Genomic DNA, 56,173 nt, shown 5'->3' with positions numbered 1-56,173 from the left:
GCAATGGCCTTGAGCGCATCGTCGGTGAAGGTCAGTTCGACGTCTTCGAGTTCGAACAGCTTGCGATACTGCTTCACCAGCGCGTTCTTGGGCTCCTTGAGGATCGTCACCAGCGCATCGACATCGAGATCGTGCAGCGTGGCGATCACCGGCAGGCGGCCGACGAATTCGGGGATCAGGCCGAACTTGAGGAGGTCTTCCGGCTCGGACTTTTCGAGCAATTCGCCCACGCGGCGCTTGTCGGGATCGGCGACATGCGCGCCGAAGCCGATCGAGCGCTTCTGCAAGCGGTCGGCAATGATCTTGTCGAGGCCCGCAAAGGCGCCGCCGCAGATGAACAGAATGTTGGTAGTGTCGACCTGCAGGAACTCCTGCTGCGGATGCTTGCGCCCGCCCTGCGGCGGCACGGAGGCGGTGGTGCCTTCCATCAGCTTCAGCAGCGCCTGCTGCACGCCCTCACCCGAAACGTCGCGCGTGATCGAAGGGTTTTCGGCCTTGCGGGTGATCTTGTCGATCTCGTCGATATAGACGATCCCGTGCTGCGCCTTCTCGACGTTGTAGTCGGAGGCCTGGAGCAGCTTGAGGATGATGTTCTCCACGTCTTCGCCCACGTAGCCCGCTTCGGTCAGCGTGGTGGCATCGGCCATGGTGAAGGGCACATCGAAGGTGCGCGCCAGGGTCTGGGCGAGCAGGGTCTTGCCCGAACCCGTCGGGCCGACGAGCAGGATGTTCGACTTGGCGAGTTCAACGTCGCCCGCCTTGCCCGAATGCTTCAGCCGCTTGTAGTGGTTGTGTACCGCGACCGAGAGCACGCGCTTCGCCCGGTCCTGCCCGATGACATAGTCATTGAGCGTGGTGAAGATATCCATCGGCGTGGGGATCTCGCCTTCCTTGCGGCCGGCAATCCCCGCCTTGGTTTCCTCGCGGATGATATCGTTGCACAGCTCGACGCATTCATCGCAGATGAACACCGTGGGGCCGGCGATGAGCTTGCGCACCTCGTGCTGCGACTTGCCGCAGAAGCTGCAATAGAGGGTGCTCTTGCTGTCGGATCCGCTCAATTTGGTCATTCCTGTGTCCTCGAATCCGCATCGCATAGCATGGCCGTGCGGCCTGCGGATTCGGCAAATGTATCCATGGCACCGGATGAATCAACACATGGCGCATGATTTAATGCCTCCGGCGTGGTGCCGGACGCCATGAAGTGCCGGAAAAATCGCGATGTTCCGGACGCTGTCCCGCCGCGGGGCAGGTGAAGGGCGAAGGCCTTACTCAGGCGCGCCGCCCGATCCGTCCTCGCCCGAGGATTCCTCGGTATCGGGGCGGGTTTCAAAGACCTTGTCGACCAGACCGAAGGCCTTGGCCTCCTCGGCTTCGAGGAAAGTGTCGCGGTCCATCGCCTTCTCGATCTCGTCGAGAGTGCGGCCGGTGAACTTGACATAGAGATCGTTCATGCGGCTGCGGATGCGCAGGATCTCGCGCGCCTGGATCTCGATATCGGACGCCATCCCGCGCGCCCCGCCCGAAGGCTGGTGGATCATGATGCGCGCATTGGGCAGGGCGATTCGCATACCCGGCTCGCCCGCGGCCAGCAGGAAGCTGCCCATTGAAGCCGCCTGCCCGATGCACACGGTCGAGACGCGCGGCTTGATGTATTGCATGGTGTCGTAGATCGCGAGACCCGCCGTCACCACCCCGCCGGGCGAGTTGATGTACATCGAGATCGGCTTGGAGGGGTTTTCGCTTTCGAGGAACAGCAGCTGGGCGACGATCAGCGAAGCCATGCCGTCTTCCACCTGACCGGTGACGAACACGATGCGCTCGCGCAGCAGGCGGCTGAAGATGTCGAAGCTGCGTTCACCCCGGCTCGTCTGCTCGACCACCACCGGCACCAGCGCACCGGTAAGGGGGTCGCGGGTGAACTGGCCTTGCGTGCCATAGGTTTCGTGCGAGTTGCCGAGCACATCGATCATGGGGAATGGGTATCCTTCGTGAATGTCCGAACAGGCTATGTCGGAGGCTGGGGGGCAATTTCAAGGGCGTTTACCTTGTGCCTGTGAATTGCATCAGGACGATAGCGCGGGGAGAGAGGCGTTTTGCCCCTTGCAGTGACGGGAGAGCGTGGCAAACCTGCGGGCCATGACCCATCGAACCACCATCCGCCCGGCCGCCCGTCCGGCGCTCGCCCTCCTGCTTGCCACCGCGCCGATCGCGTCTTTCGCCCAGACATCCGAAACACTTGCGATTGCCGAGACAGCCCCGGCCGCGATTGCGGATACCGCAGCGCAGATCGAGCGAATCCGAACGCTGGACGATGCCGGCCCGATGCTCAACGCGGTTATCGCCTACAACCCCGATGCCGCCGCCATCGCCGCGACCATGACCGAGCGCCCGCTGCAGGGCCGCACCGTGCTGGTAAAGGACAATATCGAGACCCGCGAATTCCCGACCACCGCGGGCAGCCTCGCATTGAAGGACAACATGACCGGCCGCGATGCGCCGATGATCGCCAACCTGCGGCGCGCGGGCGGCGTGGTGCTGGGCAAGACCAACCTTTCCGAATGGGCCAACATCCGCTCCGACAATTCCACCAGCGGGTGGAGCGCGGTCGGCGGGCTGACGCGCAACCCGCACGCGATCGATCGCAACACCTGCGGCTCCTCCTCGGGCAGCGGAGCGGCGATTGCCGCGGGCTTTGCCTGGGCCGCGATCGGCACCGAGACCAACGGCTCGATCACCTGTCCCGCCTCGATCAATGGCATCGTCGGCTTCAAGCCCAGCGTCGGGATCGTCAGCCGCACCCACGTGGTGCCGATTTCCTCGACCCAGGACACCGCCGGGCCGATGACCCGCACGGTCTACGACGCCGCCCTGCTGCTGACCGCCATCGCGGGCGAGGATGCTGCCGATCCGGTGACGCTCGAAGCGCAGCGCGTGGCCGATTACACCGCAGGCCTCGACACCTATTCGCTCAAGGGCGTGCGGATCGGGGTGATGCGCGATCAGGTCGGCAACCGCGATGATCTGAAAGCCGTATTCGGGACCGCTCTTGCGGATCTGGAGCGCGCGGGCGCGGTGCTGGTCGACATCAGTTTCCAGCCCGACCGCCAGATGTTCGGCGACAGCTTCACCGTGCTGATGTTCGAACTGCGCGAGGAGATGGGCAAGTATCTCGGCTCGATCCCGGCCTTCCCGGAGGGCAACACCCCGCGCAGCCTCGCCGACCTCATCGCCTTCAACAAGGCCCACGCGGACGAGGAAATGCGCTGGTTCGGGCAAGAGCTGTTCGAACAGGCCGAAACGACAACCGACCGCGAAGCCTACGAAAAGGCGCGCGCGAACGCGGTTCGGATCGCGGGCCAGGAAACGCTCGACAAGCTGTTGGCGGATAACGACGTGCAGTTCCTCGTCGTCCCCACCCGCGGACCTTCGTGGGTGAGCGATCTGGTCAATGGCGACAATTTCAACGGCTCGGTCGGCTTCGGCAGCCCCTCGGCAATTGCCGGCTATCCGCACCTCACCGTGCCGATGGGCGCGATCGAGGGCTTGCCGGTGGGCCTCAGCATCTTGGGTGCCAAGTGGGACGACCACGCCGTGCTCAAGGCGGGTGCCGCCTACGAAAAGGCGCGGACAGCAAAGCTGCCCGCGCCGTCATTCGAGCGGTGGAAACCGGCTGAGCGCTGAGCGACCCGCCGGCGCCGGATCACTTCTTCGCAGCCGCCTTCTTGGCAGGGGCCTTCGCCGCGGGAGCCTTCTTCGCGGGGGCCTTCTTGGCTGCCGGCTTTTCGGCAGTCTCGGCGGCCTTCTTGGCCGTGGCCTTCTTGGCGGGCGCCTTCTTGGCCGCGGGCTTTTCCTCGGCGGGAGCTTCTGCCTTGGCCTCGGCCTTCTTGGCAGGGGCTTTCTTCTTGGCCGGAGCCTTCTTCGGCGCGGGCGCGGCTTCGGCGGTGTCCTCCGCCTCGATCGCAGCCTGCAGTTCCTCGACGGTCACTTCACGCTCCGTCACCTCGGCCTTGTCGAACAGGAAGTCGACGACCTTGTCCTCATAAAGCGGGGCGCGCAGCTGGGCGGCGGCCATCGGCTCGGACTGGATGTATTCGACAAAGCGCTGACGGTCTTCCGGGCGATACTGCGAGGCCGCCTGCTGGATCAGCATGGACATTTCCTGGCTGCTCACTTCCACGCCGTTGGCCTGGCCGATTTCCGACAGCAGCAGGCCCAGACGCACGCGGCGCTCCGCAATGGCGCGATATTCGTCCTTCTCGTCCTCGATCTGCTTGAGGGCCGCGGCGGGATCCTCGTCATTCGCCGCTTCCTGCTGGAGCTGCTGCCAGATCTGGGCGAATTCGGCCTCGACCATGGTGCCGGGCACTTCGAAGTCGTGGCCTGCGGCAAGCTGGTCAAGCAGCGCGCGCTTCATCTGGGTGCGGGTCAGGCCGGCGGTCTGCTGTTCCAGCTGCGCCTTCATGATTTCCTGCAGCTTCTCGAGGCTGTCGAGGCCGAGGTTCTTGGCGAAATCCTCGTCGATCTTGGTTTCGGTTTCGACCTTCACCGCCTTCACGGTGACGTCGAAGGTCGCTTCCTTGCCGGCGAGATGTTCGGCCTGATACTCGGCCGGGAAGGTCACGGTGATGGTCTTTTCCTGCCCGGTCTTCACGCCGACGAGCTGATCCTCGAAGCCCGGAATAAAGGTGCCCGAACCCAGCACCAGCGGCGCGTCCTCGGCCTTGCCGCCGTCGAATTCCACCCCGTCAAGCTTGCCGACGAAGTCGATGATGAGCTGGTCACCCTCGGCGGCCTTCCTGGTCTTGGCCGCGTCCTTGTAGCTCTTGTTCTGGGCCGCGATGCCGGCCAGCGCCTCTTCGATCTGGGCGTCGGTCACCGGCACGACCAGCTTTTCAAGCTTCAGCCCGTCAATGCTCGGGGTGTCGATCGCGGGCAGCACTTCGAGGCTGACGGTGATTTCGGCATCCTTGCCCTCGGCGTAATCCTCGCCCAGCGAAACCTGCGGCTGCATGGCAGGGCGCAAGCCTTCGTCCTGCATCAGCTTGTCGACTGATTCGCGGATGGTGTCGTTCACGACCTGCGCGTGCAGCGCCTCGCCGTGCATCTTCTTGACGAGATTGGCGGGCACCTTGCCGGGACGGAAGCCGGGCATCCGCACCTGCGGCGCGATCTTCTTGATCTCGGTGTCGATCCTGGCGGCCAGATCGGTGGCCGGAATCGTGATCGAATAGGCGCGCTTGAGGCCTTCGTTGACGGTCTGCTTGGTCTGCATGGGAACTGGTCTTTAGCCTTCTAAACGAGAATTCCGTAAGGCCGGGCCTTGCGAGGGGCGAATTGGTGCGGGCGAAGGGACTCGAACCCCCACATCTTGCGATACCAGAACCTAAATCTGGCGCGTCTACCAATTTCGCCACGCCCGCATGCCCGAACGAAGCCGCGCGGGAAGCATGGCCCCCCGCGCGTATCGACGAGCGCCCTTATCCCCCTCGCACCAAAAGGGCAAGCGCAACACGCTTGTCGCGCAGGCAAAGCGCCATTATGGGCGCGGCCATGAGCGAAGAAACCTCCGAGAATCCCGCCGCCACCTCCGGCGCGGACGTCCCCCCCGATCACCTGTCGGTCAATCCGCGCAGCCCGTTTTTCGACGCGCAAAAGCTCCAGCGCGGGATCGGCATCCGTTTCAAGGACCGGGTGCGCACCGATGTCGAGGAATATTCGATTTCCGAAGGCTGGGTGCGGGTGCAGGCGGGCAAGACCGTGGACCGCAAGGGCCAGCCGCTGACCATCAAGCTGACCGGCCCAGTCGAGGCGTGGTACGAGGATCTGGGCGAGAACCCGCCGGTCGCCAAAAAGGGCTGACCGCCCGGCCGGATAAGCGCCGCGCTTGCCAAAATCGGCATTTAAGCCCACTTGGCGCGGGATATGTCCCTCCCCAAGAAACCCGAAGTCGTCATCATCGGCCGGCCCAATGTCGGCAAGTCCACGCTGTTCAACCGGCTGGTGGGCAAAAAGCTCGCGCTGGTCGACGATCAGCCCGGCGTAACGCGCGACCGGCGGATGGGCGATGCGGTGATCGCAGGCATGCATTTCACCGTGGTCGATACCGCCGGTTGGGAGGACGAGGACGAACTCAGCCTGCCGGGCCGGATGCGAAAGCAGACCGAAGCCAGCCTTGAAGGCGCGGACGCGGCGCTGTTCGTTGTCGATGCGCGCGCGGGCCTGACCCCGCTGGACGAGGAAATCGCCCGCTATCTGCGCGAGCAATCGGTGCCGGTAGTGGTGGTTGCCAACAAGGCCGAAGGCGCAGCAGCCGAAGGGGGCGTGCTGGAGGCTTACGCGCTCGGCCTGGGCGAGCCGCTGGCGGTTTCTGCCGAACATGGCGAGGGCGTGGCCGATCTGTTCGGCGGGCTGTGGCCGATCATCGGCGCGAAGTCCGAAGAATGGGAAGAAGCGCAGGACGCGGCGCGCGCCGAGGCGGAAGCGATGGACGAGGAAGACCGCCCTTCCGGCCCGCTGAAACTCGCCATTGTCGGCCGGCCCAATGCGGGCAAATCGACCCTCATCAACCGGCTGCTCGGCGAAGACCGCCTGCTGACCGGGCCGGAAGCGGGCATCACCCGCGATTCGATCGCCATCGACTGGGAATGGACCGATCCCAAGACGGGCGAGACGCGGGAAATCCGCCTGATCGACACCGCAGGCATGCGCAAGAAGCGCAATGTGACCGAGAAGCTCGAAAAGCTGTCGGTCGCCGACGCGCGCCGGGCGGTGGACTTTGCCGAGGTCGTGGTGCTGCTGCTCGATGCGACCCAAGGCCTCGAGCATCAGGACCTGAAGATCGCGTCGCTGGTGCTCGAAGAAGGCCGCGCGCTGATGATCGCGATCAACAAGTGGGACGTGGCCGAGGACGCGAGCAAGCTGTTCAACGGCATCCGCGGCGCATTGGACGAAGGGCTGGCGCAGGTTAAGGGCCTTCCGCTGATCGCGGTCTCGGCCAAGACCGGCAAGGGGCTGGACCAGATGCTCGCCGCTGCTTTCGAATTGCGCGAGAGCTGGTCGAAGCGCGTGCCGACCTCGGCCCTGAACCGCTGGTTCGACGATGCGCTGGAGGCCAATCCGCCCCCCGCGCCCGGCGGCAAGCGGATCAAGCTGCGCTATATCACCCAGGCAGGAACGCGTCCGCCGCGCTTCGTTATTTTCGGATCGCGGCTCGACCTCCTGCCCAAGAGCTACGAACGCTATCTCGTCAACGGCATCCGCGCCAAGCTGGGCTTTGACGCGGTGCCGGTGCGTGTCACGCTGAAAAGCCCCAAGAACCCCTACGCCAAGGACGGCTGATGCTGCTCGACCTGCTCGCTGCCGGGGCCGACATGGTCAAGACCCCCTTCGCCTTCGAAATCATCGAACGCACCGCCTCCACCCCGCGGGTGCAGCAGGTGGTGCAACTGAGCCTTGCGCCCGCCTTTCTGCTGTCGGGTATCGGGGCGATCATGAACGTCATCATGAGCCGGATGATCTGGATCGCCCAGCGGATCGAGCGGATCGAGGATGCCCGCGCGCGCGACGAGCAGCCGGAGGACTGGCGGGCTGCGGAACTGGGCTGGCTCCAGCGGCGGCGCAAGCTGGCGCAAGGCGCGATCCTGTTCTCGACCGCATCGGCGGTGATCATCAGCCTTGTGATCGGGCTGTTGTTCATCTCGGCCTATATCACCGCGCAGATCGGGACGGTGATCGCGCTGCTGTGGGTGTTGACGATGGTCCTGCTGGTGACCGGCCTGGCCTATTTCCTGCGCGAGACGCGGCTGGCGGCGGCGGGCGCGCAGAAGACCAAGGAATAGCACAGATAGCACAAGGGGCGGAAAGCCGCGTTCCGGCCCCGCCCCCTGTCGTTATTCCGGCCCTGCGCGGGCGCGCTCAGCTTTCGCCGGCGGCCTGGCTTTGCAGCTGGCAATAGTTCTGCAGGCCCATGCGCTCGATCATCTCGAACTGGGTTTCGAGGAAATCGACATGCTCTTCTTCGTTCTTGAGGATGTCCTCGAAGATCTGCGCCGAGGTGTGATCCTTGACGCTGCGGGCATATTCGGCAGCCTCGCGCAGCAGCGGGATCGCCTCGTGCTCGAGCGCGAGGTCGGCCTTGAGCACTTCCTCGACCGTCTCGCCCACCTTCAGCTTGTGGATCGCCTGGAAGTTGGGCAGCGCTTCGAGGAACAGGATGCGTTCGGCCAGCTTGTCGGCGTGCTCCATTTCCTCGATCGATTCGTGGCGTTCATAGGCCGCCAGCTTCTTCAGGCCCCAGTTGTCGAGCACGCGGTAGTGCAGCCAGTACTGGTTGATCGCGGTCAGCTCGTTGGTGAGCGCTGCGTTGAGATGCTCGATGACTTTGGGATCGCCCTTCATGGCGGATCTCCTCCTTGCGATAGATCAAAGCGCCTGTCCGGCGTTGCGTCCTAGATAGACGCTGCCGGGCCTTGTCCGCAAGGGGAGCGGGATAAAATTTGTTTGAGAATCAGTCGCTTGCGAGACGTTCGCAATCGCGGCGGCGGGTGCTTATACTGCGAATACCTCGCAGGATGCGGCGGCACGCTGTTCCTCGATGATTTCCTGCGCCTCTTCAAGGCATTGCCCGCAATTGGGGCGCTTGCCGAGCGTGGCATAGGTCGCTTCGGCATCGCCGTTGCAGGTGAGCGCGGCTTGACGCAAATCAGTCTCACGAATGGCATTGCAGATGCAGATATACATAGCCGCCGAATCACTCCTGCGAAGCGTTTGCAGGAGTGAATGTATGCGAGTTATTCGCAATAACAAGTGCGTTTTTGTACCCGCAGGAGTCTTTGTGTCCGCATCGCCTCCGCGATGCGAAATCCTCGCTCATGCGCCCTGCGGGCGCGTCGCTGCGGGCGCGCGGTCGCGCTTGCGGCCTGTCCTCCGGCAGACCGGTCCATTGCTACACGCCAATCACGGCTATTTTCTTAGCGGGAAGACCTGCCGATAGGTCAAACAGCGCCACAGCCATTCAAGCGGGCCGTAGCGATAGCGATCGAGCCAGGGTTTGGACCATGCCAGCATCAGAACGCAGGTCAGCGCCACCACCAGATAAAGCTGCGGGCGATTGAGCTCTCCGAACAGTCCCAGCGCCCAGCCCTGGAACACGAACATCATGACGATCGAGGTGCCCAGATAGTTGGTGAAGGCCGCCCGTCCCGCGGCGCGAATGCGGTCGCCCAGCCAGCCGTTGGCGGACGGGGCATAGACCACCAGCAGCGCCGCAAGCCCCAGCACCATGAACAGTCGCGGCAGCGGGCTCCAGCCGACAAAGGCGGCGATGGTTCCGTAATAGCTGAACCCGTCGGCCCGCATCGCCAGCCCGATCGCGAGATGCACCAGCCCGCCCCCGATCAGCCCGGCCCAGCCCCACAGCAGCATCTTGCGCCGTTCGAAACCGCCGCTGAAAAACCCCATGCGATAAAGCGCCATGCCCAGCAGCATCAGCGGCAGCGTCTCGAAGCCGAACAGAAGCGCATTGGCGAGCGGTTCGTACCACTGCTCGGTCACGCGGTGCATGACCAGCGTGCCATAATCGCCCGAAGCCATCGCGGCGTTGGGGACTGCGCTTTGCTCCAGGGTCTCGGTAATGGCGGCCTCCATCCCGGCGCGCGCCTCGGCAATCTCGGGGCTATCGCCCAGCAGGCCCGACGTGATCGCCCAGGGCAGCGTCATCATCACGGCCAGAAGCAGCACCCCGCCCATATAGCCGAGCAAGGCCACAACCAGCTGGTTCCTGACGCTCCAGCCGATGCAGGCGAGCGCGAGGAAGCCGAACAGGGCATAGTAGAACAGGATGTCGCCCGGCCAGATGAAGAAGAAATGGATCATCCCGAACACCATCAGGATCGCCAGACGCCAGGCCTGCAGCGACCGGGTCGCACCCCTTGCCCAGGCTTTCTCCATGAACAGGTAGATCCCCGCCCCGAACAGCAGGGTGAACAGCCCGCGCATCTTGCCGTCGATCAGGATGAACTGGGCGATCCACATCCACCCGCCCGGATCGCCCGGTTCGGTCAGGAAAGCGGCCGGGTACATATAGGCATCAAAGGGTTGGCCGAAGGCAACGATATTGGCGGCGAGGATGCCCATCACCGCCAGCCCGCGAATGAAATCGAGCGTTTCGATCCGCTCGCCCTGCCTGACCGGCGCTACAACCGCCGCGTCATCGGCGAACATCTCGCGCGCCGCGCCTGCATCTATCGCATTTTCCATGGCTGATCCCCTGCCTTGAACAGGGGACACCCTAGCAAATCAGGCGCTTGAGGAAAGCCTGATACATCGCCCTGTGTCGATGGGAGCCATCGCTCCGCAGATTGGCCGCTGCGGCCTAGCCCCGTCCGGCCACGAGGCAGGCCTGGCCCTGCCGCTTGAGGCTGGCACAGGCCTGTTCGGCCGCGGCCTTGCTGGCAAAGCCGGACGCGAGCAGGCGGGTGACCTTGCTGCCGGGGACAAGCGTCTTGGTGGTGCCGGCCAGCGCCGGGTGGCCGGACAGCTGGCTCCACAGACGGTCGGCATTGCCTGCCACGCCGAAGGCGCCGAGTTGCACGCGCCAGTTGCCACCGGCGGGCGCGGTCGGGGCCGGAGCGGGAGCCGTTCGCGCAACCCGCGCGGGAGCCGGAGCCGCAGCCGGAGCCGGATTCGTCCTCACGGCCTGCCGCGGGGTCGCTGCGACCGGCGCGCCCGCGCCCGCGCTCGCGCCAGCACCCAGTTCGGCTGCGGTGAGTTCGGCATTGCGCCGGGTCTGGGCTTCGCTTTCGAGCTGGCGCGCAACCGACTGCGCCTGCTGGCGCTGGATCAGCGGGACATAGCGGTCCATCTGCGCCAGCGCGTCCTGCGCCTGCGGCAGGCCCTGCCCCTGCGCGAGGGTCATCAGCGCATAGGCGCGCACCCAGTCGCGCGGCGCATAATCGGCGTTGAAGTGCGACAGGCCCAGCACATATTGCGCACGCGGATCGCCGCGATCGGCAGCAGCGCGAATCAGCGGCATGGCCTTGCCCTGCTCGCCTTCCTGGAACAGCATGAGCCCGAAATTGTCGGCCGCCTTCACATGGCCGCGCCGGGCCGCTTCCTCGTAGAGCTGGCGCGCGCGCACGCTGTCGGCATCGACACCGCGTCCGATCCGATAGGCCTGTGCGAGGTTGAACAGCGCGTCGGCATCACCGGCGGCGGCAGGTTCCTGCCATTCGGCCACGGCCCGCGTGTAATCGCCCGCTTCCCACGCATCGACCCCGGCCTTCACGTCTGCCAGCACGGGCCCGGCCGCCAGCGCCACCAGTGCGGCCGCAGCGACGGCTCTCGTTCCTGCGAATGTCCAAACCATGATGTCTCTCGCGTGATCCTGTCCGGTTCCCGAACGCTTTCTTAAGCGCATCACGGTTAGCAAACTGTTGCCGCGCCTCCTGTCATGCCGCGCGGGCGCGCGCGCGCCGTCCGGGCCGGACAATTCAGGACTTTGCCTAATGCGCAGGCTCTTAACCCAAAATTAGGGGTATCCTGCGATCCCCTTCACATCCGGCCGCAAAACCGGGTCGCAATGGGGCGGTTCGCAGCGGCATCAATCCAGGGGGACCCAGGCGTTGCGTGTACTCGCTTTGGCATCGCAGAAAGGCGGATCGGGCAAGACCACCTTGTCCGGACATCTGGCCGTCCAGGCCCAGCGCGCGGGCGCAGGCCCGGTAGTGCTGATCGACATCGATCCGCAAGGCAGCCTCGCGGACTGGTGGAACGAGCGCGAGGCGGAATATCCCGCCTTCGCCCAGACCACCGTCTCGCGGCTCGCGGGCGATCTTCAGGTGTTGCGCCAGCAGGGCTTCAAGCTCGCGGTGATCGACACCCCTCCGGCCATCACCATGGCGATCCAGTCGGTGATCTCGGTCGCTGAACTGATCGTGGTGCCGACCCGCCCCAGCCCGCACGACCTGCGTGCCGTGGGTGCGACGGTTGACCTGTGCGAACGCGCCGGCAAGCCGCTGGTGTTCGTCGTCAATGCCGCCACGCCCAAGGCCAAGATCACCTCGGAAGCCGCCGTCGCGCTGTCGCAGCACGGCACGGTTGCACCGATCACGCTCCACCACCGGACCGATTTCGCCGCGTCGATGATCGACGGGCGCACGGTGATGGAAGTCGATCCCGAAGGCCGCAGCGCCGCCGAGATCGCCGCGCTGTGGCGCTACATCGCCGACCGGCTCGAAAAGAATTTCCGTCGCACCGTGTTTGCCGCCGCGCCGGGTGGCGCCGCGCAGATCGGTGGCCTGCCGCGTCCGGCCGGTGGCTTCGGTCGCCGGGTGGCGCAGTAAGCGCGAACGAGGGAACAAGAGCGATGTCCGAACCCGGTTTTGCCTCGCTCGGTCCGACCTTGCTGGCCCGCAAGGGCGGTGCCAAGCCCGCGATGCGCCCCCAGGTCGCGCCGCTGGTGGCGGACGAGGCGGCAATCGCCGCGATCGCCGATGAACAGCTCGAGGATCTCGGCTGGAATGACATGGGCCAGGACGCGGGGAGCGACGGGCACAATGATAACGGCGCCGACGTGGTGCCGATCAACCAGGCGGTCGCCGCGGCCGAGGCCGATGCGGCCCACAACCCGATCGTGCGCCGCCAGCAGCGCCGGCTGGAGGAACGCGTTCTTGCCGATGCGGTGATGACCGGCCCCGAAGACGAGGCCGAAGAAGCCTGCGCCGACGAGGATGACGCATACCTCGCGCACGAGGATCACGCCGAAGCCTTCGCCGCCGGACAGGATTTCGCGCCCGAACCCGTGGCACTGCCCGCCGCGCCCGCGCGCGTCGCCGTGCGCAAGACCGAACGCCGCGCCGCCTTCACGCTGCGGCTCGACCCCGAGCGCCACCTCAAGCTGCGGCTTGCCGCAACCATGCAAGGCATGAGCGCCCAAAATCTGGTGACCGAGGCGCTCGACCGCCTGCTCGCCGAAATCGACGATCTCGACATCATCGCCGCCCATCTCAAACGCCACTGATATCGGCAACCACGCGAAACTGCAGGACACACCAAGGGGATAATGACCATGGACCGCAGCACCAAGACCGGCTTCACCGCGCCGCGCCTCACGCTGGCCGTCACCACCGCTTTGGCAGGGCTGGCGCTCGCCGGATGCACAACTTCGGCTGCACCGCGCGCCGACCTGTCCTTTGCCGATGCGCAGACCGCGCTCAAGAAGGGTCAGGCAGAACGCGCCATCACCCATGCCGAAGCAGCCGTGCTGGCCGAGCCGCGCAACCCCGGCTACCGCGCGCTGCTGGGCGCAGCCTACATGGAAGCCGGCCGCTTCCAGTCGGCCGCGACCAGCTTCGGCGATGCGCTCGATCTGGGCGACGAGGATTCGCGCACGGTGCTGAGCTTCGCGCTCGCCAAGACCGCGCTGGGCGAAGGCAAGGCGGCGGTTTCGGTGCTCGATGAATATGCGCGGGTCATCGATCCGGCCGACCTTGGTCTTGCCTATGCACTGGCCGGACAGCCCGAACGCGGCGTCCATGTGCTGCTCAACGCCGTGCGCGGCAGCGAGGAAGCCACTCCCAAGCTGCGCCAGAACCTCGCTTATGCCTATGCGCTGGCGGGCAACTGGCGCATGGCGCGGGTAATGGCGGCCGAGGACGTGCCTGCCGACAAGCTCGATGCGCGCATGACCGAATGGGCGACGATGAGCGCGCCCGAACACTTCCAGCAGCGTGTCGCGGCGATGCTCGATGTGACCCCGCGGATCGACAGCGGCCAGCCGCAGCGGCTCGCCCTCGCCAATTTCCCGGCGCAGGAAGTGCTGGTGGCGCAGGCCGCCGCCCAGGCCGAAGTGCCGCAACTGGCCGAAGCCGCTCCGGCGTCTGCTCCGGTCGTCGAGGCGCCCGCGCCGCAGCCCGCTGCCAAGGCCAAGCAGACCGTGGCCCAGGCCTTTTCCGAGCCGGCTGCGACCCCGCAGCCCGAAGCCCGGCCGACTCCGGTGGCGGCGCTCGCCGAGGCGGCAGGCATCCGCTACATTTCCGAGCCGGTGGTGCAGCAATTGCCCGCCCGCAGCCCGGCCGCAGCCCCGCGCGCGGCTGCCAGCTCGCAGCGCCGGATGGCCGCCACGGCCGCTCCGGTTGTGAACGACAAGGCGGCGAACACCCACCTCGTCCAGCTTGGCGCCTATGACAGCAAGGTTGAGGCCGAACGCGGCTGGACCGTGCTGAAGCGCAAGTTCCCGCAGCTCAAGGATCACGATGTCGTCATCACCGAAGCAGTGGTGAACGGGCGCACCTTCTGGCGCGTCGCTGCTGCCGGTTTCGGCGCGATGAGCGCGCGCGGCATGTGCGGCACGGTCAAGTCGGCGGGACGGGGCTGCTTTGCCTATGCCGCCACCAACCCGCCCGCAGGCGCGGTCGATCGCGGCGTGCGGATGGCATCGCGGAGCCGTTAAGCCTTCCTACCCTTACCAATGAGCAAGCCTTGCTCCCGGATAGCCCCGCGCTGTCCGGGAGCTTTCTTGTGCGGCCTTGCGGGCTTTCCTACAGGGCGGGGCGCGCGATAGGGTGCGCGGGTGTCGGAAAGGCGGATTGCTGGCCCAATGGCCGCGTGAAACATGACCCGCGCGGGAGAAAATGGCAGAAATCGGCGGAAAAACATTCCGCTTTCCAACAAGGGCGAGGCATCTTCAGGCCCTTTCAGACCCCTGCCAGACCCGCCCTAGACCCCCTTTAGACCCGCTTCACGCCCCGTTTGCCCCGCTGTTTCACGGTGCCAGACCCGTCCTGTCCAGGGCCGGTTGTGTAGGATGGCAGGCTAAAGCCGGACCCCGCCCTTCCACAGCCCCAGCACCCGCCCCTGTGCGCCCTGCCGGTCGAAGGGGGTATTGTCGGCGGTGGCTTCCATCCGGCGGCGGTCGATGATCCACGGCGCATCCGGATCGATCAGCGCGATGTCGGCTTCCAGCCCTTCGGACAGTTCTCCCGCCGGAACCCCCAGCAGGCGGGCAGGGTTGCGGGCGAGGCAATCAAAGGCGCGCGACAGGTCAAGCACGCCGTCGCGCACCAGAGTGAGAACCATCGCCAGCAGCGTCTCGGCTCCGGCCATGCCGGGCAGCGCATCGGCGAAGGGCAGGCGCTTGTCCTCGGGCCCGCGCGGATCGTGACCGCTGGCGATCACGTCAACTGTCCCGTCGGCAATCGCGGCGAGCGCCGCCTGCCGGTCGGCCTCGCAGCGCAAGGGGGGCGAGAGGCGGGCGAAGGTGCGGTAATCGACGGTTGCAAGGTCGGACAGCATGAAATGCGCAGGGGTGATCCCGCAGGTGACGGGCAGCCCCCGTGCCTTGGCCGCGCGCACGAGATCCAACCCTGCCGCGGTCGTCACCTGGCGCAAATGCAGTTTCGCGCCCGCCAGTTCAGCCAGCGCGATGTCGCGGGCGATGGCGAGCGCCTCGGCCTCGGCAGGTGCGGCGGGCAGGCCTGCCCGCGTCGCGATCTCGCCTGCGGTGGCGACAGCATCGCCCGCCAGCCCTGCATCTTCGGCATGGGCGACCACCACCAGATCGAGCATCGCGGCATATTGCAGCAGCCGCAGCATCACGCCCGAATCCGCGATCCAGCGCCGTCCCGTCGCAATCCCGCGCGCGCCGGCCTGCTGCATAAGCGCAAGTTCAGCCAGTTCGCTCCCTTCAAGCGCGCGCGTCGCTGCGGCGAGCGGGTGGACCCACAGATCGGGCTTGCCGCTCTTGGCGATGAAGCCGACGCGGCTCGGCAGGTCGAGCGGCGGCGACTGGTCCGGCATCAGCGCGGCGCGCGTGATCCCGCCGAAATGGAAGGCCGGCTTGTCGACTGCAAAAACGCCCAGATCGACGAGCCCGGGCGCGACCAGCTTTCCCCGCGCATCGATCACCTCGTCGCCGTCCTGCGGAGCGACATCAGGCCCGACGGCGATGATGATCCCTTCCGCGCAGCGCAGCGCGCCGGCGACAATCCCGGCGGGCGTCACCACCCGGGCATTGGTGATGGTGAAAGGCCTCGCCTGCTTCATGCCGCCCAGCCCTCCACGCCCCGCGCCTCGCGCGTCAGGATGTCGAGGCAGGCCATGCGGATCGCAACGCCCATTTCCACCTGCCGGGTGATCAGCGAACGGCCCGCCAGATCGGCAACCTCGCTGTCGATCTCGACCCCGCGGTTCATCGGGCCGGGGTGCATCACCAGCGCATCCGGGCGGGCGAGCGCGAGGCGTTCTGCCGTCAGCCCGTAGAGGTGGCGATATTCACGCGGGCTGGGAATGAACTGGCCGCTCATCCGTTCCGACTGGAGCCGCAGCATCATCACCACATCCGCCCCTTCGAGCGCCGCGTCGAAATTGTGGAAGGCGCTCACCCCCATCGCTTCCACGCCCGCAGGCATCAGCGCCGGGGGTGCGCAGACCCGGACATTGGCGCCCAGCGCGGTCAGGCAAAGGATGTTGGAGCGCGCCACCCGGCTGTGCAGGATATCGCCGCAGATCACCACATTGAGGCCGGTGAAGTCCTCTGCCCCCTCGCCGCGCTCGTCCAGCGCGTGGCGCAGGGTCAGCGCATCGAGCAGCGCCTGGGTGGGATGTTCGTGCTGCCCGTCCCCGGCGTTGAGCACGGGGCAATCGACCTTGTCCGCGATCAGGCCGGTGGCGCCCGACGAGGCATGGCGGATCACGATCGCATCGGCGCGCATCGCATTGAGCGTGATCGCCGTGTCGATCAGCGTCTCGCCCTTCTTCACGCTCGATGTGGCGGCGTGCATGTTGACCACATCGGCCCCCAGCCGCTTGCCCGCGATCTCGAACGACAGCAGCGTGCGGGTGGAGTTCTCGAAGAAGGCGTTGATGATGGTCAGGCCCGACAGGAGGTCGGTGTGCTTGGTGCTCTGGCGGTTGAGTTCGACCCACTGCTCGGCCTCGTGCAGCAGATAGAGGATCTCGTGCCGGGCAAGCCTGCCAATGCCGGTCAGGTCGCGATGGGGAAACGCCATGCGCCCCGCCGGAAAGCGGCCCGAGGACGCAGGATGATCGCTCGCAGTCATTGAGACCACGCCCTTAGTCGAGCGCCATGCGTCGCTCAACCCGCTTTCCCATGGAAGTTGACGCGCAAAGTCCCTAGACCGGCACCGCAAACGCAAAAGGGGCAATGAATGAGTTTTGTCGGCAAGGTCTGGAAGGTGCTCGTCGGGATCAAGGACGGGCTGGTATTGCTGTTCATGCTGCTGTTCTTCCTTGCGCTGTTCGGAGCCCTCTCGGCGCGGCCCAGCCCCGGGCAGGTGCGCGAGGGCGCCTTGCTGATCGATCTTTCGGGAAGCATCGTCGAGGAGAAATCGGCGATCGATCCGATCATGGCGCTGCTCAGCGGCGCGGCTCCGCTGGAAGAATACCGGGCGCGCGATATCGTGCGGGCGCTGGATGCGGCGGCAAGCGATGAACGCATCAAGGCAGTGGTGCTCGACCTTACTACCTTTACCGGTGGCGGCCAGGTGCACCTTACCGCGATCGGCGAGGCGATGGACCGCGTGCGGGCGGCAAAAAAGCCGGTGCTCACTTTTGCGCTCGGCTATGCCGATGACCACCTGCTGCTGGCTGCCCATGCCAGCGAGGTCTGGCTCGATCCGCAGGGGGCTGCGCTGGTGACGGGGCCGGGCGGCAATTTCCTCTATTTTGCCGATCTGTTCGAAAAGTTCGGCGTCAATGCCCGGGTCTATCGCGCTGGCGAGTTCAAGTCCGCGACCGAGCCCTATGCGCGCAATTCGATGTCGCCCGAGGCGCGCGAGAACATCGGCGCGGTCTATGCCACGCTGTGGGAGGAATGGCAGGCCAATGTGAAGAAGGCCCGCCCCAAGGCCGATCTGGCTTTGGTGACGGGCGACACGGCTGCATGGATTGCCTCGGGCGACGGCGATCTGGCCGATGCCGCGCTCAAGGCGGGGCTGGTCGACAAGCTCGGCGACCGGACGCAATTCGGAACCCGGGTGGCAGAGATCGCGGGAAAGGATAGCCGGAACAAGCAGCCCGGAGCCTTCGCCGCGAGCGAGTTGGCCCCTTTCCTTGCCGACATCGGCTCGCAGCGCGACGGCAAGAAGATCGGGGTGGTGACCATCGCCGGCGAGATCGTCGATGGCGAGGCGGGCCCCGGCACGGCCGGCGGCACGCGCATCGCCGACCTGCTCGACGCGGCGCTCGACGATGAACTTGCGGCATTGGTGGTGCGGGTCGATTCGCCGGGCGGCTCGGCCACCGCAGCCGAAGAAATCCGCCGCGCGATCCAGCGCCACCGCGACCGCAAGATCCCGGTCGCCGTGTCCTTCGCCAATGTCGCGGCAAGCGGCGGTTACTGGGTTGCCACATCGAGCGACCGCATCTTCGCCCAGCCCGAGACGATCACCGGCTCGATCGGCGTGTTCGCAGTGCTGCCGAGCTTCGAGCGCGCCGCAGAGCGGCTCGGCGTCAATGCCGACGGCTACAGCACCACGCCGCTTTCGGGCCAGCCCGACATCATCGCCGGCTTCTCGCCCGAGATGGACGCGGTCCTGCAGGCCGGCGTCGCATCGACCTATCGTGATTTCCTTGCGCGGGTGTCCAAGGCCCGCAAGATGCCGGTCGACAAGGTCGATGCCATCGGCGGAGGCAGAGTCTGGGACGGCGGCACCGCACGCCAGAACGGGCTGGTCGACCAGTTCGGCGGGCTCGAGGATGCGCTTGCATGGGCGGCGGCCAAGGCCGGGCTCAAGGACGGAAAATGGCATCCGGTGTTCCTCGGCGAGCAGGCGGAAAACTACGATCCGCTGATTCGCCGGCTGCTCAGCGGCATGGCCGCTCCGGAGAGCGTGCGGCAGGCTGGCGACGGCTTTGCGCTGGTGGCGCGCCGGCAGGACGAACTCGCCGCACGCCTGACCCGGGATATCGAGCGGCTGACGAGCGGAACAGGAGTCCAGGCCTTCTGCCTTGCCTGTCCGGGACAGCCCGCGCAGTTCTCCCGCGGGGCAGCGTCGTCAGGCAATCTCTCCAGCCTCGCACGGCGGCTGCTGGCCGATTGAGGACGCGGCACCAAAAAGTAGGCCTGACAGACACCGCGAGCGCTTGCCAAGCGCGTACCGGCACAGTAAAGGCGCGCCCCTGTCCGGGCCGCAAGGACCCACGGACGGGCGCGTAGCTCAGCGGTAGAGCACACCCTTCACACGGGTGGGGTCACAGGTTCAATCCCTGTCGCGCCCACCATTCCCGCCAGACGCGGCGCGCGAATGGTCTTGCTGTTCGTCGCGGCGAACACCTCTCTGCTTGACCCGGCGGCCGACTTCGCGGCAAGGCAGGCGCCTGTCGTCCGTCCGGACCGAGCGAGGATTATCGATGCTTGAGGGAATCTGGAGCCGCTGGCTCGTCGTGCTGGTCGCCGTCCTGGGAATGTCGGGAGCCGCCCAGGCGCAGTCCTTTGCGCAAGGCACCTTCGATCCCGCCATGCCGACCCTGGCCGAAACGGTCGGCCATGCGCCCGGCACGCGCATCACCTCGCCCGACCAGACCTATGCCTATCTCAAGGCGCTGGTCGCCGCGGCACCCGATCGCACGCGGATGGTGCAATATGCGAGCAGCTGGGAAGACCGCCCGCTCTATTATGTGATCCTCTCCGCGCCTGAGAACATTGCCCGGCTCGATGCGATCCGCGCCGACCTTGCCAATATCGGCGCGGGCCGCGCCTCGAACGGGGCGGCGCTGCCGGTGACCTGGCTCGCCTATGGCGTCCATGGCAACGAGATCTCCTCGACCGATGCCGCGCTGATGACAGCCTATCACCTGCTCGCCGCGCAGGGCGACGAACGCGCCGCACGGATCATGCGCGAGACGATCGTGGTGATCGACCCGATGCAGAACCCTGACGGGCGCGCGCGCTTCGTGAACAATTTTCTTGCTGCCAGCGGGATCGATCCTGCTGCCGACCGGCAGGCGGCCGAGCATGACGAGCCCTGGCCGAGCGGGCGGGTCAACCACTACATGTTCGACCTCAACCGCGACTGGTTCACCCTCTCCCAGCCCGAAACCCGCGGCAAGGTCGCCGCGATCCGCAGCTGGAACCCGGTGGTGGTGGTCGATCTGCACGAAATGGGCGGGGACGAAAGCTATTTCTTCAGCCCTGCCGCCCAGCCCTTCAGCCCCAATCTCACACAGGCCCAGATCCGCGCCTATGAACTGATCGGCCGCGCCAATGCCGCCGCCTTCGACGCGATGGGCGAACCCTATTTCACCCGCGAGGTCTATGACCTGTTCTACCCCGGATATGGCGATACCTGGAACGCGCATCAGGGCGCGATCGGCTCGACCTATGAACAGGCATCGGCGCGCGGGCTGGTGTTCGAGCGGCGCGACGGAACGGTGCTGACCTATGCCGACGGGGTGCGTAACCACTTCACCGCCAGCCTCGCGACCGCCGGTGCGGTAGCCGAGAACCCGCAGCGTTTCCTCAGCGACTTCGCGCAATATCGCGCCGCCAACGCCAGCGGCGCAGCCGGGCGCGGCACCTATGTCATCGACCTTTCCAAGCGCCGCTGGAATGCCGAGAGCCTCGGGCGGCGCCTTGCCGCGCAGGGCATCACCGTGCTGCGCCGCGAGGGTTCGGCGAGCATCTGCGGCAAGACCTATCCGAAAGGCTATCTGGCGGTGCCGCAGGCCCAGCCCGCCGCGCGGCTGGTCAAGAGCCTGCTCGACCGCGACACCCCGCTGCCGGACGGTTTCCTCGAGGAACAGGAACGCCGCCGCTCGCAGGACCTGCCGCACGAGCTTTATGATGTCACCGCTTGGTCGGTCGGGCTGATGGCCGGGGTCGATGTCACGCTTTGCAACGCCGCCGCAACCGGTGAGGCGCTCGGGCCCGACACCCCGATTGCCCCGGTCAGCGAAGGCGCGGGCGCTTTTGCCGTCGCGGTGCCGTGGACGGACAGCGGACAGGCGCGCTTTGTGACGCTGGCGCTGCGCGAAGGGATCGAGGCGCGCGTGACCGACAAGGCCTTCACCAAGAACGGCCGCGAATTTCCGCGCGGCACGGTGGTCTTCCCGGCGGGCAGCAACACGCCCGAAAAGATGGCCCGCCTCACCGCGCTCGCCCGCGAGGTCGGCGCGCATACCGTGGCGATGGATTCAGGCTGGGTCGATGACGGCCCCAACCTCGGTAGCGAAAGCTTCGCGCGGCTCACCCTGCCGCGCGTCGCGGTCGCCTGGGACGACGGCATCTCGCAATTGAGCGCGGGCGCGCTGCGCTATGTGCTCGAACGGCGCATCGGCCTGCCGGTCACCCCGATCCGCACCCAGCGCCTCGCCCGCGCGGACCTGTCGGATTATGACGTGCTGCTGGTGCCCGAAGGCGATCCTTCCGCCATCCTTGGCGAGGGCGGGATGCGCAACATCCGCGATTTCGTGCGCAAGGGCGGCGTGCTGGTGGCGGTGGGCGACAGTCTTGAAACCTTCAGCGGCGGCGATGCGCCGATGCTGGCGGTCAAGCGCGAGGCGGCGCTGGGGCGCGAGCCGGGCGCGGGCGACAAGGACGGCGATGCCAGCCTTGCCGAAGCGGTCGAGATTGCGAGCGACGCCGAATATCGCGAGGCGATCAAGGACCCGAAGGCCCTGCCCGATACCCTGCCCGGCGCGCTGCTCAACGTGGTGGCCGAACGCGATCACTTCCTGTCGGCCGGATATGACGCGGGCGGCGTGGTGCTGGCCACCGGCACGCAGATCTTCACCCCGCTGGGCCGCGATGACGGGGTCAACGTGCTGCGCTTTGCCGCGCCCGGAAATCTCGTCGCCAGCGGATATGTGTGGGACGAGAACCGCCGCCAGCTGGCCTACAAGCCCTATCTGATGGCGCAGCGGCAGGGGCGCGGGCTGGTGATCGGCTTCGCGCATGACCCCTCGACCCGCGCCTATCTCGACGGGCTCGATCTGGTGATCGCCAATGCCGTTCTGGTCGCGCCATCGCGGGTGCGCTGAGGCTAGGCTTACCGCGCGGATTGTGCCATTCCACCCGCCATGGCGCTGTTCGAAGCCATCGTCGTTGCCCATGTCGTCACCGGGACGGTCGGTCTGGTCGCCTTCTGGGGGCCGATCGTCACGCGCAAGGGCGCAAGCAATCACCGCAAGTGGGGCAAGGCCGCGTGCTACGGCTTTCTGGGCGCGGGCAGCCTTGCGATCGCCATGGCGCTGCTGTCGCTCTACGGGCCTGAGGAGCGCATCCCCTCGGTGACCGACCGCGAGCTGTTCGCCGGGCTGTTCGGCTGGATGATGCTCTATCTCGGCATGCTCACCATCGGCTTTGTCGATTACGGCCTCGCCGTGGTGCGCCATGCCCGCGACCGGCGGGCCTTGCGCTCCTTGCGCTATCAGGGGGTGATCGCGGCGGTGGTGGTCTCGGCGCTGTGGTGCGGGTGGTACGGGATCAAGGTCGAACACCCGCTGATGGTGCTGGTGGCGGTGGTCGGGCTGGTCGCGATGACGATCCAGCAGGTCTATATCTGGCGCAGCGAGGATCCGCCCAAAGGCACCCATGTTGGCGAGCATTTCCGCGCGCTGATCGGGATGGGAATTTCGGCCTATACCGCTTTCCTGTCCGTGGGGCTCATCCGGATGGTGCCCGAACACGTCTTCAACCCCGCGATCTGGGCCGGGCCGAGCGTGATCGGGGTGAGCCTGATCATCTGGTTCACGATCAAGGGCAAACGCCCCGCGCGGGCCAAGGCCTCAGGCGTGCGCCCACATCCGCAATAGGTTGGCGATGGTCTTGTCGAGCGTCAGCAGCTCGGCCGACTGGCGCGGCAGCTTCTCGCGCAGAGCCGTGCGCAGGTTCTCCAGATCGAAAAGCATCTCGCGCTGGCCCTGATCGGCGACAAGGCTCTCGATCCAGCCGACGCACACTACCCGCTCGCCGCGCGTCACGGGCCGGACCTCGTGGATGCTGGAGGAAGGGTAGAGCGCCAGATGCCCGGCCTCGCCCTTCACTTCCTGGCTCATTCCGGCGGCGTGGATGACCAGTTCTCCGCCGTCATATTCCTCCGGCGGAGTGAGGAACAGGGTGAAGGAGAGATCGGTTCGCAGCCGTGCGGCGCCTTTGCCCATCAGGGCATTGTCGACATGCGCGCCGTACTGACCGCCGACGCCGGTGTTGCTGACAATCAGCGGAGAGAAGCGGCGCGGCTGTGCGGCGGCCTTCACCACCGGGTGATCGGCGATCAGCGGGAGGAGTTCGTCATGCATCCGCTTGCCGGCCGAGGTGTCCATCGCCGCCTGCCGGTTGCGCTTGACCTCGCGCGCGGTGGCACCGGCGGTCTCGCGCCCGTCGCGCCATTCGAGCAGGTCGATGCGCTGGCGGATCGCAGCGAGACGGTCGGGATCGTCGAGAGCGTTGATGACGAGGATCATGCTTCGCGCTCTAGCTTGCGCGCTGCGTGATGGAAAGCATGCGGCACGGCGGGGGAAGAGGACACATTCCCCCGCCGCGCCGTTTCGGCTTTCGTCAGCCGCCGTTGCGGGTGGTGCCCTCGGCAATCATGGCGATGGCCTTTTCCTGCGCCGCCTCGGGGGTTTCCTTGCCCGCCTTGATGAGATCGGCAAGGATCAGCAGTTCATTGGCAATCGCCGTGCCCGCGCCCGCTTCCTGCTCGATCCGGATACCGCCATTGGCCTCGGCCACCTCGTCCCACTTGCCGCGCACCGCGTCCCAGTAGCCCTTGGTCTTTTCCCAATAGGCCTCGGCAGCAGCGACATTATAGCCGTCGAAGCGTTCATAGGTGTTGAGGACATATTCCTGCACCACCGGCGTGGCCTCGCCCTTGCCATCCTTGGGTGCGATCATCTTGGTATTGTCCTGCCAGTGGATCCAGCCTGTGGGGGTCAGCTGGTGGCGGTTGATGCCCATGTAGTGATCATAGACCGGATTGCGGATCGCATCGCGGCGGGCGAGCGGGCGGGCCGTCCAGTTGGAACGCCAGCGCTTGACCCCGTTGGTCGTTTCCCACTGGCCCCAGCCGGCATAGCGCGGGCTGTCGTCAACCTGGTACACGGTCTGCGACCAGCGCCCGGCGCGCATCCGCTCGGGCACGTCGCTCCATTCCCAGGTCTCGCCACCCGAATAGGTCAGGATCTTGGCCGGTTCGTATTCCCAATCCTGCCGCCAGTGCTTGACGATATAGGGATTTTCGTCGCCCCCGGTCACGAGCAGGTGCTGGAGCACGATCTTGGTGCCGGTATCCTCGATCACGCGCACCGATTCATACCCGCCCGAAATCTTGCGCTCGAGCGGTTCGTAACCTTCCATCCAGGGGGTCGATTCCTGCATGTCGAAGGTCACCTTGAAGTCGCCCGCCATGGCGAGGATGGTCTGGCGGTCGGCCTCGAAGGCGGCTTTGGCGGCATCCTCGGTCTGGACGATCGGCTTGTCGGCCAGCGCCGGTGCGGGAACGGCCGTCAAGGCAAGAGCGGCAAGACCGGTGGAAAGCAGGGTTCGGGTCAATCTGGTCATGGGGTCCCTCGTCAGTTGGTAATGCAATTCAGAATCGATAGCTTGCCGAAACACTAACATTTCGTCCCGGCCGCGTGAAGGCATCAAGAATTCCTGCATCCTGCCTGCGCAGCCCGCGCACGTCGGACCACAGGGCGTATTTCTCGTTGGTGAGGTTGAAGACGCCGACCCGCAGTTTCAGCGCGTCGGTCACCGCGAGGAATGCCGTAAGGTCGAGGATCGTCGAGGCTTCGGGGCGCACGAACAGGTCGGTGCCGTCCGCCGCGCGCTCGAGTTCGCCCGCTTCCTTGCGGCCATTATGCGTCAGGATCAGCTCGCCCCCGAACCGCCCGCCCGGGTCGCGATAGCCCATCCCGGCGATGAGGTTGAACGGGTCGATCGTATCCAGCGGCAGGCGCGCACCCGTTTGGTCGAAGGTATCGCCATCGGCATAGGCCATCGCGAAACGTGCGTTCCAGCCGCTATCGAGGCGCATTTCCGCCCGTGCTTCGACCCCCTCGATCCGCGCACCGCTGAAATTGACGAACTGGAAGATCGCCGGATCCTGGGGCGTAAAGGAGCCGCTGACGATCTGCTGGCTGATGAAATTGTCGTAATCGCCCCTGAAGCCCGTGACCTGCAGCGAGAAGATATCGCCGACATAACGCGCGCCGGCTTCAAAGCTCTCGCTGGTTTCGGGGCGCAAGTCGGGATTGGGGATCGAGGTGTAGCCGCCGGCAATGAATTCGAAGAAGTTGTTCACCTGGGATGGCGTCGGCGCAAGGAAGCCCTGCGCGTAGTTGCCGAAAAGGATCAGGTCGTCGGCCAGCTTCAGGGTTGTGCCGAACTTGGGGCTGAGGCGGCTTCCGCTTTGGCCGGCAACAGCAAAGCCGGGCAGCAGCGGGTCGTCGGTCGGGTTGAGATCGTAAAAGTCGAACCGGAGCGCAGGGAACAGGGTCAAAGCCCCATCGAGGAGGGTAATCTCGTCCGAGAGGAACACACCGCCGAGCGTGAAGTCGGTGACCGGAAAGGCACGGGTCGGGAAGGTCTCTCCGCGGCCCGGGAAGGTGCCATCGCGCAGGCCCTCCTGACGGGTCCAGCTGACATCGCCGCCGAATGCGATGCGATGCGTCATGCCGCCCAGATCGAACCCGCTGCGCAGCTCGGTCACGGCACCGTATACTCGGTTCTCGAAAGTGTTCAGCCGTTCGCGGTCGGGTGCCGGGATGAACCCGAGCGCGGTGCGCTCCTCGAAGGCGAACTGGCGGTCCGTGGCATCCTGCCAGAAGGCGGAAAGGAAGGCATATTCGATCGCGTCTTCCGGGCTGCCGTCATAGGTCCAGTCGAGCGAGGCGCGGACCCGTTCGTTGGTATCGCGCGCATTCAGGGCGTCGACGTTCCAGACCGGCGCGGGCCCGAACAGGAAGGCAGGGCCAAGCCCGGTCAGCACCTCGGTTTCGACCGCGGCATCCAGCCATTCGCCGGTCAGCCGCACGCGGTGCGAACCGTTGTCCCACACCAGCTTGGCGAGCACTGCATTGCTGCGTCCGTCCTGCGGGTTGGGCGCGGTGCGGGTCGGGCCGGTGCCGTCATTCTCGCCGCGGTTTTCCAGCTCGGAGAAATCGCGCCGGGTATAGGCGACCATGGCCGAAAGATTGCCGCTTTGACCGGCGAGCGTCGCGGTCTGCGCAAATTCATCGTCCTCGCTCGAGAATTGCGAGGTGACGAAGCCGCCGACACTGTCGCCCTTGAGGATGTCGACCGGATCGGCGGTGACAAAGCTGACGGCGCCCGCCAGCCCGTCGCTTCCGTAAAGTGCCGAGGCCGGACCGCGCAGGATCTCGACCTGCTTGACGAGGCTGACATCAGCAAAGCCGCCGCGGCCAGCGTCCTGCGGGCCGAAGGCGAGGCCCTGGGGCGAGCGGATCCCGTCGACCTGGATCAGCACGCGGTTGCCGCCGATCCCACGAATGACAAAGTCCTCGTTGCGCGCCCGTCCGGTCGAGCCGAAGGCCGCGCCGAAGCGGGCAGGCGCACGGCGCACGCTGACACCGGGTTCGAAGCGGACCAGATCCTTGATGTCGGTGGCCAGCTGATCGGCGATTTCCTCGTCGGTGATCACGGTGACGGTGGCAGGCACCTCCTCCTGCAGTGCCGGGGTACGGGTCGCGGTGACGACAATCCGGCCGGTCTGCTGCTGGTTCTCGGCGCTTTCGGACTCGATTGCGGACTCCGCACTGGCGGCTGCCGCAGGCAGCGCAAGGCCTGCGATGACGAGGGCATGGACAGAGGCAAAGGAACACAAGGTCTTCAAAGTCGGCGCTTCCTGCTGGTGGAGAGGTCTGGCGCGCTTCTGACCTTATTGCGAATGAGAGTCAATACATATGCTATTGAGAATTGTTCGCATACGTGTTGTACGGCCCGCAATGCGATGCGGCACGCCTGGCGGCGGCCCATGTCAGGTGACGGATAGAGAGGGGCCGGACGCGACCGGCGCGACTGTCAGCGCCGCAGCACGCCTTCGGCAAGCAAGCGATTAACGCCGGCCGCGACATCATCGGCCGTCATGTCCGCCCCGCCCCAGACGACATAGCGCAAGCCGACAAACACGTTCATGCCCATCAGAGCCCAGGCCTCGAGCTCTCCGAGACCGTCGCGGAATTCGCCAGCCCGTGCGCCGGCCGTCAGGCGATCGGCAATCCGGGCTGCGATGGTTTCGTAATGCTGGCGATAGCTTGTCGGATCGACGAATTCGGCCTCATCGATAATGCGGTAGATTTCCTTGTGTTCGGCAGCGAAGCGCAGGAAGGCGGCCAGCGCGGCACGTTCGATCTCGAGCGCGCCCATGCCATCATGCAATGCCGAACGCGCACTGGTGCGCACCTTCTCGCTCATGTCGGCGACCAGTGCGCGGAACAGCGCGTCCTTGCTGTCGAAATAGGTGTAGAAACTGCCCAGCGCGACACCGGCGCGCCTGGTGATCGAGCTGACCGACGCCTCGTGGAAACCCTTCTCGCCGAACTCCTCGGCCGCTGCATCAAGCAGCTTGCGCAGGGTGCGCCGTCCGCGCTCGGTGCGCGGCGCCTTGGCATCGCCGCCCGCGGCCTGCGCGACCCTGACCTCGGCTGGCCGAGTGTTGCTCATCAGCTACTCCCTCCGCGCATTCGGTAGGCTTTGCCCGGCCTGAGCACAAGTCTAAACTTGAAAGGTGGTTCAACTTTCAATATTGAGGCAGCGAGAAGAGGGCCAGGAGAGGATAAACCCACATGACCAAGACGATTTACGCGCGTGCCGCGCTGCTTGCCGGTTGCGCAGGAATTGCCACTTTCGCAGCGCCGCTCGCCGCCCAGGACGAAGTTGCGGGCACCACCGCGAGCGAACAGGAAGACGGCGTGATCATCGTCACCGCCCGGCGCCGCGAAGAACGACTGATCGACGTGCCGCTTTCGGTCACCTCGCTGTCGGGTGAAAGCCTCATCCAGCAGGGCGTGCAGGACCTTACGCAGATCGCACAGCAGGTACCCAACCTCACACTCGAGGTCAGCCGGGGCACGAACACCACGCTCACCGCTTTCATCCGCGGGGTGGGCCAGCAGGATCCGGTCGCCGGTTTCGAGGCCGGTGTGGGCCTCTACATCGACGACGTCTATCTGAACCGCCCGCAGGCCGCGGTGCTCGACATCTATCAGGTCGAGCGCATCGAAGTGCTGCGCGGACCGCAGGGCACGCTCTACGGGCGCAACACCATCGGCGGCGCGATCAAGTATGTCACCGCCGCCCTGCCGGACAAGACCAGCCTTATGGTGCGCGGCACCTACGGTTCCTATGACCAGGCCGACCTGATCGTCAGCGCCTCGACGCCGATCACCGATAATCTCAAGATCGGCGCGAGCGGCGCGCGGCTTTCGCGCGGGGGTTTTGGCGAGAACCTCACGCTCGGCACCGAAAACTACAACAAGGACGTGTGGGCCGCACGCGGCACCATCGAATTCGACAGCGGTCCGGTGTTCGTCCGCCTGTCGGGCGACTACATCAAGGACAATAGCGAGGCCCGCCAGGGCCACCGCCTGATACCCGGCCAGCTTTCCGGCGCACCGGTTCTCGACGACGTGTTCGACACCCGTGCCGGGCTCGACATCGTGGATCAGGAAGTGGAGGCCTATGGGGGCGCGCTGAATGTCGCGATCGAGCTTTCCGACACCCTCACCTTCAAGTCGATCACCGGCTACCGCGAGGACAAGTCCACGACCCCGATCGACTTCGACAGCCTTCCCGCGGTCGATCTCGATGTGCCGGCGATCTACGAAAACGAGCAGTTCAGTCAGGAATTGCAGCTGCTTTACGAAGGCGACCGCCTGTCGGGTGTGCTCGGCTTCTACTATCTCGACGCCAACGCTTTCACCGCCTTCGACGTGGCGCTGTTCACCACCCTGAACGGCCTGACCGCCCAGACGCTGGGCGATGTCGATACCAAGACCTGGTCGGTTTTCGGCGACTTCACCTATGACCTGACCGATACCATCAGCGTGTCGGTGGGCGGACGCTACACCAACGACAAGCGTTCGAGCCGGGTGCTGCGGACCACCTTCCTGGGCGGCTTCTCCGACCTGTTCGGCGGGGCAGGCTTCCCGATCGCGGTGACCAGCGACTTCGATGACAGCGCGACCTTCAAGGACTTCAACCCGCGCGCCTCGATCAGCTGGCAGCCCAATGCGAACCACAACGTCTATTTCACCTATTCGCAGGGCTTCAAGGGCGGCGGGTTCGACCCGCGCGGCCAAACCACCGCATGCCGCAACAGCACCGGCGGCGCCTGCACGCCGCAGGAAGTGTTCGACTTCATGGCCTTCGATCCGGAAACGGTCGACAGCTTCGAGCTGGGCTGGAAGGCCTCGCTGCTCGACAACCGCGTGAACATCCGCCTCGCCGGGTTCCTGGGCCAGTATGACAATGTCCAGATCCCCGGCTCGGTCGGCTTCGACAGCAATGGCGATGGCACCAACGACAGCTTTATCGGCATCACCTCGAACGCGGCTTCGGCCGACGTCAACGGGATCGAGTTCGAAGGCACGGCGCTGATCGGCAAGGACTTCGCCGGCGACGGCAGCCGCTTCAGCATCAACTGGTCGCTGGGCGTGCTCGATGCCAAGTTCAATACCTTCATCGATGCTTTCGGAAATGACGTGGCTGACCAGCGGGTGTTCCAGAACACGCCCGACATTACCGCGCATATGGGCTTCAACATGGGCCTGCCGGTCGGCGGCGGGATGATGGATTTCATCGGCCTGGCTTCGCTGCGTTCGGATGCCAGCCAGTTCGAAGTGCCCAACCCCTTCCTTGACCAGGACGGCTTCGTGCTGGTCGATGCGAGCATCGTCTATACCGCCGACAGCGGGCTCTATTCGATCGGGCTGCACGGCAAGAACCTGTTCGACAAGGAATACATCGTCGCGGGCTACAACTTCGTCGCCGGCGGCGTGGCCGGTGCGCCGTTCATCCCGACGCTGGGCCGCGAAGGCACGCTGACCGGCTTCTACGGCGACCCGCGCCGGATCTTCGTGACCGGACAGATCAACTTCTGAGCCCCTACCCTGTGAAGGGGCGGCGGCAGCCGAGGCACCGCTGCCGCCCCTTCCCTCTTTCCTTGTGCCAAGCGAGCGGGCATAGGCGCGGCCATGCACGACATCCGCTTTATCCGTGAGAATGCACAAGCCTTCGATGCAGGCCTCGCCCGGCGCGGGCTGGCCCCGCAGGCCGCCGATCTGATCGCATTGGACGAGGAACGCCGCGCGGCGACGACTGCGGTGCAGCAGGCGCAGAGCCGCCGCAACGAGGCGTCGAAGCTGATCGGCGCGGCGATGGGCAAGGGCGACAAGGAAGGCGCCGAGGCGCTGAAGGCCGAGGTCGCCGCGCTCAAGGAGGAAATGCCCGCGCTGGAGGCACGCGCCGATGAACTCGCCGCGAAGCTGAAAGCGGCGCTGGAGATCATTCCCAATCTCCCCGCCGCCGATGTGCCGGATGGCGCGGACGAGGAGGACAACCGGATCGTCAGCGAATGGGGCGAAAAGCGCGCCTTCGACTTCGCGCCGGGCGAACATGCCGACATTTCCCCGATGCTGGGCATGGATTTCGAAACCGGCGCAAGGATCTCGGGCGCGCGCTTCACCTTCCTGCGCGGAGACATGGCCCGCCTGCACAGGGCGCTCGGCCAGTTCATGCTCGATGTGCAGACCGGCGAGCACGGCTATGCCGAATGCAACCCGCCGGTGCTGGTGGGCGATGATGCCATGTATGGCACCGACAAGCTGCCCAAATTTGCGGAAGACAGCTTCTGCACCACCAATGGCCGCTGGCTCATCCCCACCTCGGAAGTCTCCCTCACCGCCAGCGTCATGGGCGAATTGCTCGACGAGGCCGCGCTGCCGATGCGCCTTACCGCGCTCACCCTGTGCTTCCGCTCCGAAGCGGGCGCGGCGGGGCGTGATACGCGCGGCTTCATCCGCCAGCACCAGTTCGAAAAGTGCGAGCTCGTCAGCATCGTAAAGCCGGAAGATTCCGAAGAAGAACACCAGCGCATGACCCGCGCCGCCGAGACCATCCTCGAGCGCCTGAACCTGCCCTATCGCAAGCTGCTGCTGTGCACCGGCGACATGGGTTTTGGCGCGCGCAAGACCTATGATCTGGAGGTGTGGCTCCCGGGGCAAGGCGCCTTCCGCGAGATCAGCTCGTGCTCGAACACTGGCGACTTCCAGGCCCGCCGCATGAACACGCGCTACCGGGTGGCCGGCGAGAAGAAGACCGAGTTCGTCCATACCCTCAACGGCTCGGGCCTCGCGGTCGGGCGCACGCTGGTAGCGGTGATCGAGAACTACCAGAACGCCGATGGCTCGGTCACCGTGCCTGAGGCCCTGCTGCCCTATATGGGCGGCGTCACCACGCTGGAGCCGTTCACCTGATGCGCATCCTCCTTACCAATGACGACGGCGTGCACGCCCCCGGCCTCAAGGTGCTGGAGGAGATCGCGCGCCAGTTTTCCGACGATATCTGGATCTGCGCCCCGTCCGAGGAACAGTCGGGCGCGGGCCATTCGCTCACGCTCACGCGCCCCGTCAGGCTCAACAAGCTCTCCGAGCGGCGCTTTGCCGTCACCGGCACGCCGACCGACAGCGTGATGATGGCGCTGCGCACGGTGATGGACGGAGCGCCCGACATCATCCTGTCAGGCGTCAACCGCGGGGCGAACCTCGGCGATGACATCACTTACTCCGGCACGGTCTCGGCCGCGATCGAGGGTGCGCTGGCGGGCATCCGCTCGGTCGCCTTCAGCCAGGTCTATGCCCGCGAAGGCATGGGCGATGACGTGCCCTTCGGCGCGGCGCGCGAATGGGGCCCCAAGGTGCTCGCAAAACTGATCGACGCACCGATGGCCGAACGCACGCTGATCAACGTCAATTTCCCCGCGCTGCCGCCCGAACAGGTCAAGGGCGTCCGGGTGGTGCGGCAGGGCTTCCACGACTATTCGCGCGGCTCCATCGTCGAAGGGCGCGACCCGCGTGGCTACCGCTATTTCTGGTTCGGGCTCGACCCGATCGAGCACACGTTGGACCATGGCACCGACCTGGAAGCGATCGACGACGGCTTTGTCGCCGTCACGCCCCTGCAGCTCGACCTCACCCACTATTCGACCATCGGCATCCTGGCGGAGCGGTTCGGCGACTGATGGCGAAAGCGGGCGGACAGCAGCCGGGCCGCAACCCGTTCCGCCGCAAGGCGATGCTGGCGAGCCAGTTCCGCCCGCTCAGGCGTCAGGTCAAGATCCCGGTGTGGGGCGATGTCGGCCTCAGAACCGGGCTGGCGCTGGGCTTGCTTCTCATGGTCATCCTGATCCACTGGTGGGACCGGGCGGGGCTGGTCGACAATGTCGACGGCGAGATCAGCTTCCTCGACGTGGTCTATTTCACCATGATCAGCGTCACGACCACCGGCTTTGGCGACATTGCCCCGGTGAGCGACCGCGCTCGGCTGATCGAGGCGGTGATCGTCACCCCGGTGCGCATCGCCATCCTGTTCATCTTCGTGGGCGCTGCCTACGACTTCGTCATCAAGCGCAGCTGGGAGAAATGGCGCATGGCCCGCATTCAGGAACAGCTTACCGAACATGTCGTGGTGCTGGGCTATGGCGTATCCGGCTCGCAAAGCGTGGGCGAACTGATCGAACGCGGCATCGATCCTGCCCGCATCGTGGTAATCGACCCTTCCGAGGACCGCCTGGCCGAGGCGGAAAAGCTGGGTGTCAACGTCATGGCCGCCGATGCCACCCGCGATGAAACGCTCAAGGCGGTGCGCATCGGCAATGCCCAGAGCGTGCTGGTCTCGGCGGGACGGGACGACACCTCGATCCTGATCGTGCTGACCGTGCGCCACCTCGCGCCCAAGGTGCCGATCAGCGTGGTGGTGCGCGCCGACGACAACGAGGTGCTGGCGCGGCAGGCGGGCGCGGACAATGTCATCAACCCGGTGCGCTTTACCGGGCTGCTGCTGGCCGGCAGCGTCAAGGGCGCGCATATCGCCGATTATCTCGCCGATCTCGCCAGCGTCGGCGGGCGGGTGCAACTGGTCGAGCGCGTGGTCAGCGCGGAGGAATGCGGCTGCCCGATCACCGACCTCAAGAGCGGAGGACAGGGCCTGCGCGTCTATCGCAACGGCCGCGCCATCGGCTTCTGGGAGGAGGAGTGCCAGACGCTCCAGCCGGGCGATGTGGTGGTCGAGATCGTGCCGACCATCGGCCGCGAGGAACGCTGACCGGCGCCTAGCCGCGAAACCAGACGAACACGCCGCCCATTGCCGCCATGCCGACAAGAAAATGGCCCGCGTCGATCAGGAACAGCGCCAGCGGTTTCCTCAGGTAGAGGTAGTTGATCCCCACCGCCGGGATCATCACGCCCACCGCAAAGCCCACCGCCATCATCATCACCACGAAAGGCGCAGGGTCGGTGCGGGCGAGGAGGTGCCAAAGCACCATCGCGATCAGCATTTCGAAGGCGAAGGTCAGGCCGAAGATCAGCGTCATGTTGCCGCTCTTGACCTGCACATCGGACAGCCCCGCCGCGCGCTGCCACGCCTTGGGGAACAGCACCCCGTACCACAGCGCGCCGACCGCAAAGAAGGCTGCGGCACCCGCCAGCACCGGCCACAGGGCAAAATCGTTCATCCGCGCATCTCCTGTCGGTTTCACGCCCTGCTAGCGCAAAGTCGCGCTCTGGTGTAGGGGCGCGCCGCTATGTCAACCGCCCCCACCACGATCCCCGACCAGAAGCGCATCGGTATGGTCAGCCTCGGCTGCCCCAAGGCGCTGGTCGATTCCGAGCGCATCCTCACCCGTCTGCGCGCCGATGGCTATGCCTTTGCCGAGGACTATGCGGGCGCGGACGTCGTGCTGGTCAATACCTGCGGCTTTCTCGATTCCGCCAAGGAGGAAAGCCTCGCCGCGATCGGGGAGGCGATCGCCGAGAATGGCCGCGTCATCGTCACCGGCTGCATGGGCGAGGAGGCCGATGCGATCCGCGCCGCCCATCCGCAGGTGCTCGCGGTAACGGGCGCGCATCAATACGAGCAGGTGGTCGAGGCGGTGCACACTCACGCCCCGCCGTCGCAAGGCCCGTTCATCGACCTGATCCCGCAGCCCGACATCAAGCTCACCCCGCGCCATTACAGCTACCTCAAGATTTCCGAGGGCTGCAATCACTCCTGCGCCTTCTGCATCATCCCGAGCTTGCGCGGAAAACTCGCCAGCCGCCGGGTCGATGCCGTGCTGCGCGAGGCGGAAAAGCTGGTCGCGGCGGGGACGAAGGAACTGCTGGTCATCTCGCAGGACACCAGCGCCTACGGGGTCGATATCCGTCACGAGAGCCGCGAGTGGAAGGGCCACCCCGTCCGCGCCCACATGACCGATCTGGCGCGCGAGCTGGGGCAATTGCGCACCGCCGACGGCACCCCGCCCTGGGTGCGCCTGCACTACGTCTATCCCTACCCCCATGTCGATCAGGTGATCCCGCTGATGGCCGAGGGGCTGCTGACGCCCTATCTCGACATTCCCTTCCAGCACGCCAGCCCCAAGGTGCTGAAGCTGATGCGCCGCCCCGCCAACGAGGCCAAGGTGCTCGAACGGCTGAAATCGTGGCGCGAAATCTGCCCCGATATCGCGATCCGATCGTCCTTCGTGGTCGGCTTCCCGGGCGAGACCGAGGAGGACTTCCAGTATCTGCTCGACTGGCTGGAGGAAGCTCAGCTCGACCGCGTCGGCGCCTTCCGCTTCGAACCGGTCGAAGGCGCCACCGCCAATGCCCTGCCCGATCACGTGCCGGAGGAAGTGAAGGAAGAACGCTACGCCCGGATCATGGAAGTGACCGAACGCATCAGCGCCGCCAAGCTGGCGGCCAAGGTCGGCCGCACTCTCCCCGTCATCATCGACGAGGTGGGCGAGGCGGACGAGGACGGCGATATCGGTGCCACCGGCCGCAGCCAGGCCGACGCGCCCGAGATCGACGGTGCGGTCTACCTGCGCAACGTGCCCGAAAACCTTGCGCCCGGCGACATCGTCGAGGCCACTATCGAGGATGCCGACGCGCACGATCTGTTCGGAGTGATTGCAGCGCCCTAAACCAGCGTTAACTCCTGCATCGCCATCGTCCCCGCGAGGGACGCGCGATGGTTAACCACTGGTAAGCATCGTTCCGAAAGGGCATGAACCGGAACATGATCCGGTCTCTCGTTCTTCCCATCGCGCTTGTAACCCTTGCCGCTTCCTGCGCGCCGCTGCTGGCCCAGCCCAGTGCGCAGGATGCCGCCGAGGCGGCCGAGATGATTGCAGCTCATGCCAACACCGCCTTCGAACGGATCGATCCCGACAAGGAAATGCCGCCTCGGGTCGATCCGGCCCTGCCAGGGGCACCGGCAAGCGAAGAAGCCACGCTGGTCTATGCCGGACTACCGGCCCTCGCGAGCGGCGATGAAGTCACCTTCGCAGAGCCTGCGGCACAGATCGAAGCCGCGCGCGGTCCGGCGGCGCTGATGATTTCCGCCGAGGTCGTGCAGCCGCTTCCGGTGACCACCCCCGCAACCGCTGCCGCAAGCAGCACCAGCAATGATCCCTTCGTCATCAAGTCGATCCTGCCGATCGAGGGCAGCATCCGCTATGGCGACTGGTTCTGGGACGAAAGCGCAGCCCCCGCGACAGGCAAGCTCGTCATTACCGTCGATCTCGAAGCGCGCGTGCTCAGCGCCTTCCGCGACGGACACGAGATCGGCACCGCCGTTGCGCTGCTCGGCACCCGCAAGCACCCCACTCCGCTCGGCACCTTCCCGATCCTTACCAAGGAGAAGGACAATATTTCCGAGAAATACAATAATGCCCCGATGCCCTTCACGCTGCGGCTGACCTGGGACGGGATCGCGATCCACGGCTCGCCGGTGCTCAATGGCTATGCCAGCCACGGCTGCATCGGTGTGCCCGATGAATTCGCCGCGAAGCTGTTCGCCGCCGCCAGGCGGGGCGACAAGGTGATCATCACGCGCGGACGCATGGTCGGGGTCGGCGACAAGGTGATGTGACCTGACCGCCGCGCGGCCGGCCACGCCTCAGTTGAGCGCGCCTCTCGGCGGTTCCGGGCGGAAGCGCCAGACACGCATCAATACGCCGATCTTCTCGACCCTTTCGACCCCCGGCACCGCCAGCACGCCGCCCAGCGAAGCATTCTCGCCCTGCCACAGCCGGTCCCACATCCGCGCAGCCTCGGCACGCGTGGCATGGCCGCCAAGCTCGCCGATGATGCGCAGGATCGTCTCGATCGCCACCACACGCGGCGCATTGGCGCAGTAGACGAACCCCGGCATGTCCGGATCGCGCATCACCATCTCGTCCCACTCGCATGTCGCATACCACTGGAGCGCCTGCCAGCCCTCGGCGATATGGGCCGCGCTGACGGCCAGTTGCGCAGGGTCGAGCCAGTCTGCCGCCGCCAGCCGCGCGCGCATCGCCGCCCGTTCGAAATCGGGATTGGCGTTTGAAGGATCCTCCACCGCCACGATTCCGGCCGCCGCGACAACCTCGGCGAGGTCGGCCTTGCGCCAGCCGAGCAGCGGACGCAGCAGCGGCACCTCGCTGCCTTCGATGCTGGCCCGCCCGCGCACACCGGCAAGCCCCGCAAGCCCGCTCCCCCGGTTAAGGCGCATCAGCAGTGTCTCGGCCTGATCGTCAGCGTGATGGGCCGTGGCAATCGCGCCCAAACCGTTCTGCATCGCCCACTCGGCCAAGGCAGCGTAGCGACCGGCGCGCGCCTGCGCCTGGAGATTGCCCGGTTGCGGGGTGAGCGTGATGGGGGTGAAGGGGATCGCGCGCTCGCCCGCCAGCCGCTCGACCAGCGCGACCTCTCCGGCGGCTTCGGGCCTGAGGCCGTGATCGATGCTCGCCACCGCGATCCCGCCCGGCAGCGCGGCATGTGCGAGCAGCATCAGTGCCAGACTGTCAGGCCCGCCCGAAACTGCCAGCCCCAGCGGACCGGAGCGTTCATCCTCCGGCCAGAGCGCCGCAAGATCGGCGGCGAAACGCGATGCCTCTATCCGCACGTCACGTTGGCGCGGGCGGACTGATACTCGTCAGCAAGCCGCCCCGAGGCGATCAACGGATAGGTCTCGGCAAACTCAGCAAGCGCGATACAGGCACGCTTGGTATCGCGCATCGCGATCATCGCGGCACCGAGGTAAAGCAAGCTGTCGGGAGCGCGCGGACTGGTTTTGTCAGCCTGGTAATTGCGCAGGAACCAGCGCGCGGCCTCTTCGGGCAGATTGTCGTCAAGGAAGGCGCGGCCCAGAAGATTGCGGCCATAGCTTATGCGCGAATGATCGGGATATTGCTCGACGAACCTGGTGAGCTGCTGGCGTGCCTCGGGAAAGAACCCGGCGTTCCATAGACGGAAACCATAGGAATATTCATCGTCCCCGGCATCACCGGTTTGCGGCTTGGTGATCGCCTGAACCGCAGCAAGCCGTTCGGCGCTCGGCGCGGCGACGGGCGCGGGTGCAGCGGTCGGAGTGCTGCGATCGATCGGCGGCGGCGTGCTGGCCTGCGCGGCCATCGCCGGCGCGGCGGATGCCGGCGCAGTGGCAACCTCACCGGCACCATCCTCCAGCGCGGCGAGGCGCAGTTCCAGCTTGGCCAGGCTATTGGCCTGCTCCTCGGAACGCGCCGTCAGGGTCTGCAACTGCGCCTCGAGCGCATCGAGCCGCACGAGAATGTCGGTTACGGCGGTAGTGGCGGGCGGGATCACGCCCATGACCTGCCCGTTCTGGACCTGTGCCTGGGCGCCGGGAGCAATCTGCGGTTCGAAATAACGCCCGTCGCCGCCCGGAAAGACCTTGCGCTGCAAGGCGCGCACTTCGGCTTCGAGCTTGCGAAGCCGCGCCTCCTCGGCCCCCTCCTGCGCGAATGCGGGTGCGGACAGAGCGGAGAGCGCGGCCACAGTCACGAACGCGCGCAGCAGGCGGGAGCGGAGGGTCAGGATAGCGATGGTCATGCTTGGCGGGCTCCCTTGCGATGCTCACCCCGGTCTGGTGCGGGGCACGAGAATACGAACGTCACTCCCACTGCCGCCTCGGCAAGGCCAAGTCGAGAGCGAGCGACTCCCTAATCAACCGGAAAAGGGCACGGGCTAGATTCAGTCGGCCACCCCGTCCGAGCGCGGCGCGGGGGTCGCTGTGACCTCCGGCGCCGGAGCGGGGGGCGCAGAGCGGTCAGGCACAGGTGCAGCAACCGCTTCGGTGATCGCCGGACTTGGCCGGACCGCCGGTGTGACCGGGACCGCAGCCGGCACCGCAGCCGTGGCCGTGGCTGTCGCAACGGGTGCAGGCGTCACCCGGCGCGGCGCCGGTGACACGGCGGGAACGGGCGAAGGCTCCGGCTCGGGCCGTCCCAGCAGCGCCTCGGCAGAGATCGCGGTGCCGGCCAGCATGGTCGGTCGCTCCGCGAGGCGCGGCACGCTCTTGCCGCCGATGGTGATCGCCAGCAGATCGGGCCTTGCCGTGTTGATCCGCGGATCGGCTGCATCGGCAGGCAGGGTAAAGCTCTCGTCCTTGGCGAGCTGCTTTTCAAGCAGCCGCTCGCCGCCTTCCTCGTAGATCCGGACCCAGACCCCGTCCTCGATCGCCGTGAGCATGACCGGCCCGGTCCCGTCCGCGATCGGTGCCGGAGCAGCAGCAACCGGGAGTGAGGCAGCAGGCTTGGGCGCTTCGAGAGGGGCAGGCCCGACACCGGCACCGAAACGGGTGCCGAAGAACGCGATCAGCCCGATCGCCAGCACCAGCGCCGCAAACGCGCCGAACCAGGCGAGCCCCCTAGAGGGCAGCTTGGCAGGGTCGCCGGGTTCCATCCCCGTTCCCACGGTCGAACGCCGCGCATTGCCCTCGGCGAGTTCACCGCGCACCGCATCGGCAATCGCCGCATCGTCCAGCCCGAGCATGCGGGCATAGGTGCGCGAAAAGCCGATCGCGTAGGTGCGCGAGGGCAAGGCGGCGAAATCGCCCGCCTCGATGGCTTCAAGGTGACGCAGCGGAATGCGGGTTTCGGCCGCAATCTGCGACAATTCCAGCCGCCGCGTCTCGCGCGCCGCACGCAGCCGCATGCCCGCTCCGGCATAGGGCGTTTCGTGCGCGTCTTCGGCGCTGATTTCCTGTTCGCTGTCCATGACCCGGGTCCGCGCCTTCTTGCGAGGCTTTTGTGATGTTATGTGTGAATTGCGCTTGAACGCAAATCAGCCTGTCGCAGGGGCCGGTGTCAAGCGGCATCCCCGCAGCGCGGCTTGCCGGGACCACGGTCAATCGCAAGTATCAGTCGTATTCGATGTTGCGCTCGGCGGCCCACGCCGCAAGCTCGGCCCGCAGATTGCGCTGCGGATCGGCCAGCCAGTCGGCCATGGCAGCGGTCAGTTCGGCAAGATCGACCTTGCGCACCAGTTCCTTGATCGGCCCGACAGCCGCCGGCGTAATCGAGAGGCGACGGTAGCCGATGCCCATCAGCGCCAGCGCCTCAAGCCGGCGCCCGCCCATCTCGCCGCAGACGCCGATATCGACCCCGGAGCCGATGCTCGACTGCATCACCCGGCGCAGGAACCGCAGGATCGACGGGCTGAGCCAGTCATAGCGTTCCGCCAGCTTGGGATTGGCGCGGTCGGCGGCAAACAGGAACTGGGTGAGGTCATTGGTGCCGATCGACAGGAAGGACAGCTTTGGCAACAATACGTCGAGCATCTCGGCCAGTGCGGGCACCTCCAGCATGGCGCCGAAATGGATCCGTTCCGGCAGCAGCCGCTTCTTGGTGCGCAGGTAGGCGAGTTGTTCGTCGAACACCGCCTTGGCCGCGTCGAACTCCCACGGCTCGGACACCATCGGGAACATGACATAGAGCGAACGCCCGGCCGCGGCCTCCAGCAATGAGCGGGCCTGCACCTTCATCAGTCCCTCGCGTTCGAGCGCAAGGCGCAGGGCGCGCCAGCCCATCGCCGGGTTCTCGTCATGCTCGGCCACTTCGGAAGCAAGGTAGGGCACCGACTTGTCGCCGCCGATATCGACAGTGCGGAAGATCACCGGCTTGTCGCCCGCGGCATCAAGCACGTCGCGGTAGAGCCGGGTCTGGCGCTCGCGCTGGGGCAGGGTGGCCGACACGAGGAACTGGAACTCGGTGCGGAACAGTCCGACGCCGTCCGCGCCGGTCATCGCCAGCATGGACATGTCATCCCTCAGCCCCGCATTCATCATCACCTGAATGCGCGTGCCGCAGCGGGTGAAGGGTTCGACATCCCTCAGCGATGCATAGGCCGCCTGCTTTTCGCGCGACTTGGCAAAGCGCGCGTGGAAGGCATCGGCCACCTGCGGCAGCGGGCGCACGATGGCATTGCCCGCAGTCGCATCGAGCAGCACCTCGTCGCCCTCGCGGATGGTGGTGCGCACACCCCCACCCTTCCCGTGGTTCACGCGCCCGATCACCGGCACGTTCATCGCCCGCGCCACGATCACGACATGGGCGGTAAGCGAGCCTTCCTCCAGGATCACGCCCTTGAGGCGCCGCTTGTCATATTCGAGCAGTTCGGCCGGGCCGAGATTGCGCGCAATCAGGATGGTGTCCTTGCGCAGGCCCTGGGATGCCGCAGTGCCGACCTGCCCGGCGACGATGCGCAACAGGCGGTTCGCCAGATCCTCCAGATCATGCATCCGGTCAGCAAGCAGCGGATCGTCGATCTCGCGCATCCGCATCCGGGTGTGCTGCTGCACGCGCTCGATCGCGGCTTCGGCGGTCAGACCGCTGTCGATCGCCGCGTTGATGCGCCGCGACCAGCCCTCGTCATAGGCGAACATCTTGTAGGTCTCGAGCACCTCCTCGTGTTCGCCGCCGATGCCGAACTCCGCCTGTCCGGCGAGCGAATCGATCTGCTCGCGCATCTTGTCGAAAGCGCGATAGACCCGCTGGCGCTCGGCCTCGACGTCCTCGGCCATGACCTGCGTGATTTCCACCCGCGGCTGGTGATAGACCGCAACCCCTGCGCCCAGACCCTTGACCAGCGTCAGGCCGGAAAGCGTCTGCGGCCCGGTCTGCTCGGCGGTCAGCCCGCGGGCTTCCTCTTCATCGACCAGTTCGGCATTCGTGATCAGTTCGGACAGCACCATGGCGGTGGTCTGGAGCGCCTCGATCTCCACATCCTCGTAGCGGCGCGGCTCGACATGCTGGACGCACAGCACCCCCACCGCACGCTCGCGGTAGACGATCGGCACGCCGGCGAAGGAATGGAACTTCTCCTCGCCGGTTTCCGGGCGGTACTGGAAGTCGGGGTGCGCCTTGGCTTCCGCCAGATTGAGGGTTTCCACCTTCTGCGCGATCGCGCCGGTCAGCCCTTCGCCGATTGCCATGCGGGTGACGTGCACCGCGCTCTGGTTGAGGCCGCGCGTCGCGAACAGTTCGAGCATCCCCTCGCGCAGGAGATAGATCGAGCACACCTCGCTGGTGAGGCATTCGCCGATGATCTCCACCACCTGATCGAGCTTGCCCTGCGCGTGCATGCGCGAGGCCATAACCTCGGTCAGGCGGGTAAGAATCTGGCGGGCTGCGGCGGCTGCACTCATCGACTTGCAGGCTTAGGGCCGCGCCCCGCAACCTGCAACTCCCGCCGCAAGATGGCAGGCGTCAGTAGCCGGAAATCTCTTCCTTCAATCGCAATTTGTGCTTCTTGAGCGCCTGGATCGTCGCGGTGTCGGGCACGGGCCGGGCCATCTCTTCGTGCAGCTTCGCTTCAAGCTCGGCATGCTTGGCCTGGAGGGCGTGGATGTGGGAAGACACTGCGGTCGATGCCATACGAGTTCTCCTGTCTGCGCGGGGGGTGCCCCCGCAAAGGCGACTCGGCAAAACGCGGCCGAGCCGCAGGTTTCATTGAAACCACAGGCAGGCTAGCTTTGAAAGCCCTGACGGATCGTAAATCGCCGTATCAGCGTCGGGACACGATGAAGCGTTGATCACATCGGTTGGCAAGCGGGGCGGAAAAATGCGCGGGCCATCTTACCGAATCGCGCGGGAACGCGTAGCGCGGCGAGCAGTTGAAGCGCGCGCAGCAAGGGAACACGATCAGGCATGACCGAGCAGGAGCTCCGCAAAAAGCTCGAATTGCTCAGGACCGAGCATCGCGACCTTGATGCCGCGATCGCCGCCCTGACCGAAGCTGCGCGCCAGAACGCCTTTGCCGACCAGCTCCAGATTGCGCGCCTCAAGAAACGCAAGCTGCGCCTCAAGGACCAGATCGCGATCATCGAAGACACGCTGCTGCCCGATATCATCGCCTAGGCCAACCCTCGCCCAGCCCCGCCCCGGGTGGCCTTCACCCGGCTTTCGCCCCCTTCCAGACCCCCGTTAGCGGCGGTTTGCCAGTGTTTCATGTGGAACATCGGCGGCGATCATGGTTAGCGTATCGGTCATTCTGTTCCCTGCCGGGACAAAGGCAAAAATTGCTTGGAAAGTAACCATACGCGAGTGGCGGGCGCGGCCCGGGTGGCCTATTCTTCTGCTGGATGGCCCGAACAAGCAATCTTTCCCGCCCGATTATCGAGGCGCTCTACACCGAAGCCCTGGTGCTTGCTGACGATGTGCGTGCGGTCTTCGCCGCCGGCACGCGCGAGCCGCAGGTGGGTGAGGATGCCTTCATGCGCCTGGCGCTCTCGACCGAGGGGCTGAAGACCACCACCCGGATGATGCATGTGCTGGCATGGCTGCTCAACCAGCGCGCGCTGTTCGCAGGCGAGATCAGCGAAAGCCAGGTGCGCCTGCACGGTGCCCTGCCGCCCGATCGCGGGGCGGACCAGGCCCAGCTCGCGCTGCTGGAACCGGAAACCCGCGAACTGATTGCCGAGACCGAACGACTGCACCGGCGCATCGCGCGCCTCGACGAGGCGTGGCGCCAGCATTTCGAGATGACCTCGCCCGCGCGCGCATTTCAGGAACGCATCGGCCGCGAGCTCGGACGGCTGCGCGATATCGGCTGACGGTGCCTAGGCCGCCGCAAGCGCCTTGCGCCAGCGCGCCAGCCGTTCCTCTCTTACCGCGGGATCCATTCCCGGCTCGAACCGCGCCAACTCGCCGCGCATCGCGCTCGCCGCATCGGCAAGGCTGGGATGGAGTCCCGCGCCGGCCGCCGCGAGCATGGCTGCCCCCAGCGCTGTCGTTTCGACAAAGCCCGGTCGTTCGACCGGCACGCCGAGCACATCGGCGAGATCCTGCGCCATCCAGTCGTTCGCGGACATCCCGCCATCAATCCTGAGCGTCTGCCACGGCGCGCCATCGGCGGCGAAAGCAGCGCTAAGGTCTTGAGTTTGATGCGCCATTGCCTCCAGCGCTGCGCGCGCAAGCTGCGCCTTGCCGCTGGCGAAGCTGAGCCCCGCGATCACGCCGCGCGCCTCGGCCTGCCAGTGCGGCGCGCCGAGCCCGGCCAGCGCCGGGACGATGACCACCCCGCCGCTGTCGGGAATGGAGCGGGCCAGCGCTTCGGTCTCTTCGGCGACATCGACAATGCCGAGCGAGTCGCGGAGCCACTGGACAAGACTGCCCGCGACGAACACGGAACCTTCAATGGCATAGGTGCGGTTGCCGTCGATCTGGGTCAGCACCGTGCCGAGCAGACGGTTGGCCGAACGCGGGATGCGCGCGCCCTGACAGGTCAGCACGAAAGCTCCGGTGCCGTAAGTCGCCTTGGTCTGGCCGGGCGCAAGGCAGGCCTGCCCGATAGTCGCGGCCTGCTGATCGCCCGCAAGGCCGGTGATCGGGATGGCGCTGCCGAACAGCGCAGGATCGGTCATCGCCAGCGGCCCGGCCATGTCGGTCACCCCGGGCAAGGCCGACCAGGGCACGCCGATAAGATCGCACAGGCTCTCGTCGAACTGCGCATCCTCCAGCCCCATCAGCAGCGTGCGGCTGGCATTGCTGGCATCGGTGACATGCGCCGCGCCGCCCGTGAGCTTGAACACCAGCCAGCTTTCGACGGTACCGAAAGCGAGCGTCCCGCGCTCCGCCGCGCCGCGCACTTCGGGCACATTGTCGAGCATCCAGCGCATCTTGGTGCCCGAGAAATAGGGATCGAGCAGCAGGCCGGTGCGCTCCTGAACGCCGGCTTCGTGTCCCTCGGCCCGCAAGGCCGCGCAGAACGGCTCGGTCCGCCGGTCCTGCCAGACGATCGCATTGGCCAGCGGCTCGCCGGTCAGCCGGTCCCACGCCACCACGGTCTCGCGCTGGTTGGTGATGCCAAGTCCGGCAATCATCGCCGCGCCGCCCGCCTTCGGGATTACTTCGAGCGCGCAGGCCAGGGTCTTGTCCCAGATCTCGCGCGGGTCGTGCTCGACCCAGCCGGCCTGCGGGTAATGCTGGGTCAGTGGCGCTTGCGCGCTGGCAACCAGCACGCCGTCACTGGCGAACAGCATCGCGCGGGTGGAAGTCGTGCCCTCGTCAAGCACCAGGATGTAATCGGACATGAGGTCTCCTCTCTCCCGCGTGACTTCTGCCACGTGAGACTCCATATGCAACCCCATGGTCACGATCCCTCCCAAGCCCTGGCCCACCGGCCTTGCCGAAGATGTCGAGCCGCTGGTCAAGCGCGTGCTCGCGCCCAACCCCTCGCCCTACACCTTCACAGGCACCCAGACCTATGTGGTGGGAGAGGCGCATGGGCCGGACTGTGCGGTGATCGACCCCGGCCCGAACGAGCCCGACCATATCGACGCGATCATTGCCGCTGTCGCGGGGCGTCGGGTCCTGGCGATCATGTGCACCCATACCCACCGCGACCACTCGCCCGCCGCCGCGCCGCTGGCAGCGCGGACCGGCGCGCCGATCGTCGGCTGCGCGCCGCTGGTGCTCAAGAGCGACCTGCCGCGCGCCGATGAGAGCTTCGATGCCACCTATGCTCCCGACCGCGTCCTGCTCGACGGCGAGGCGATGCGCGGCACCGGCTGGACGCTGACCGCCGTGGCGACGCCGGGCCATACCTCCAACCATCTGTGCTTCGCGCTGGAGGAATCGGGCGCGCTGTTCACCGGCGATCATGTCATGGGCTGGTCGACCAGCGTCGTTATCCCGCCCGATGGCGACATGGGCGATTACATGGCGAGCCTCGAGAAACTGCTGGCGCGCGAGGACCGGGTCTATCACTCGGCCCACGGGGCGGCGATCGAAAAGCCGCGCCAGCTGGTGCGCGGCATGATCGGCCACCGCCGTCAGCGCGAGAACCAGATCATGCGCCTGCTGGGCGAGGCCGCGCGGCCGGTCAGCGCCTTCATCCCTGCGATGTACAAGGGGCTGGACGAACGCCTGATCCCGGCAGCAGAGATGAGCGTCACTGCACACCTGATCGATCTGGAGAAGCGCGGGATGGCATCCCACAAAGGCGGAGTCTGGCGCTCGCACTGAGGGTGGGCTATTCTGGCCCCGGGGCGCACAAGGGGGGATCACAAATGCAGGCACCCAGCGCGCAGGCCTACACCGCACAGAACCGCTATTTCAGGCGCGCCGCGCTCGTGCTTGTCGGTATCGCCGTGCTCGGGTTTGTCGCCTTCAACCTCGCCGGGATCACCGACATCACTGCCATGCCCACGGCGACCCATGTCCACGCGATCGCCATGACCGCCTGGATCGGGTTGTTCGCGGCGCAGGTGATGCTGGCGACCGGGGGCAAGATCGCCGTGCATCGCCAGCTGGGCAAGGTTGGCATGGCGCTCGCGCTGGTGACATTCGCAACCAGCTTTGCCGCGATCCACGCGACCTTCGCTGCCGGACGGGTGCCTCCGTTCTTCCCGCCCGGCTATTTCCTGATGCTGGGTTTCGCCAACGTGACCTTGTTCGGCCTGTTCGTCGCGGGTGCAGCGATGATGCGCAAGCGCACCGACTGGCACAAGCGGTTGATGCTGGGTTCGATGGTCATGATCTACGAACCGGTGCTGGGCCGCACCCTGCCCTTCATCGTAATCCCAGCTCTGGGCGGGCCGGAGGCGGCCTTTCCCGCGATTATCGAGAACCGCGAAGCCTTCGAGCTGTTCCGATTCACGGTTCACATGGCAATCGCCGGGCTGTTGCTGGTGCTGGACCGGCGCGTCAACGGCCGGGTGCATCCCGCTTCGTGGATCATTGTCGGAGCGGTGGCACTGATCTATGCGCTGGCCAACGGCGTGGGGCTGAGCGCAGGCATGACCGAATACGCGATCAGCCTGATGCCCGCGAGCGGGGCTGGCGCGCCGCCGGCAGGACTTTAGGCTCGAAAAACCGCGCGGCCATGCCTATGTCCCCTGCACGATAACGAGCGGGAAGACCCATGAACCAAGTCACCAAAGTCCCCACCGGCGCAGACCTGCTCGCCGAGATCGACCGTCTGCGCAAAGAACGCAACGCGGTGATCCTCGCGCATTATTACCAGACGCCCGACATCCAGGACATTGCCGACTTCGTGGGCGACAGCCTCGAACTCTCGCGCAAGGCGGCGGCGACCGACGCGGATGTGATCGCGTTCTGCGGGGTCAAGTTCATGGCCGACACCGCCAAGATCCTCAGCCCCGACAAGACCGTGATCCTGCCCGACATGGACGCCGGGTGCAGCCTTGAGGACTCCTGCCCGCCCGAAAAGTTCAAGGCTTTCCGTGAAGCCCACCCCGATCACATCGCGCTGACCTACATCAACTGTTCGACCGAGGTGAAGGCGCTGTCCGATGTGATCGTCACCAGCTCCAGCGCCGAGACGATCCTTGCCCAGATCCCGCCCGAACAGAAGATCATCTTCGGACCCGACCGGCATCTCGGCGGTTACCTCGCGCGGAAGTTCAACCGCGAGATGCTGCTGTGGCCGGGCGTGTGCATCGTCCACGAGGCGTTCAGCGAAACCGAGCTGCTCAAGCTGAAAGAGCAATACCCCGGCGCGCCCATCGCCGCGCACCCGGAATGCCCGCCGACGATCATCGACCACGCGGACTATGTCGGCTCGACCAGCGGCATCCTGAAGTTCGCGCAGGAGTTCGAAGGCGACACCCTGATCGTCGCGACCGAGCCGCACATCATCCACCAGATGGAAAAGGCGCTGCCGAACAAGAATTTCATTGGCGCACCGGGGGCAGACGGGAACTGTTCGTGCAACATCTGCCCCTACATGGCGCTGAACACGATGGAGAAGCTCTACGTCGCGCTGCGCGACCTCGAACCGCGGATCGAGATCGAGGAAGGCATCCGCCTGAAGGCGAAGCGCAGCCTCGACCGGATGCTGGAAATGGCGAGCGGGACCGTGGGGATGGGCGATCTGGGCAAGGTCCACTTCAGCGGGGATTGAGGCCGGTCACGCCCTCGCCCGCGACACTGCCAGAGCTGCGCCGACCAGTACCATGCCGAGGATATCCAGCCTGCTCAGCACCTCGCCGAACACCAGCCAGCCGTAGATCGAAGCCACGGCAGGCTGGGTCAGCAGGGCAAGGCCGACGACCAGCGGCGAGAAGTATTTGAGCGAATAGACCATCAGTCCTTGCCCGACGAGCTGGCTGAGGATGAACAGGCCCAGTATGGGCCTCCAGTCAGCCGGCCACACCGGCTCGCCCAGCGCCAGCGCGATGGCCAGCAGCACCGGGCAGCCGAAGATGCTCACCCACACCAGCAGGCTCCACGACCCGGACGCTCCGCGCGCGCCTTGCAAGGTCAGCAGATACACCGCGTAAAGCAGCCCGGCGGCGAGGCAGAACACATCGCCCAGCAGCGTCGCGGGCGAGATTTCGAGGCTGCGCCCCATCAGGATTGCCGCGCCTGCCAGCGCGAAGATGATCGCCAGCCATTCAAGCGGCCTTGGCAGCACGCGGTGGGCGATGAACACCCAGAACAAGAGCACGACCGAGCCGGCATTGCCAAACAGCACCGCATTGCCCAGCCGCGTCATGCCGATCCCCGTATGCCAGCTTGCAAGATCGAGCGCGAAGGTCACCGCCCCCAGCGCGACCAGTCCAAGCGTCCTCGTCCCCATCCCGGTGAGATGTTGCCCGTTCGCGCGGGCCAGCAGAACAAGGAAAGGCAAAGCCAGAAACAGCCGCCAGAAACCGGCGGCAACCGGCCCGGTATCCGCCACGCGGACGAACCACGGCCCGATGGCAAGCGCGACATTTCCTCCCAGCAGCGCAAGCAGCAGCAGCCATGCGGCAGGGCGCGCCGGTTCGCCGACAAGATTTCCTTGGGCCGCACCCTCATTTTCCATGCTTGCGCCCTAGCCGTGGCGGGGCCAAGTGGATAGCCAATCGAAACCGGTTCGAAAGGATTACCCACATGCATGATGCCCTGTTCCAACCGCTCCAGATGGGCGCGCTCCATGCCAAGAACCGCATCCACATGGCCCCGCTCACCCGCGGGCGCGCGGCCGAGCCGATGTTCGTGCCCAACGAATTGATGGCGCTCTATTACCGCCAGCGCGCCGGCGCGGGCATGATCCTGACCGAAGCGACCGGCATCAGCCGCGAAGGCCTCGGCTGGCCCTCCGCACCCGGCATCTGGAGCGATGAACAGACCGAAGCGTGGAAAGCCACGACCAAGGCGGTTCACGAGGAAGGCGGCCTCATCGTCATGCAGCTGTGGCACATGGGCCGCATCGTCCACCCGTACTTCCTCGATGGCGAGCCGCCCTTCTCGGCCAGCGCCACCACCGCTCCGGGCGAGGCACACACCCCGATCGGCAAGCAGCCCTATGCTGAGGCGCGGGAGATGACCCACGAGGATATCAAGCGCACCATCGGCGACTATCGCCGCGCCGCCGAGAACGCCAAGAAGGCGGGCTTCGACGGGGTGCAGCTGCACGGCGCGAATGGCTACCTCGTCGACCAGTTCCTGCGCGACAAGACCAACCTGCGCACCGACGAATATGGCGGCACCCCCGAAAACCGCACCCGCTTCATGCGCGAAGTCTTGGAAGCCCTGATCGACGTGTGGGGCGCGGACCGCGTCGGCATCCGCCTCTCGCCCAACGGCGATTCGCAAGGCACCGACGACAGCAACCCGCCGGCGACCTTCGGGGCAGCAGCCAAGGTGTGCGAGGAGCTGGGCCTCGCCTTCGTCGAACTCCGCGAACCCGGCCCGGACGGCACCTTCGGCCAGACCGACGTGCCCAAGCAGAGCCCGCTGATCCGCCAGATCTATTCGGGCGCGCTGATCCTCAATTCGGATTACACTGCGGAAGAGGCCGAGGCCGACGTGACCAGCGGCAAGTGCGACGCGGTGAGCTTTGGCCGCCCCTATATCTCCAACCCCGATCTCGACAAGCGGATCGCGGCCGGCGCCCTCTGGAACCCCAACAAGGACGTGCCCAAGAGCTGGTACTTCCCGATTCCCGAAGGCTATGTCGACTATCCGACGCTGGAGGAAGAACAGGCGCAGGCGGCCGAATAGGCGCTATCCTTCGGTGGCAGGTTCAGGGGCCGGAGCAGCGGGGGCTGCTTCGGCCCCTTCGCTTGACGGCTCACCCTCCGGCGCAGCTTCCTCCGACGCCTCCTCGTTCGCGGCGCTATCCGGCGCGGCGGCCTGACGCGGGAGCAGCGGAGCCTCGGAACGCAATTGCTCGAGCGGGATCATCTCGTCGCTTATCGAGCCGCCGAGCACCTCCCCGGCCGCCTCGCCGCCCTGCCCGGATGGGGACGCAGCCTGTTCGTCGCAGGCGGCGACCAGCAAGGCCAAGGCGAGGATAGCGGCGCGTTTCATCGACATGCTCTTTTCGCGGCAGCATCGAGAGCGTCAAGGAAATCCTCGAATGTCGCCGCAAGCGCCGCATCCCACTGCTCGGCCGAAACCGACAGCCCCAGCTTGGCCATGCTGGTGACGCCATATTCGGCGATGCCGCAAGGCACGATCCCGCCGAAATGGGAAAGGTCGGGGTCGAGGTTCACCGAAAAGCCGTGCATCGTCACCCAGCGCCGCACCCGCACGCCGATCGCGCCGATTTTGGCTTCCGATCCATCGATGTCGCGGGTCCAGATGCCGACGCGCCCCTCTGCGCGCCAGCTTTCGACGCCGAAGGTCTTGAGCGTGGCGATCACCCAGCCTTCGATCGCATGGACGAAGCAGCGCACGTCCTTGCCGCGCCGGCCCAAATCAATCACCAGATAGCCCACCCGCTGGCCCGGCCCGTGATAGGTATATCGTCCGCCACGTCCCGCATCGACAACTTCAAAGCGCGGATCGACCAGTTCGGCGGGGTCCGCGCTGGTCCCGGCGGTGTAGACCGGCGGATGTTCGAGCAGCCAGACAAGTTCGCGCGCCTCCCCCGCAGCGACCGCCTGATTGCGCGCCTCCATCCAAGCCAGCGCTTGCGTGTAGGGCACAGGCGCGACCTCGCGCCGCCATTCGGGTCGCAACGGCGATTCAACCAGAGGAGCAATGCTTGCCATGGCGCCTCGGTGGGGGCATTGAGCGCGCATATCAAGAGGCGATTGCACTGGCGTGCGCGCACAGCATCAGGGATCGGACATGGCAAAGCTGGACATGGGCAAGGCGTGGACCCAGGCAACGGGTCTGATCGGCGCGAACAAGGATACCATCTCGGCGATTGCCGGGCTGTTCTTCTTCCTGCCCTCCTTCGCCGCAGCCCTGCTCGTGCCCGAACTGGCAACGAGCACCAGCATCGATCCCGCCCGGTCGGGCGGTGCGGTCGGCCAGCAGGCCGAGCTACAGGCGGCACTCGACCAGGTGACAGCGATGTACGCCGATAACTGGCCGCTGTTTCTCGGCATCACCATCGCCGGGTTCGTCGGTTCGCTGAGTCTGCTCGCGCTACTGTCCGACCGGGGCAATCCGACGGTGGGCGAGGCACTGGGCAAGGGGCTGAAGAGCATTCCCTCCTATCTCGCCGCCCAGCTTCTGAGCGCGCTTGCCGCGGGCGTTGCCATCGGCCTGCCGCTGGGACTGGTCAGTGCCTTCGCTCCGCCCGCCGTAACGGTGGTGGCGGGCCTGCTGCTGATCGTCGCGATGATCTACCTGTTCGTGAAATTCTCGCTTATCGCGCCGGTCATCGCCATCGACGGGGAACGCAATCCGCTGGCCGCGATGGGCCGCTCATGGCGTCTGACCAAGGGGAATTCCCTGCGCATCCTGATCTTCCTGATGCTGCTGTTCGTGACAATTGCGATAATCGGCGGGCTGGTAGCGGCGGTCCTGACGCTGATCCTGTCGGCTTTCGGAGGATCAGTCGCCAGCATCGGCATCGGGCTGGTGAATGCTGCCGTCAACACCATCGTGACGGTGATCTTCCTTGTGGTAATTGCCGCGATCCACCGTCAATTGGCCGGCACAACACCCGAGCGGCTGAGCGAAACCTTCGAGTAACGCCGCGCAAGAACTGCCATGGCCGATACCGAACCAGATCCGAGCGGCACCGCGTCTCCTGCGCGCGCCAGCGCCATTCCAGCGTCGCGCATGGCACTGCTTTTCACCGTCATGCTGGTAACGGCGGCGGGCAATACCGCGATGCAATCGGTGATGCCGTCAATCGGAACGGCACTGGGCGTAGCAGACGTTTGGATCAGCCTTGCCTACAGCTGGTCGGCGCTCTTGTGGGTGGTGTGCGCACCGCTGTGGGCGCGGCGTTCGGACAAGCGTGGGCGAAAGGCGATGATGGCGCTCGGGCTGGTCGGGTTCATCATTTCGATGCTGCTATGCGGGCTGGCACTGTTTGCGGGACTGACGGGCTGGATCTCGGCCTTCTGGGCGCTGCTCGCCTTTGCCGCAGCGCGCAGCCTGTATGGCGGGTTCGGCAGCGCCGCGCCGCCGGCGGTGCAGGCCTATGTCGCCTCGCGCACGCCGCGTGCCCAGCGCACGCAGGCGCTGTCGCTGATCGCCTCAAGCTTCGGTCTGGGCACGGTGATCGGTCCGGTCCTCGCCCCGCTGATGGTCCTGCCGTTTCTCGGGCTGGGCCTGACGGGTCCGTTCATCTGCTATGCTGTGATCGGCGGCGTGGCGCTCGTCACCCTGAGGCTGCGCCTGCCCAATGACGAGCCGCAGTTCGCCGCGCGCGGGCAGGCCGCGCCCTATTCAAGCGCATCGAGCGGGGCGCCAAGCGATCCGCAAGGGCAACTCGATGCGGATGAGGATGGCGCGCTCGACTCCGAGCCGCCGCGACTTTCATGGCTCGATCCTCGCCTGCGTCCCTGGGTCTTTGCAGGGTTCTTCGGCGGCCATGCGCAGGCGATGGTGCTGGGGATTTCAGGCTTTCTGGTGCTCGACCGGCTGGGCCTGCGCGACACGCCTTCGGAGGGCGCGGGGCCGGTCGCGCTTGTGTTGAGTTTCGGAGCGGCGGCAACCCTGCTTGCACAATGGGGGCTGATCCCGCGTTTCGACCTCGGCCCGCGCGCCGCGACCTTATGGGGGATCGCGACGGCAGCCTTAGGCACTGTGCTGCTCGCGGTAGCGGGAGACCTGCATCTGATTGCGCTTGGCTATGCCATTGCCTCATTGGGCTTCGGCCTGTTCCGGCCCGGCACCACGGCCGGTACCTCGCTGGCGGTGACGCGCGCCGAACAGGGGCAGGCCAGCGGGATCGTCGCCAGCCTTGCCGGAGCGAGCTACATCTATGCCCCGGCGCTGGGTGTGTGGCTCTACGGCCATTCCGACTGGCTCGGCTTCGGGCTGATCGTCGCGCTGTGTGCGGCGGTGCTGGTTCACGGCTGGAAGGGCTTGCAGGCGGATCAGGAACTCACCCGCGAGCGGGTCTAGAGGATTTCCAGAACGGTGTCCTGCGGACGGCACAGGCGCACGCCCTTGTCGGTCTCGACCAGCGGGCGCTCGATCAGAATCGGATCGGCCACCATCGCGGCGAGCACGGTGGCATCATCGGCGTCGGGCAGCCCGCGTTCGGCAGCATCGGTGCCGCGCAGACGCAGGCCCTGCTGGGGCGTGATCCCGGCATCGCGGTAAAGCTGGGCAAGCTTTTCGGCTGTCGGCGGATCTTTCAGATATTCCACCACCGTCACCTCGACCCGGCTGAGGCTTTCGAGAATCGCCAGGGTCTTTCGCGAGGTGCCGCAATTGGAATTATGCCAGATCGTCGCCTTCATCGCCGCCTGCCTCCTCATGCTGTGCGATGGCGATGCGCATAGGCCAGAGGCGACACAAATGCCACAGTTTGATGATTATCAATTGCCGCTTCCCGGAAGGCTTGCAGATGCAAATAACTTGCAATAGCTGCTGCCGGCCAACGAGAAAGGTAATTCATGATTCTCCCCTCCGCGCGCACCGCCCTGCTGATGGGCTGCGCCTTCCTTGCTTTTCCCGCGCTCGCTGAACCCACGACCGTCGACACGACCGCCGAGGCCGTTTCCGCCACTGCAGCGGACGATGCCGGAGACCGCGGGCCCAATATCGTCGTCACCGGCGACGTGCTCTATTCGAACCAGATCAACGCGACCAAGACGCCGACCCCGATCATCGACGTGCCGCAGTCGCTTTCGATCACGACGGCGGACCAGATCATCCGGCAGGGCTTCGATTCGATCGGCGACATCGTGCTCTACACGCCGGGCGTCACCAATTCGCAGGGCGAAGGCCACCGCGACGCCGTGGTGTTTCGCGGCGTCCGCTCGACCGCGGATTTCTTTGTCGACGGCGTGCGCGACGATGTCGAATATTACCGCGGGCTCTACAATCTCGAACAGGTGGAAATCCTGCGCGGTCCCAACGCCCTTCTGTTCGGCCGCGGTGGCACCGGCGGCATCCTCAACCGCGTCACGAAGAAAGGCGTGGTGGGCGAGACCTTCACCGGTGTGCGCACCTCGATCGACAGCTTCGGTGCTTTCGACATCTGGGCCGACCTCAACCTTGCCGTGGCTGACAACTCGGCATTGCGCATCAACGCGGCCTACGAGAGCCTCAACAATCACCGTGACCTGTTCGACGGGGAACAGTTCGCGATCAACCCGACCTTCCGCGTCGAACTGGGCAGCCGCACAACGATCGACCTTGCCTACGAATATGTCGACCACGAACGCTTCATCGACCGCGGCATTCCGACCGACGACAATGGCGATCCGGTGCGCTTCCTGCGCAACATCACCTTCGGCGATCCGGATAACAACTACACCACCTTCCGCGCCCATGTCGTGCGAGGCACGGTGCAGCACAGCTTTTCCGACAGCCTCAAGGGCAATGTCACCGCCTCATGGGGCGATTATGACAAGGTTTACGCCAACTACTTTCCGGTGGGCTACAATCCTGCGACCAACGTGGTGGCGATGGATGGCTACATCGACACCACCCAGCGCCGGAACCTCGTACTGTCCGGTAACCTGATCGGCGAGTTCGACACCGGCGGGATCGGCCACACGCTGATCGTCGGCGCCGAGTTCCTCGACACCAGCAACAACAACGACCGCTTCAACCCGGTGTTCGATACGGCGGTCGCCGATGGCCGTCGGCCCGATGTCGAGTTCTTCCCGGCGGTGCGCCCCTTTCCGCTGCGTGGCGGGGTCGGCCAGCTTGCCGACGGGCGCACGACGCGCGGGCCGTTCACCGCTATCAACGACGACACCGAGGCCGATCTGACAGTCTTCTCTGCCTATATCCAGGACGAGATCAAGGTCGCCGAATGGCTGCGGGTGGTCCTCGGCGCGCGGTTCGACAGCTTCGAGTTCACGGTGCTGGATCAGCGCAACGGCGTGGTGCGCACCCGCAAGGACGAGGAAATCACGCCGCGTCTGGGCGTCATCGTCAAGCCGCAGGAAAACCTGTCGCTCTACACCAGCTATTCGGAAACCTTCCTGCCGCGTTCGGGCGACCAGTTCGCCGACATCAACCCGCCCAATGACGCGCTCGATCCCGATACATTCTCGAATCTCGAAGCGGGCATCAAATGGGACATCAGGCCCGGCCTCGCGCTGACGGGGGCGGTGTTCCAGATCGAGCAGTCATCGCCGCAAGTGTCGGATGCCAACCCCGATACGCTCGACGTGATCGACAGCAAGATCCGCGGCTTCGAAGCATCGCTGCAGGGGGAGGTTGCGCCCTGGTGGTTCCTTACGGCCGGCTATTCCTATCTCGACGGCGAGCAGCAGAGCCGCACCGGACCGACCGGGCGCCGCCTGCGCGAATTGCCGGAGAACATGTTCTCGATCTGGAACAATTTCCGCGCGACGGACCGGCTCGGCTTCGGGCTTGGCCTGACTGCGCAGGACGAAAGCTTTGCGGACAATGCCAATACCGCGACCCTGCCCGCCTATGCACGGGTCGACATGGCGGTGTTCTACGACGTTAGCGACAATCTGCGGGTGCAGATCAATGTCGAGAACCTCACCGACGAACTCTACTTCCCCAATGCGCACTCGGCAGACGAATTGACCGTGGCACCGCCGTTGAATGCGCGGCTCACGCTCACCGGCCGGTTCTAGAGCGGGTCAGCGGGTTTCGTCCGCTTCGGACGGAACCCGCAGGGCTGGGACGGCCTTGGCCGCATCCTCGGCGCTGATGCCCGGCGCGGGCGCGGCGCTGATACCCTCGCGGCGCCGTGCCACGCGTCCCGCACGCTCTACAGCGCGCACCAGCCTTGGATAGACTCCGCAGCGACAGATATTGGGAATCGCCGCCTCGACCTCCTCGCGGCTCGGAGAGGCATTGCGCTGGATCAGGGCAGCTGCGGCGATGATGATGCCCGGAGTGCAGTAGCCGCACTGGATCGCCTGTTCGGCCACCATGGCCTGCTGGACCGGATGCGAACGGTCACGGCTCAGCCCCTCGATCGTGGTGATGATCCGTCCTTCTGCTTCGGCCAGCGTGATCTTGCATGACCGCAGGGCTACCCCGTCGACCAGCACCATGCACGCGCCGCCGCATTCCCCGCCGCCACAGGCCTTGGTGCCGGTGAGGTTCATCGCCTCGCGCAGCGCGTAGAGCAGCGGCATCCGGGGATCGAGGTCGAACTCGACCGGCCGTTCGTTGACGGTCATGCGCGACATGGGATGCCCTTAGGGGAGGCTCCTACTGCCGCCAGCTGTCGTCGATCTTGTCGACCCGGCGCTTCCACGCCTCGAAGTCGAACAGGCCGGCGCCGCCCTGCCCGCTCATCACCGCAAGGTCGCGCTGGTGCACATCGATCACGTCTTGCGAAA

The 56,173-nt window shown here is 66.0% G+C and carries 52 protein-coding genes and 2 tRNA genes (2 of these 54 running past the window's edge); 26 read left to right on the top strand and 28 right to left on the bottom strand.

The window, feature by feature from the left end; all coding sequences use genetic code 11:
• Both clpX and I603_RS08500 read right to left on the bottom strand, forming a co-directional pair.
• On the bottom strand, positions 1–1,070 hold the 5' portion of the coding sequence (clpX, locus tag I603_RS08505; protein ID WP_068864013.1) for an ATP-dependent Clp protease ATP-binding subunit ClpX. It extends 196 nt beyond the left edge of the window; only the first 1,070 of its 1,266 coding nucleotides appear in the window; it begins with the start codon at positions 1,068–1,070; its stop codon lies off the left edge, out of view.
• 198 nt (positions 1,071–1,268) lie between these two features.
• Positions 1,269–1,973: an ATP-dependent Clp protease proteolytic subunit gene (locus I603_RS08500; protein ID WP_068864011.1), complete on the bottom strand. Its 705-nt coding sequence runs from the start codon at positions 1,971–1,973 to the stop codon at positions 1,269–1,271.
• A 166-nt stretch (positions 1,974–2,139) separates the two neighbouring features.
• On the opposite strand from I603_RS08500, the gene I603_RS08495 reads away from it, so the two are divergent.
• Positions 2,140–3,684 carry an amidase gene (locus I603_RS08495; RefSeq protein ID WP_068864010.1) on the top strand — a complete coding sequence of 515 codons (1,545 nt, stop codon included), beginning with the start codon at positions 2,140–2,142 and terminating at the stop codon, positions 3,682–3,684.
• A gap of 19 nt (positions 3,685–3,703) precedes the next feature.
• Here I603_RS08495 and tig read toward each other — a convergent pair whose 3' ends face one another.
• A complete protein-coding gene (gene tig, locus I603_RS08490; RefSeq protein ID WP_068864007.1) occupies positions 3,704–5,275 on the bottom strand; it encodes a trigger factor in 1,572 nt (523 codons plus the stop codon).
• Between the two features lie 63 nt (positions 5,276–5,338).
• Positions 5,339–5,423, bottom strand: a tRNA-Leu gene (locus I603_RS08485).
• Positions 5,424–5,553: 130 nt separating this feature from the next.
• On the opposite strand from I603_RS08485, the gene I603_RS08480 reads away from it, so the two are divergent.
• The 3 genes from I603_RS08480 (at position 5,554) to I603_RS08470 (ending at position 7,841) form a co-directional block, all read left to right on the top strand.
• A complete protein-coding gene (locus tag I603_RS08480) occupies positions 5,554–5,862 on the top strand; it encodes a DUF3297 family protein (RefSeq protein ID WP_068864169.1) in 309 nt (102 codons plus the stop codon).
• Positions 5,863–5,925: 63 nt separating this feature from the next.
• Positions 5,926–7,341 (top strand): ribosome biogenesis GTPase Der, encoded by a 1,416-nt coding sequence (gene der, locus I603_RS08475; protein ID WP_068864004.1) that lies wholly within the window; start codon positions 5,926–5,928, stop codon positions 7,339–7,341.
• Positions 7,341–7,841 (top strand): DUF2721 domain-containing protein, encoded by a 501-nt coding sequence (locus I603_RS08470; protein WP_068864002.1) that lies wholly within the window; start codon positions 7,341–7,343, stop codon positions 7,839–7,841. Before der ends, I603_RS08470 begins: the two co-directional genes overlap by 1 nt.
• A gap of 76 nt (positions 7,842–7,917) precedes the next feature.
• Here I603_RS08470 and bfr read toward each other — a convergent pair whose 3' ends face one another.
• The 4 genes from bfr to I603_RS08450 form a co-directional block, all read right to left on the bottom strand.
• A complete protein-coding gene (gene bfr, locus I603_RS08465) occupies positions 7,918–8,400 on the bottom strand; it encodes a bacterioferritin (protein WP_068864000.1) in 483 nt (160 codons plus the stop codon).
• Positions 8,401–8,550: 150 nt separating this feature from the next.
• A complete protein-coding gene (locus I603_RS08460) occupies positions 8,551–8,703 on the bottom strand; it encodes a ferredoxin (RefSeq protein ID WP_324613938.1) in 153 nt (50 codons plus the stop codon).
• A gap of 261 nt (positions 8,704–8,964) precedes the next feature.
• A complete protein-coding gene (locus I603_RS08455) occupies positions 8,965–10,260 on the bottom strand; it encodes a DUF418 domain-containing protein (RefSeq protein WP_068863997.1) in 1,296 nt (431 codons plus the stop codon).
• Between the two features lie 115 nt (positions 10,261–10,375).
• Positions 10,376–11,368, bottom strand: a complete 993-nt coding sequence (locus tag I603_RS08450; protein ID WP_068863995.1) for an SPOR domain-containing protein — start codon at positions 11,366–11,368, stop codon at positions 10,376–10,378.
• 256 nt (positions 11,369–11,624) lie between these two features.
• Here I603_RS08450 and I603_RS08445 point away from each other — a divergent pair, with 256 nt between their 5' ends.
• From I603_RS08445 to I603_RS08435, 3 genes are read left to right on the top strand one after another with little or no spacing between them, the layout of a single operon-like run.
• Complete coding sequence (locus tag I603_RS08445) at positions 11,625–12,344, top strand: ParA family protein (RefSeq protein ID WP_068863993.1); 720 nt, start codon at positions 11,625–11,627, stop codon at positions 12,342–12,344.
• A gap of 23 nt (positions 12,345–12,367) precedes the next feature.
• Positions 12,368–13,021, top strand: a complete 654-nt coding sequence (locus I603_RS08440; RefSeq protein WP_068863991.1) for a toxin-antitoxin system HicB family antitoxin — start codon at positions 12,368–12,370, stop codon at positions 13,019–13,021.
• Positions 13,022–13,069: 48 nt separating this feature from the next.
• Positions 13,070–14,452, top strand: a complete 1,383-nt coding sequence (locus tag I603_RS08435; protein ID WP_068864167.1) for a tetratricopeptide repeat protein — start codon at positions 13,070–13,072, stop codon at positions 14,450–14,452.
• A gap of 362 nt (positions 14,453–14,814) precedes the next feature.
• Here the strand turns inward: I603_RS08435 and I603_RS08430 are convergent, their stop codons facing one another.
• A complete protein-coding gene (locus I603_RS08430; protein WP_068863990.1) occupies positions 14,815–16,044 on the bottom strand; it encodes a dihydroorotase in 1,230 nt (409 codons plus the stop codon).
• Positions 16,041–17,060 (bottom strand): aspartate carbamoyltransferase catalytic subunit, encoded by a 1,020-nt coding sequence (locus tag I603_RS08425; protein WP_068863987.1) that lies wholly within the window; start codon positions 17,058–17,060, stop codon positions 16,041–16,043. Before I603_RS08425 ends, I603_RS08430 begins: the two co-directional genes overlap by 4 nt.
• A 108-nt stretch (positions 17,061–17,168) precedes the next feature.
• Here I603_RS08425 and sppA point away from each other — a divergent pair, with 108 nt between their 5' ends.
• The 4 genes from sppA (at position 17,169) to I603_RS08405 (ending at position 22,773) form a co-directional block, all read left to right on the top strand.
• The gene (gene sppA, locus I603_RS08420) at positions 17,169–19,061 is read left to right on the top strand and encodes a signal peptide peptidase SppA (protein WP_068863985.1); all 1,893 of its coding nucleotides are present in this window, start codon (positions 17,169–17,171) and stop codon (positions 19,059–19,061) included.
• A 106-nt stretch (positions 19,062–19,167) separates the two neighbouring features.
• Positions 19,168–19,242 (top strand) — tRNA-Val (locus tag I603_RS08415).
• Between the two features lie 129 nt (positions 19,243–19,371).
• A complete protein-coding gene (locus I603_RS08410) occupies positions 19,372–21,999 on the top strand; it encodes a M14 family metallopeptidase (protein WP_068863983.1) in 2,628 nt (875 codons plus the stop codon).
• A gap of 39 nt (positions 22,000–22,038) precedes the next feature.
• Positions 22,039–22,773, top strand: a complete 735-nt coding sequence (locus I603_RS08405) for a SemiSWEET family transporter (RefSeq protein WP_068863981.1) — start codon at positions 22,039–22,041, stop codon at positions 22,771–22,773.
• Here I603_RS08405 and I603_RS08400 read toward each other — a convergent pair.
• From I603_RS08400 to I603_RS08385, 4 genes are all read right to left on the bottom strand, one after another.
• Positions 22,747–23,424, bottom strand: a complete 678-nt coding sequence (locus tag I603_RS08400) for a Fe2+-dependent dioxygenase (RefSeq protein ID WP_068863979.1) — start codon at positions 23,422–23,424, stop codon at positions 22,747–22,749. The two genes, I603_RS08405 and I603_RS08400, sit on opposite strands and share 27 nt — an antisense overlap.
• Positions 23,425–23,518: 94 nt before the next feature.
• Positions 23,519–24,523 carry a DUF6607 family protein gene (locus I603_RS08395; protein ID WP_068863977.1) on the bottom strand — a complete coding sequence of 335 codons (1,005 nt, stop codon included), beginning with the start codon at positions 24,521–24,523 and terminating at the stop codon, positions 23,519–23,521.
• A gap of 28 nt (positions 24,524–24,551) precedes the next feature.
• Positions 24,552–26,816 carry a TonB-dependent hemoglobin/transferrin/lactoferrin family receptor gene (locus tag I603_RS08390; protein ID WP_232305300.1) on the bottom strand — a complete coding sequence of 755 codons (2,265 nt, stop codon included), beginning with the start codon at positions 26,814–26,816 and terminating at the stop codon, positions 24,552–24,554.
• 188 nt (positions 26,817–27,004) lie between these two features.
• Complete coding sequence (locus I603_RS08385) at positions 27,005–27,646, bottom strand: TetR/AcrR family transcriptional regulator (protein ID WP_068863976.1); 642 nt, start codon at positions 27,644–27,646, stop codon at positions 27,005–27,007.
• A gap of 122 nt (positions 27,647–27,768) precedes the next feature.
• On the opposite strand from I603_RS08385, the gene I603_RS08380 reads away from it, so the two are divergent.
• The 4 genes from I603_RS08380 (at position 27,769) to I603_RS08365 (ending at position 33,304) form a co-directional block, all read left to right on the top strand.
• Entirely contained in the window at positions 27,769–30,084 is a 2,316-nt protein-coding gene (locus I603_RS08380) for a TonB-dependent receptor (RefSeq protein WP_068863974.1), read from the top strand.
• Positions 30,085–30,177: 93 nt separating this feature from the next.
• Complete coding sequence (gene serS / locus I603_RS08375; RefSeq protein WP_068863972.1) at positions 30,178–31,458, top strand: serine--tRNA ligase; 1,281 nt, start codon at positions 30,178–30,180, stop codon at positions 31,456–31,458.
• Positions 31,458–32,222, top strand: a complete 765-nt coding sequence (gene surE / locus I603_RS08370) for a 5'/3'-nucleotidase SurE (RefSeq protein WP_068863970.1) — start codon at positions 31,458–31,460, stop codon at positions 32,220–32,222. The genes serS and surE overlap by 1 nt, the downstream gene beginning before the upstream one ends.
• Before the next feature lie 53 nt (positions 32,223–32,275).
• Positions 32,276–33,304, top strand: coding sequence for a potassium channel family protein (locus I603_RS08365; RefSeq protein WP_068864162.1), 1,029 nt, complete (start codon positions 32,276–32,278; stop codon positions 33,302–33,304).
• Between the two features lie 7 nt (positions 33,305–33,311).
• Here I603_RS08365 and I603_RS08360 read toward each other — a convergent pair whose 3' ends face one another.
• Positions 33,312–33,713 (bottom strand): DUF1761 domain-containing protein, encoded by a 402-nt coding sequence (locus I603_RS08360; RefSeq protein WP_068863968.1) that lies wholly within the window; start codon positions 33,711–33,713, stop codon positions 33,312–33,314.
• Between the two features lie 69 nt (positions 33,714–33,782).
• Between I603_RS08360 and rimO the strand changes: the two genes are divergently transcribed.
• Positions 33,783–35,162, top strand: coding sequence for a 30S ribosomal protein S12 methylthiotransferase RimO (gene rimO, locus I603_RS08355; protein ID WP_068863967.1), 1,380 nt, complete (start codon positions 33,783–33,785; stop codon positions 35,160–35,162).
• Between the two features lie 95 nt (positions 35,163–35,257).
• Positions 35,258–36,112, top strand: a complete 855-nt coding sequence (locus I603_RS08350) for a L,D-transpeptidase family protein (protein ID WP_068864160.1) — start codon at positions 35,258–35,260, stop codon at positions 36,110–36,112.
• A gap of 27 nt (positions 36,113–36,139) precedes the next feature.
• On the opposite strand, the gene tilS is transcribed toward I603_RS08350, so the two are convergent.
• From tilS to I603_RS14280, 5 genes are all read right to left on the bottom strand, one after another.
• Complete coding sequence (tilS, locus tag I603_RS08345; RefSeq protein ID WP_068863965.1) at positions 36,140–37,126, bottom strand: tRNA lysidine(34) synthetase TilS; 987 nt, start codon at positions 37,124–37,126, stop codon at positions 36,140–36,142.
• Positions 37,117–38,073, bottom strand: coding sequence for a tetratricopeptide repeat protein (locus I603_RS08340; protein ID WP_068863962.1), 957 nt, complete (start codon positions 38,071–38,073; stop codon positions 37,117–37,119). The genes tilS and I603_RS08340 overlap by 10 nt, the downstream gene beginning before the upstream one ends.
• 141 nt (positions 38,074–38,214) lie before the next feature.
• Entirely contained in the window at positions 38,215–39,240 is a 1,026-nt protein-coding gene (locus tag I603_RS08335) for a helix-turn-helix domain-containing protein (protein ID WP_068863960.1), read from the bottom strand.
• Between the two features lie 142 nt (positions 39,241–39,382).
• Complete coding sequence (gene ptsP / locus I603_RS08330) at positions 39,383–41,668, bottom strand: phosphoenolpyruvate--protein phosphotransferase (protein WP_068863956.1); 2,286 nt, start codon at positions 41,666–41,668, stop codon at positions 39,383–39,385.
• 61 nt (positions 41,669–41,729) lie between these two features.
• Positions 41,730–41,897, bottom strand: a complete 168-nt coding sequence (locus I603_RS14280) for a YdcH family protein (protein ID WP_084439979.1) — start codon at positions 41,895–41,897, stop codon at positions 41,730–41,732.
• Positions 41,898–42,170: 273 nt separating this feature from the next.
• Between I603_RS14280 and I603_RS08325 the strand changes: the two genes are divergently transcribed.
• Positions 42,171–42,380 (top strand): DUF465 domain-containing protein, encoded by a 210-nt coding sequence (locus I603_RS08325; RefSeq protein WP_068863954.1) that lies wholly within the window; start codon positions 42,171–42,173, stop codon positions 42,378–42,380.
• A 224-nt stretch (positions 42,381–42,604) separates the two neighbouring features.
• Entirely contained in the window at positions 42,605–43,075 is a 471-nt protein-coding gene (locus I603_RS08320; protein WP_068863952.1) for a DUF1465 family protein, read from the top strand.
• Between the two features lie 6 nt (positions 43,076–43,081).
• Here the strand turns inward: I603_RS08320 and glpK are convergent, their stop codons facing one another.
• Positions 43,082–44,554: a glycerol kinase GlpK gene (gene glpK / locus I603_RS08315; RefSeq protein WP_068863950.1), complete on the bottom strand. Its 1,473-nt coding sequence runs from the start codon at positions 44,552–44,554 to the stop codon at positions 43,082–43,084.
• 55 nt (positions 44,555–44,609) lie between these two features.
• Here glpK and I603_RS08310 point away from each other — a divergent pair, with 55 nt between their 5' ends.
• From I603_RS08310 to nadA, 3 genes are read left to right on the top strand one after another with little or no spacing between them, the layout of a single operon-like run.
• Positions 44,610–45,488, top strand: coding sequence for an MBL fold metallo-hydrolase (locus I603_RS08310; protein WP_068863948.1), 879 nt, complete (start codon positions 44,610–44,612; stop codon positions 45,486–45,488).
• Between the two features lie 44 nt (positions 45,489–45,532).
• Positions 45,533–46,327 (top strand): hypothetical protein, encoded by a 795-nt coding sequence (locus I603_RS08305; protein WP_068863946.1) that lies wholly within the window; start codon positions 45,533–45,535, stop codon positions 46,325–46,327.
• 59 nt (positions 46,328–46,386) lie between these two features.
• Positions 46,387–47,388 carry a quinolinate synthase NadA gene (nadA, locus tag I603_RS08300; RefSeq protein ID WP_068863944.1) on the top strand — a complete coding sequence of 334 codons (1,002 nt, stop codon included), beginning with the start codon at positions 46,387–46,389 and terminating at the stop codon, positions 47,386–47,388.
• 6 nt (positions 47,389–47,394) lie between these two features.
• Here nadA and I603_RS08295 read toward each other — a convergent pair whose 3' ends face one another.
• Positions 47,395–48,294 carry a DMT family transporter gene (locus I603_RS08295; protein WP_068863942.1) on the bottom strand — a complete coding sequence of 300 codons (900 nt, stop codon included), beginning with the start codon at positions 48,292–48,294 and terminating at the stop codon, positions 47,395–47,397.
• A gap of 68 nt (positions 48,295–48,362) precedes the next feature.
• On the opposite strand from I603_RS08295, the gene I603_RS08290 reads away from it, so the two are divergent.
• Positions 48,363–49,475: an alkene reductase gene (locus I603_RS08290; protein ID WP_068863940.1), complete on the top strand. Its 1,113-nt coding sequence runs from the start codon at positions 48,363–48,365 to the stop codon at positions 49,473–49,475.
• A gap of 3 nt (positions 49,476–49,478) precedes the next feature.
• On the opposite strand, the gene I603_RS08285 is transcribed toward I603_RS08290, so the two are convergent.
• Positions 49,479–49,784 (bottom strand): hypothetical protein, encoded by a 306-nt coding sequence (locus I603_RS08285; RefSeq protein WP_143736669.1) that lies wholly within the window; start codon positions 49,782–49,784, stop codon positions 49,479–49,481.
• On the bottom strand, positions 49,781–50,470 hold the full coding sequence (gene lipB / locus I603_RS08280) for a lipoyl(octanoyl) transferase LipB (protein WP_068863936.1): 690 nt from the start codon (positions 50,468–50,470) through the stop codon (positions 49,781–49,783). The genes I603_RS08285 and lipB overlap by 4 nt, the downstream gene beginning before the upstream one ends.
• A 79-nt stretch (positions 50,471–50,549) precedes the next feature.
• On the opposite strand from lipB, the gene I603_RS08275 reads away from it, so the two are divergent.
• Together I603_RS08275 and I603_RS08270 are read left to right on the top strand one after the other, a co-directional pair.
• A complete protein-coding gene (locus I603_RS08275; RefSeq protein WP_068863934.1) occupies positions 50,550–51,404 on the top strand; it encodes a glycerophosphoryl diester phosphodiesterase membrane domain-containing protein in 855 nt (284 codons plus the stop codon).
• 18 nt (positions 51,405–51,422) lie between these two features.
• A complete protein-coding gene (locus tag I603_RS08270) occupies positions 51,423–52,790 on the top strand; it encodes an MFS transporter (protein ID WP_068863932.1) in 1,368 nt (455 codons plus the stop codon).
• On the opposite strand, the gene I603_RS08265 is transcribed toward I603_RS08270, so the two are convergent.
• Entirely contained in the window at positions 52,787–53,131 is a 345-nt protein-coding gene (locus tag I603_RS08265) for an arsenate reductase family protein (protein WP_068863931.1), read from the bottom strand. The genes I603_RS08270 and I603_RS08265 overlap by 4 nt on opposite strands.
• Before the next feature lie 14 nt (positions 53,132–53,145).
• Positions 53,146–53,289, bottom strand: a complete 144-nt coding sequence (locus I603_RS14525) for a hypothetical protein (protein WP_157090865.1) — start codon at positions 53,287–53,289, stop codon at positions 53,146–53,148.
• Between I603_RS14525 and I603_RS08260 the strand changes: the two genes are divergently transcribed.
• A complete protein-coding gene (locus I603_RS08260) occupies positions 53,288–55,456 on the top strand; it encodes a TonB-dependent receptor (RefSeq protein ID WP_084439978.1) in 2,169 nt (722 codons plus the stop codon). The genes I603_RS14525 and I603_RS08260 overlap by 2 nt on opposite strands.
• A gap of 6 nt (positions 55,457–55,462) precedes the next feature.
• On the opposite strand, the gene I603_RS08255 is transcribed toward I603_RS08260, so the two are convergent.
• Complete coding sequence (locus I603_RS08255) at positions 55,463–56,020, bottom strand: (2Fe-2S)-binding protein (protein WP_068863929.1); 558 nt, start codon at positions 56,018–56,020, stop codon at positions 55,463–55,465.
• 22 nt (positions 56,021–56,042) lie between these two features.
• On the bottom strand, positions 56,043–56,173 hold the end of the coding sequence (locus tag I603_RS08250; RefSeq protein WP_068863927.1) for a class II aldolase/adducin family protein. It continues 649 nt past the right edge of the window; 131 of the gene's 780 nt are visible here — the last part of the coding sequence; its start codon lies off the right edge, out of view; the stop codon is at positions 56,043–56,045.

Source organism: Erythrobacter dokdonensis DSW-74, assembly GCF_001677335.1.
GTDB lineage: Bacteria > Pseudomonadota > Alphaproteobacteria > Sphingomonadales > Sphingomonadaceae > Erythrobacter > Erythrobacter dokdonensis.
The sequence above is the reverse complement of the archived record's forward strand: the minus strand, read 5'-3'. Positions and strand labels throughout refer to the sequence as shown.

Excerpts from the sequence above, each read along its gene's own strand:
- I603_RS08495 (WP_068864010.1), top strand. The coding sequence starts at position 2,140 with ATGACCCATCGAACCACCATCCGCCCGGCCGCCCGTCCGGCGCTCGCC.
- I603_RS08410 (WP_068863983.1), top strand. The coding sequence starts at position 19,372 with ATGCTTGAGGGAATCTGGAGCCGCTGGCTCGTCGTGCTGGTCGCCGTC.
- I603_RS08480 (WP_068864169.1), top strand. The coding sequence starts at position 5,554 with ATGAGCGAAGAAACCTCCGAGAATCCCGCCGCCACCTCCGGCGCGGAC.
- I603_RS08470 (WP_068864002.1), top strand. The coding sequence starts at position 7,341 with ATGCTGCTCGACCTGCTCGCTGCCGGGGCCGACATGGTCAAGACCCCC.
- I603_RS08295 (WP_068863942.1), bottom strand. The coding sequence starts at position 48,294 with ATGGAAAATGAGGGTGCGGCCCAAGGAAATCTTGTCGGCGAACCGGCG.
- I603_RS08405 (WP_068863981.1), top strand. The coding sequence starts at position 22,039 with ATGGCGCTGTTCGAAGCCATCGTCGTTGCCCATGTCGTCACCGGGACG.
- I603_RS08500 (WP_068864011.1), bottom strand. The coding sequence starts at position 1,973 with ATGATCGATGTGCTCGGCAACTCGCACGAAACCTATGGCACGCAAGGC.
- bfr (WP_068864000.1), bottom strand. The coding sequence starts at position 8,400 with ATGAAGGGCGATCCCAAAGTCATCGAGCATCTCAACGCAGCGCTCACC.
- nadA (WP_068863944.1), top strand. The coding sequence starts at position 46,387 with ATGAACCAAGTCACCAAAGTCCCCACCGGCGCAGACCTGCTCGCCGAG.
- I603_RS08340 (WP_068863962.1), bottom strand. The coding sequence starts at position 38,073 with ATGACCATCGCTATCCTGACCCTCCGCTCCCGCCTGCTGCGCGCGTTC.
- ptsP (WP_068863956.1), bottom strand. The coding sequence starts at position 41,668 with ATGAGTGCAGCCGCCGCAGCCCGCCAGATTCTTACCCGCCTGACCGAG.
- I603_RS08400 (WP_068863979.1), bottom strand. The coding sequence starts at position 23,424 with ATGATCCTCGTCATCAACGCTCTCGACGATCCCGACCGTCTCGCTGCG.
- I603_RS14280 (WP_084439979.1), bottom strand. The coding sequence starts at position 41,897 with ATGGCATCGACCGCAGTGTCTTCCCACATCCACGCCCTCCAGGCCAAG.
- I603_RS08380 (WP_068863974.1), top strand. The coding sequence starts at position 27,769 with ATGACCAAGACGATTTACGCGCGTGCCGCGCTGCTTGCCGGTTGCGCA.
- I603_RS08435 (WP_068864167.1), top strand. The coding sequence starts at position 13,070 with ATGGACCGCAGCACCAAGACCGGCTTCACCGCGCCGCGCCTCACGCTG.
- I603_RS08430 (WP_068863990.1), bottom strand. The coding sequence starts at position 16,044 with ATGAAGCAGGCGAGGCCTTTCACCATCACCAATGCCCGGGTGGTGACG.
- I603_RS08395 (WP_068863977.1), bottom strand. The coding sequence starts at position 24,523 with ATGACCAGATTGACCCGAACCCTGCTTTCCACCGGTCTTGCCGCTCTT.
- I603_RS08305 (WP_068863946.1), top strand. The coding sequence starts at position 45,533 with ATGCAGGCACCCAGCGCGCAGGCCTACACCGCACAGAACCGCTATTTC.
- I603_RS08360 (WP_068863968.1), bottom strand. The coding sequence starts at position 33,713 with ATGAACGATTTTGCCCTGTGGCCGGTGCTGGCGGGTGCCGCAGCCTTC.
- I603_RS08350 (WP_068864160.1), top strand. The coding sequence starts at position 35,258 with ATGATCCGGTCTCTCGTTCTTCCCATCGCGCTTGTAACCCTTGCCGCT.
- serS (WP_068863972.1), top strand. The coding sequence starts at position 30,178 with ATGCACGACATCCGCTTTATCCGTGAGAATGCACAAGCCTTCGATGCA.
- rimO (WP_068863967.1), top strand. The coding sequence starts at position 33,783 with ATGTCAACCGCCCCCACCACGATCCCCGACCAGAAGCGCATCGGTATG.
- I603_RS08310 (WP_068863948.1), top strand. The coding sequence starts at position 44,610 with ATGGTCACGATCCCTCCCAAGCCCTGGCCCACCGGCCTTGCCGAAGAT.
- glpK (WP_068863950.1), bottom strand. The coding sequence starts at position 44,554 with ATGTCCGATTACATCCTGGTGCTTGACGAGGGCACGACTTCCACCCGC.
- I603_RS08455 (WP_068863997.1), bottom strand. The coding sequence starts at position 10,260 with ATGGAAAATGCGATAGATGCAGGCGCGGCGCGCGAGATGTTCGCCGAT.
- tig (WP_068864007.1), bottom strand. The coding sequence starts at position 5,275 with ATGCAGACCAAGCAGACCGTCAACGAAGGCCTCAAGCGCGCCTATTCG.
- I603_RS08320 (WP_068863952.1), top strand. The coding sequence starts at position 42,605 with ATGGCCCGAACAAGCAATCTTTCCCGCCCGATTATCGAGGCGCTCTAC.
- lipB (WP_068863936.1), bottom strand. The coding sequence starts at position 50,470 with ATGGCAAGCATTGCTCCTCTGGTTGAATCGCCGTTGCGACCCGAATGG.
- I603_RS08450 (WP_068863995.1), bottom strand. The coding sequence starts at position 11,368 with ATGGTTTGGACATTCGCAGGAACGAGAGCCGTCGCTGCGGCCGCACTG.
- I603_RS08365 (WP_068864162.1), top strand. The coding sequence starts at position 32,276 with ATGCTGGCGAGCCAGTTCCGCCCGCTCAGGCGTCAGGTCAAGATCCCG.
- I603_RS14525 (WP_157090865.1), bottom strand. The coding sequence starts at position 53,289 with ATGAATTACCTTTCTCGTTGGCCGGCAGCAGCTATTGCAAGTTATTTG.
- I603_RS08255 (WP_068863929.1), bottom strand. The coding sequence starts at position 56,020 with ATGTCGCGCATGACCGTCAACGAACGGCCGGTCGAGTTCGACCTCGAT.
- I603_RS08275 (WP_068863934.1), top strand. The coding sequence starts at position 50,550 with ATGGCAAAGCTGGACATGGGCAAGGCGTGGACCCAGGCAACGGGTCTG.
- I603_RS08285 (WP_143736669.1), bottom strand. The coding sequence starts at position 49,784 with ATGAAACGCGCCGCTATCCTCGCCTTGGCCTTGCTGGTCGCCGCCTGC.
- sppA (WP_068863985.1), top strand. The coding sequence starts at position 17,169 with ATGAGTTTTGTCGGCAAGGTCTGGAAGGTGCTCGTCGGGATCAAGGAC.
- I603_RS08325 (WP_068863954.1), top strand. The coding sequence starts at position 42,171 with ATGACCGAGCAGGAGCTCCGCAAAAAGCTCGAATTGCTCAGGACCGAG.
- der (WP_068864004.1), top strand. The coding sequence starts at position 5,926 with ATGTCCCTCCCCAAGAAACCCGAAGTCGTCATCATCGGCCGGCCCAAT.
- surE (WP_068863970.1), top strand. The coding sequence starts at position 31,458 with ATGCGCATCCTCCTTACCAATGACGACGGCGTGCACGCCCCCGGCCTC.
- I603_RS08270 (WP_068863932.1), top strand. The coding sequence starts at position 51,423 with ATGGCCGATACCGAACCAGATCCGAGCGGCACCGCGTCTCCTGCGCGC.
- I603_RS08335 (WP_068863960.1), bottom strand. The coding sequence starts at position 39,240 with ATGGACAGCGAACAGGAAATCAGCGCCGAAGACGCGCACGAAACGCCC.
- I603_RS08425 (WP_068863987.1), bottom strand. The coding sequence starts at position 17,060 with ATGACTGCGAGCGATCATCCTGCGTCCTCGGGCCGCTTTCCGGCGGGG.
- I603_RS08440 (WP_068863991.1), top strand. The coding sequence starts at position 12,368 with ATGTCCGAACCCGGTTTTGCCTCGCTCGGTCCGACCTTGCTGGCCCGC.
- I603_RS08385 (WP_068863976.1), bottom strand. The coding sequence starts at position 27,646 with ATGAGCAACACTCGGCCAGCCGAGGTCAGGGTCGCGCAGGCCGCGGGC.
- I603_RS08260 (WP_084439978.1), top strand. The coding sequence starts at position 53,288 with ATGATTCTCCCCTCCGCGCGCACCGCCCTGCTGATGGGCTGCGCCTTC.
- I603_RS08290 (WP_068863940.1), top strand. The coding sequence starts at position 48,363 with ATGCATGATGCCCTGTTCCAACCGCTCCAGATGGGCGCGCTCCATGCC.
- I603_RS08265 (WP_068863931.1), bottom strand. The coding sequence starts at position 53,131 with ATGAAGGCGACGATCTGGCATAATTCCAATTGCGGCACCTCGCGAAAG.